A 54,532-nucleotide genomic window follows, 5' to 3' on the forward strand; every position below is an offset into this window, starting at 1 on the left:
AATTGGCAACTAGAGCGGTAGGTGGAGCGATCGCTGACAATATTTGGACAGTCTCGACTAGAGGAACAACTTCTGTATGAACAGGAGTTTCAACTAGTGTAGTATTTGGAACATTTACAACATCAGTTGGATGTGAGAGATCGTGACTTGTATCTAAACTATTTCCAACATGATGGTCAGTCAACAAATCAGTCAAAACTGGAACTTGCAAATCTCCCGAATCAAACAGACCACTGGGCGTGAGACGTGGTTCTAATATTCTTATCTTAATCTTTGATTTTCTAGACTTTCCAGAGTTATCAAGATTTTTTCCTAGAGTTTGACTGCAAATTATTAGAACTCATGTGCCTAGGATTTTTATGCTTCGGGATAATTGCTGATAAATATAAAATGATTTCCAAGAAGTTGGCAAGCATGAAAGCCAAAAAAAGTTATAAAAAGGTTATCATAAAGTTATAAAGAGTTGATAAATAGTATTTTTTTGGGTTTATATAAATTGTAAGTTTTGAAAAAAAATTGAGTTAAAGAGTAGAATATTACATTGTTATTAATAGCTTTAATCTTTATTCAGAAAGCTTTTTAGGTAGTTTTAATTTTAAGTTTGATCTTCAAAAAATGATTTAAGTCAACAATTAAAATCTTGATTCGCTACCTTAATATGCAAGATTTGCCGCTTTAAATTATCTGACTGATATTTCTTAGCAATTTATTTAAGAACAAATTGGAAATAAATGGTGTAAACTTTAAAAAATTGATCTTTTAATATCTTTACTTCCTATGTCTTCAATATCCGAGACAAGATTGAAGTCGTCTGTGCATTGGGTTCAGCATCCTACTTTCTGGATTCTTCGCAATCCCGAAGATCTTACCTATATTGAAGTTGAAGATGATTTTAATAAATCAATTATTGATGATATAGATACTCTCAATTTGCCCTTGCCTTTAGTAGCGATTGTTCCCGCGATCGCCGAAAAATATGAGCTGACTCGAACAGAAGTTGCTAGTGTCATTCAACATTTACACCAAACAGGAATGTTGGTTGGGACAAAACCACCTAAGCCCCCTAAACGTAAATGGACACCCCTAGATCTACTTTACATAAGATTTTCTTTAATCAATCCAGATACTTGGCTGAGTAATAATGTCAAATATTTAGAATGGATCTGGACGCGCACTACAGGCTATATTCTTCTATCTTTACTGGTATTTGCGACAATTATTGCAATCGATCGCCATGCCAGCATCCTCAAAACAGGAAAATTAGTTTTGGCTCAGGGACATGGAGTCATTATTCCCTTTGCATTGCTCACATGCCTTGTTGTTTCTCTCCATGAACTCGCTCATGCTTTTACCCTCAAACATTACAAAGGCATTGTGCCAGAGATGGGTATTTTTCTCATGTTGCTTATTCCTGCCTGTTATACCAATACTAGTGATTCATATCCGTTAAGAAGACATCAACAAGTCTTGGTCGTTGGTGCAGGTATAATCTGTCAAGTTTTCATGGCAGCGATCGGGCTGTTTGTATGGAACATTAGCGATCCAAGTGCAGAAATTAATACAATCGCATATTTGCTGATGGTCACAGGGCTAGTTACCCTTGCTATCAATTTAAATCCTTTATCTGGCGGCTTTGATGGTTACCACTTAGCAGTAGCAATCACAGGAATTAATAATCTCCGAAGCCGATCGCGTTTATTCTATCTACAATTGTTAAAACGCAAACCGATTGACGAAGAAGATAATTATGTACGTTGGGTATTAGCAATATATGCTCCCTTAAGTCTCGTATATATATTATTCGTCTTCACCTTCCTAATTTGGACAATTGTAAGCTGGACAGGGCTCAATATACCTGCGATCGCGTTTACTCTTTTTATTCTCTGGCTAATCTACTTTTTTGTACCAACACCTAACTTTAAATTTATGAATAACTCTTCTAACTCGGCTGAATCACATTCTAATAAGCCTATGGTAACTTCGACTTCCCCTCCATCTATTGATACTCCTCAATTTCTACCCACTAAAAAACGGAAGTTTCCTATTCTTTGTGTCTCATTAGCATTGCTTGGTGGGGCAATGTTTTTACCTGTCACTCACCAAGTTGGCGGTAAAGTAGAACTAAAAACCCTACCAGAACTACGCCAGTTTGTTTATACCAATCAAGCAGTACCTTGCATTGTCAAAGACATACCTAAAAGAGTTAAACTTGGGAGTAAAGTGGCTAAGGGAGATAAATTAGTAGAATTATTTTGTAGTAATATTGAGGACAAAATATCTGCAACTAGAGAAAAGTTGTATTTAGCTGAGAAGTCATTACTAAAAAATAACATTGACGTAGCCATTGCTAAGGCAAACTTAGAAAAAAAGAAAGCTGAAAGTCTCTCAGCAATAGATGAAGCGATCCGTCTGGATAGCCAATCAGGGAAAATAGCTCAGAGTGAACTTGATAAACTCTTAACAGAGAGAAATGGCTTACAACAAGAAATGGAGGTTGCGGAGAGAAAGCTAAATCAATTAAGATCTGTGGAAAAGGGAGTAATTCCACAAATATATTTATATGAAGCTGAAACTGCCTATACAAAACTAAAAAGTGCCTTTCTTAATAAAGAAGCAGAGATACTATATTCAAAAAATCGACTGAACGATCAAAGCCAAAGGGCTCAATCTAATTCTGAAATTAAGATGAGTGATGCTGAAGATGCACAATTGATCTACATTGCAAATCTAGAAGCTATTAGACTAACAGAGGATATTGATAGTTTCAAAGATCAATTAAAAAAACTTGAAGCTCAGCAGAAAGCCTTGATAATAAGGTCTGATCGAGATGGCATTGTATATTCTAAGGACAATATTGAACTTGATGTACTGATCGGTCAGGAGATTCCTTCTTCCAAGCTAATTATGGAAATTGCTAACACTGACAAGTTATTGGCAAAAGTCAAAGTCGATCATCGCGATCCTGAACTTGTCGAAATGAATGCAAAAGTTCAATTCCGCCCCGATCAAGCAAAGCATAGAATATACGAAGGAACTATTATTGACCGTGAACCATTGAATAATCAACCTGATAGTAATAACCCATCAAATTCAACAGAATTTGAAATTGTAATTTATAATGATAATCCAGATAATCCCAAGCTTGCTCCTAATGCTATAGGATATGCCAAAATCTATTCAAAGGATATGCTTGTATTTCAGAGAATTCAGTTAGAGTTCATGCGACTTATTGATTCAAGATTCCTATAGCTTCGGGCATTAGTTAGCTAAGCGGTGATAGGTGCTGAAATGCCCATTTCATGCCGACAAAAGAGACACAAATATGTCATGTCGATCGCGCTTTAACTATCCAGTGCCTGATTTACACCAAATTAGATTTTGCCCAGAGCAAGTAATTCTGCTCAACAGCGATCGCTGGGATGGCAATAATTTCTGGTACTTCATAGGGATGTAGAGTGCTTAACCTAGCTGCCAGTGATTCATATTTGCTTGCTATGGTTTTGATTAAAACTAGATGCTCTGATTCTTGGCAGGTTTTGCCATCCCAAAGGTAGGTGGAAATCATACTAGGCACCACTTGAACGCAAGCAGCGAGTTTCTCTTCAACAAGAATCTGGGCAATGTTATGGCTAAGATTTAAATCGGGAAGGCTAGTCATGATAACGATAAGCTCTTGGTGGGACATTATTTCTGATTCCTCACTTTTACGAATAATGGAATTATCTGCATTATTGAATAATAACAATTCCCAAAATGGCGTTGTCATTTTGGGAATCTCAAAATCTTACTGGGTTTGCTTTTTAATTCATTGAAGTGTTGGCTCACTTCAGTGAATTGGTATAAGCGATCGCGGAACTGATTGCTGCTGCTAAGATTTAGAGTTTACAGCAGTATTTACTCCTGATATTAGATTTTATAGCAACGTAAGGTTTGCTTACCAGATATGAGTGGCGGCGCTTTGCGCCGCCACTCATATCTGGGGTTTTGATTTGTCCCAGCTATCTCTTACGTTGCTATTTAATTACACAAAAGGCTTTACTTTATTTCATTAATAAACTTGGTTGCAAATAGATGAATTTCTTGCTTTTCATTTTCTGTCTTTTTATCATAGGCGTTAACCATGAGTGAAACTCTTCCATTATCAGTAAAGCTTTCACGATGCTTATCGACAAAGTGCCAATATAAATAGTTAAATGGACAAGCAGTTTCGCCCGTTTTTTCCTTCACATTGTATTTGCACTGTGCGCAACAGTTGCTCATTTTATTGATATAGTTGCCAGCGGAGACATAGGGCTTAGATGCTAATATGCCTCCATCCGCAAAGGTAGACATTCCTAGTACATTCGGTAGTTCAACCCATTCATAGGCATCCACATAGGCTAGCCAAAACCAGTGGTTTAGATGGCGAGGATCAGTGTTGACGAGATTGCTGAAATTGCTTAAAACCATTAAACGTTGAATGTGATGGGAATAGCCATAATTTAAAACTTGAGTGATCGCATCTTTGAGACATAGCAGATCTGTATTTGCATCCCAATATAACTGGGGTAGATTGTTATCAAATCCAAAATAGTTACTCTCGCGGACATCTGGCATTTTTGCTTCATAATAAACGCGAATATACTCCCGCCATCCGAGGATCTGGCGGACAAATCCTTCAACGGAATTCAGAGGAGCCAATTCTTTTTCATAGGCAGCGATCGCCATTTCACAAATCTCCCTTGGTAAGAGCAATCCATTATTTAGATATATCGATAACACCGAATGAAATAGAAATGGTTCGCCTACCTTGATTGCATCTTCGTAAGCCCCAAATCTGGATAAGCGGGTTTCGACAAATAATTGAGCTAGCTCTAGGGCGCGATCGCGGGTGACAGCATAAATAAATTTATCTAACTTCCCAAATGTATGGGGTAGATATTTTTGGACTAGTGCAATTACTTCCTGAGTAATGAGATCGGGTTTAATTTCTGGGATCTCTGGAACTATTATTTGTTTAGGTAATGCCTTGCGGTTCTCTTTGTCGTAGTTCCAATTACCGCCAATGGGTTTACCTTCTTGCATCAGATAGCCTGTCTGTTTTCGTAATTCTCGATAAAAAGTTTCTAAGCGATAACCTTTTTTGATTTTAGGTTTAAATTTCTCAATATCGGCAATGAAAAATTGATTGGGTAAAGCTTTAATGCGCTTGCCAAATATATTTGCTAACTTTGCCATTTGCGATCGCGTATTCCATTCAGAAGGCTGCATATAGGTTAATTCTATATGGGGATAGCGGGTGAGGAATTCTTCTAAAGCATCGGCATAAGCCCCTTCGGTAAATAGACTGACAATGGAAAAACCCTTCTGATGGCAACTAATTGCAAAGTGTCGCTGAGCGCTCAACATATAAACCAATTTCTGTTTGTGATGCGGGATGGCGATCGCATAGGCTAGAGATTCGACAAAGATTAGGATTGGCTTGCAATCAAGTAACTCTCTAGGAAAAACAGCAAGATTCAATTGGTCATGGAGAATAAACAAAGCGCGATTGCCATTTGCTATCTGTTTTTCTAGTCTTGATGCGATCGGATAATTCTCAATCTGAGAAAGAAACTCACGAGCATTCTCGATCATAATCATATTAGACCTCTTATAAGTTAGAGTGGCAGTCTGGATGAAAGTGGCTTTGGGCGATTAAAGAGAGCGTACCGCTCGCATAGCGGGCGGTACGCTCTTTGTTTTTGTTTTTTAATTATGCTGAAATACTTACCAATTTTTTCCCGTACTTTTTCCCATGCTTGGGGATTTACAGTGCTTTGCGCTCAAATCCAAACCAAGGAAATTTTTGAAAGCGTTGCTTCGCAACGCTTTCAAAAATTTCCTTGGTTTGTTTGATCGGTAATTGCTGTAGGTTTGATTAAATCGTGCCTTTGAATAAACCTTGGGGTTTAAAGAGCAATACCAAAATCATAATTACCAAACCTACACCTAGTTTATAGTCAGTCCCGATACAGTATTTTTGCAACTCTCCTAAAGCCGCAGGACAGGTAGTTGCCACCTCTTGGGAAATCCCCACAATTAAGGCTCCTGCGATCGCTCCGTAGGGATTCCCAATTCCTCCCAAAATTACGGCGGCAAACATGGGCAAAATTAGGAACCAACCCATATTGGGACGTAGGTTGGTAATCAATCCATACATACTGCCACCAAAAGCCGTCATACCTCCTGCAATTACCCATGTCCAGATAATGACAGCGTTAACATCGATACCTGCAACCTTGGCAAGTTCAGGATTATCCGCTACGGCTCGCATCGCCTTCCCAATTTTGGTGTTTTGCAATAGGTAATACAGCCCCACAATTATGGCGATCGCTGCCACAATAACCACCATTTTATTGCGAGTCATCTCTAGCCCCAATACATTAATCGCTGAAAAAGTTGGTAAATTGTATTTCTGAGGCTTTGCTCCCCAAATTAAAACGATCGCATTGCGAATCACAAGAGCTAAACCAATTGACACGATCATCATGGTGGTTGCGGTCGCTTTTTTGGCGCGTAGGGGCTGCCATAGGATTTTTTCCCATATAAGCACTAAGGCGATCGAGATAGCGCTACCAAAAGCGATCGATAACCAAATATCGAGCTTGAGGGTGGTATTGGCAAGAAAAGCTAGGTATGCACCTAGGGTGAGAATGTCGCCATGGGCAAAGTTAGCAAGACGTAAGATGCCATAGGTAAGCGTTAAACCGACTGCCGCGAGTGCAATAATGCTTCCGACAGCGATACCATCAATGGTTGATTGCAGGACTTCCAGCATTAAAAGAATTTATCAGAACTTTGTAGCTATCCATATTAACGCCATTTAAACAATTATTCCATAGCAACGTAAGAGATAGTGGGGACAAATCAAAACCCCAAAAATGAGTGGCGGAGCTACGCTCCGCCACTCATTTTTGGGGTTTTATGCCCTAATCAAACCTTGCGTTGCTATAGGTTTTCAGTTTACTTATGCTTAGATGCTTACTTTATAATTCCTCTTCATAATTCCTCTTCATAATTCCTCTTCTTTTTAAGGAAAGGAATATGCCGAATTAGTGCACCATGAAAATTACAAGCGATTATTTTTGCCATCTGAGACTGTAAATGCTTTGTGTAACAAGGAATTTTAACTTCTATGTTAACTATTAATTCTATCTTTTTCTGTTAGCTATAGACGATGGTTCTCATTAATAGATTTGCAAGGTTGTAAATCTGAACTAACTGTTATAAAACTGTAAGTAGTTAAGCATAATTAAAAACCAAAACCAGAGAGCGTACCGCCCGCGTAGCGAGCGGTACGCCCTTCTAGGTTTTCTTAGCTACTTAAAGCTTAAATGATTTGAGAGAGGCTTCGACTTCGCTTAGCTATCAGGATCCGTTGGTTGAGTGAAGTCGAAGCTCTATTTTTCTCATCGGTGAATCTCAAGGAAAGACATTCCCATTTTGTAAATATTCTCTAGCTGATTTCTAATTAAGATGCAAAATAAGCCACACTATGAATATCACTTCTCGTCAAGTGAATTCATCCGAGATATTGTCATTGGCATGTCAGATGGCTTGACAGTTCCTTTTGCCCTAGCAGCGGGACTGTCAGGCTCAGTTGCATCAACAGCGATCGTGGTTACGGCAGGATTTGCCGAAATTGTTGCAGGCTCGATTGCAATGGGACTAGGTGGCTATCTAGCGGCAAAAACCGATGCCGAACATTATCAAAGCGAACTAGAACGCGAATATTTAGAAGTGAGTGAAGTGCCTATGGTTGAAATGTTAGAAGTAATGGATATCTTCCAATCCTATGGTATTTCTGAACTAGAAAGCGAAGTTATTGCCAAGACACTCATCAAAAATCCCGACAGCTTTGTGAACTTTATGATGCGTTTTGAATTGGGTTTAGAAAAGCCCCATCCCAAACGTGCATTGACAAGTGCGATGACGATCGCTATTGCTTATATGGTTGGAGGTCTGATCCCCCTATCTCCTTACATATTTATGCGTAATTTGAATAGTGCTTTCCTAGTTTCTATTGTGGTCACCCATATTGCCCTTGCTGCTTTTGGCTATGTCAAGGGAAGATTTACAGGAACTACCCCTATCCGTAGTGCCGTTCAAACTGTGCTAATTGGTGGCATTGCGGCGGCGGCGGCTTTCTTTATTGCAAAAGCTATTTCTCACTAACGCCAGCTAAGTAGTTCGGCATAATTAAAAACCAAAAACAGAGAGCATACCGCCCGTTGCGCGGGCGGTATGCTCTTCTCGGTTTTAAGTTTATTTATGCCTAGCTACTTACTAAGCAACTCGATTGAAATTATTAATTTTCAACAATAGGATCTATATGAAGTCTGTACTGAACCCCCAAGAATTAACAGGTCTATCAGAACAGGAAGTTATCCAACGCCTGCAAGCTGAGGGATATAACGAGTTACCATCAAGCGATCGCCGCAATATTTTGGGAATCATTCTTGAAATTACTAGTGAACCCATCTTTTTACTATTACTTGGTTGTGGTGGTATTTATCTTTTTTTGGGGGATGTGCAAGAAGCATTGATATTACTAGGTTTCGTCTTCTTTATTGTGGTAATTAATCTCTACCAAGAGCAGAAAACCGAGAAATCCCTCGAAGCTTTACGCGACCTCTCTAGTCCTCGTGCTCTGGTAATTCGCGATGGAGTGCGGAAAAGAATTGCAGGTCGAGAAGTAGTACGTAGCGATCTGATTGTAATTGCGGAAGGCGATCGCATACCTGCGGATGGCGTATTGCTGTGGTCAACGCATCTCACCGTTGACGAATCTCTTCTCACAGGTGAATCAGTACCCGTGAGAAAAACTGCTCTTGAGGATGGCGAGCCCGTACCGATTAATCGCGCTGGTGGTGATGATTTGCCCTACGTTTATTCGGGGACTTTAGCCGTCCAAGGACAGGCGATCGTCGAAGTGCAAGCCACGGGCTCGAAGACCGAAATGGGTAAAATTGGCAAGGCTTTACAAACGATCAAACAAGAAGACTCGAAACTCCAAAAGGAAACAAGGCGGATGGTCAAGCAACTGACCGTCATTGCGATCGCTATTTGTGTTGTCGCAGTGGTGATTTATGGAATTACACGGGGCGATTGGTTGCATGGAGTGTTAGCAGGCTTAGCTTTAGGAATGGCAATTTTGCCCAACGAAATTCCCGTGGTTTTAGCGATCTTTTTAGCCTTAGGCGCATGGCGCTTTTCGCAACAAAATGTTTTGACTCGGCGTATTCCCGTCGTGGAAACCCTCGGATCGGCTACAGTTCTTTGCGTCGATAAAACAGGGACGCTTACGATCAATCAAATGACCGTGCAGCAGTTATTTGTCTATCAAAAGGAATCTCAATGTCCCGCCTTTTACGATCTAACTTTGCACGAACGGGAAGTTCTGCCCGAAGACTTCCATCGCTTGATCGAATATGGAATTCTCGCCAGTCGCAAAGATCCCTTCGATCCCATGGAAAAGGCTCTCAAATTGGTGGGTGTAGAATTACTTACGGGCACAGAACACCTTCATGATGATTGGGATATTTTACGTGAATATCCCTTGTCGGGAGAATTGCGGGCTATGTCTTGTGTCTGGGAACCCAGTCAAGATGGCGAAAGTCAAGGTGGCGAAAGTCAAGGTGGCGAAAGTCAAGGTGGTGAAAAAGAAATCGCAGCTAAAGGCGCACCCGAAGCGATCGCGGATCTCTGTCACTTTAGTTCGGAAGCGATCGCCGATCTAGCAACTCAAGTTAACATCATGGCATCGGTAGGACTGCGCGTACTAGGTGTGGCTAAGGGAACGCTTTCAGCAAACAGTTTGCGCCATATCCATCCTGTCGATGGTTCTTTACCAAGCGATCAGCATGACTTTGATTTTGAATTTATTGGGTTAGTTGGTTTAGCCGATCCAGTGCGTTCTAACGTTGCCCCCGCGATCGCGGAATGCTATCAAGCAGGAATTCGCGTGGTGATGATTACAGGTGACTATCCCTCTACGGCGCAAAATATTGCTAAGCAAATTGGGCTATCAGGTGGTGAAGTCATCACGGGTTCTGAATTAGAACAAATGTCCGCAGAACAATTACAATCCCGCATTCGTAGCACGAATATCTTTGCCCGTGTTGTACCCGAACAAAAGCTGTTGATCGTGAATGCGCTCAAACAAAGCGGCGAAATTGTTGCCATGACAGGTGATGGTGTCAATGATGCCCCTGCCCTCAAAGCCGCGCATATTGGGATCGCTATGGGCGAAAGAGGTACTGATGTCGCTAGAGAATCGGCTGATCTAGTTCTGCTTAATGACGACTTTAACTCAATTGTCGGATCGGTCAAGCTCGGTCGGCGTATCTTCGATAATCTCAAGAAAGGTATGGCCTATACCCTCGCTGTTCATATTCCGATCGCAGGCATTTCTCTAGTACCAATTTTTATGCAATGGCCCCTAGTACTTCTGCCCATTCACATTGCCTTTTTGCATCTGATCATCGATCCCGCCTGTACGATCGCCTTTGAAGCTGAACCCGCCGAAGCCAATATCATGCAGCGATCGCCCCGCAACCCGAAGGAACCGCTCTTCGATAAGCGCACTTTACAAATAGCTTTTTTCCAAGGCTTAAGTGTCTTAGTTGTATTAGTGATGGTTTATGCGATCGCCTACTATCAAGGTAACTATGCCCCCAATGTCAAACTTTGTAGTGCAGGAGCATGTGATGCGAGGGGTTTAGTCTTTACGACATTGATCGTTTCTAACCTTGCGATGATTCTTACCAATCGTTCATGGACTAAAACGATCATCAGTACGATGCGAGTCCCTAATCCCGCGATCTGGTGGATTATCGACGGTGGTGTATTATTTCTTGGACTAATTCTCTATATTCCATTTTTGAGGCAACTCTTCCAGTTTGACTATCTCCATTTTGAGGATTTAGCGATCGCCTTATTGTCTGGTATTGCCAGTGTCATCTGGTTTGAGTTATTTAAATGGAAAACTGCCAAGTAGTTCAGTATAGAGTGAGTAATGTAAGGGTTTTCAATTTAAGAAATGGCGTAGCCATTTCTTAAATTGGTATTAAGTAGTTCAGCATAATTAAAAACCGAAACAAGAGAGCATACCGCCCGCGCAGCGGGCAGTATGCTCTTCTAGGTTTTAATTTTACTTATGTTTATCTACTTAGATCGTTAATTAGATCGTTAAAAAGATAAGTGATTCTGACGATTTTTTTGCAAATCAACTGCGATAATCTTACTAAAAATCTCACTAATTTATGAGTATCGTTAAATTGTCTATTCCCAAATTTCGATTGCGGACAACCATTGTAATTCCCTTTGTCCTGCAAATCATTGCAGCCGTAAGTATAGTAGGCTACTTATCATTTCGGAATGGACAGCACGCTGTGAACGTTCTTGCCGACCGATTAAATGGAGAAATTAGCGCCAGAATTGAACAGCATGTGATCGGTTATCTTAATAAATCTCAGAACACCCTATGGTTAACCAAGGCAAATGTTTTAAGCGGAAATCTTAACCTGAAAGACTTTGAAGGAATGCAACGCTATTTTTGGCAGATAGTGCATAAAGGAAACTTTGAGGGGTATCTATCCTATGGTAATGAAAAAGGAGAGTTTGTCGGTGTTGAATATCAGGAAGATGGTACTGTCCAACTAAAAACGGTTACTAGTGAAACTATTCCTCAAAGAGAAACCTATGCTTTAAATAGTGTTGGCGATCGCCAAAAGTTCTTAAAATCGGCTAAATACGATCCGCGCGATCGCCCTTGGTACAAAGCAGCGAAGCAGGCGGGAAAAACAACTTGGAGCGAGATCTACCCATTTTTTTCCAGTAAAAATACAGTTATGGGGATTTCCCCCGTATCGCCAATCTTCGATTCCCAAGGAAATCTCCAAGGCGTTTTATGTATTAATGTCCGCTTGACTCAGGTTACAGACTTCCTCAGCCATTTGCAGATTAGTGCCAATGCGCAAAGCTTTATTATCGAGCGAACGGGGAATTTGGTAGCAAGTTCGGCGATCGCTCAGCCTTTTAAGGTGATTGGTGAAGGCGATAATCGGACAATTGAGAGGCTTTTAGTAACTCAAAGTGATAATCCCATGCTCAAAGCAACTGCGCGACATTTACTCGAAAAATTTGGCAGTTTTGCTGCAATTAGCGGGAGCCAAAATCTCAAGTTTCAAAGCAGTGATGGTGGTTGGTATTACGTTCAGGTATTGCCCATTAAAGATGAAATGGGTATCGATTGGCTGACGGTGGTGGTCGTGCCTGAGAATGACTTCATGGGTCAAATTAATCAAAATAATCGGGATACTCTCTTCTTGTGTTTGGGGGCTTTAATTATTTCGATTCTCCTCGGTATTCGGGCGGCACATTTGATCGCTCGTCCATTATTACAGTTGGCTAAAGCCTCCGAACAGGTTGCCGAGGGCAATTTAGAACAGCAGATTCATAGTAGTGCGATCGTGGAAATTGCAACCTTGAGTCATTCCTTTAATCACATGACCGCTCAATTAAAGGAATCCTTTGCGGCGCTCTATCAAAGTCAAGAATCTCTTCGTTTAGCGAATGAGGAATTAGAAGCGCGAGTGGAAAGACGCACGGCTGAACTCCGAAAGGAAAAGGAACGCTCCGAGCAGTTGCTATTAAACGTCCTACCAGCCTCGATCGCCGATCGCCTCAAACAAACGAATGAATCGCCTGCCGAGCATTTTGAGGATGCCACAATCCTATTTGCGGATATAGTCGGCTTTACGAGCTTGTCAGCGCGTATGGAACCCCTAGAACTGGTTTCGGGGCTAAATCAGATCTTCTCAGCCTTCGATCAATTGACCGAAAAGTATGGGCTAGAAAAAATCAAAACGATTGGCGATGCCTATATGGTGGTGGGTGGTTTGCCGATTTCACGCCCAGATCATGCTAAAGCGATCGCGGATATGGCTCTGGATATGCAAGCCTATATCCAAAACTCATCTAGTCTTCTGAGTGAATCCATAGAACTGCGCATTGGCATTAATACGGGAGCGGTCATTGCGGGAGTAATTGGCATCAAGAAATTTATCTACGATCTGTGGGGCGATGCCGTTAATGTTGCCTCTCGGATGGAGTCCCACGGTAAACCAGGATATATTCAGGTGACCGAAGCGACCTATCAGCGTCTCAAAGGGGATTACTTACTGGAATCACGAGGTCCTATCACCGTCAAAGGGCGAGGGGAAATGGTGACCTATTGGCTGATCGGCAAAAAATAACTAAGCGATCAAAGCGATCAAAAAGAGCGCGTAGAACGCGCCCTGTCTGATTTTATCGTTCGTTTTTTATCGTTCGTTTATGGGTTTATAGGTTACATCATGCAAACCTGTATAGACCTGTGTTGGACGGAAGAGACGGTTATCAGAGAGTTGTTCCTTCCAATGGGCTAGCCATCCTGGGACACGGGCGATCGCAAAAATAGTTGTAAACAAATTACTAGGAATACCAAGCTTTTTGTATACCAATCCCGAATAGAAATCGACATTTGGATGAATCCCTTTGTTGGCAAGCTTTTCATAAGCCTGCTTTTCCAGTTCTAGGGCAATATCATAATAAGGATCATGCCCGAACTCGTCGAACATTTTGTGCACTAAGTCCTGTAGTACGATCGCGCGCGGATCTTTGACTTTATAAATGCGATGACCAAAACCCATGAGTTTTTCTTTGCGTTCGATCTTGCGCTCCAAGTAAGCGGTCACATTGTCAACGGAGCCAATTTCCTCAAGCATCATCATTACCTGCTCGTTAGCACCTCCATGGAGTGGTCCTGCCAAAGTACCGATCGCCGAAGTCATCACCGCATAGGGATCGGTCAAGGTCGAAGCCGTTACCAAGGCTGCAAAGGTGGAAGCGTTAACCGTATGTTCGGCATGAAGGGTCAAGCATACATCAAAAATTCTTGCCGCTAGAGGATCGGGAACTTTCTCATTTAACATGTAAAGAAAATTGGAAGCATAATCGAGATCGTCGCGGGGCATTACGGGATCATTGCCTTGGCGCATCATATGAAAAGCTGCCACCATCGTGGGCACTTTAGCAAGCAGCCTGACCGTAGCCTGATAAATGTATTCTGCATCATGAAAATTTCCCAGAGGATAGAACATCCCTAAAGCCGCCACACTCGTTTGCAAAGCATCCATGGGATGGGCATTATCTGGGAAAGACTTAATCATGTCGCGAATGCGATATTTAATCCTTCTTCTATGCGTAAGATCATGTTCAAATTCTTCTAATTGAGTAGCTTTTGGCAATTCACCAAAGATTAGTAAGTAGCTGGTTTCAAGGAAATTACTATGCTTGCAGAGATCCTCAATACGGATGCCTCGATATTCGAGCAATCCTACTTGACCATCAACATAACTTATATTGGACTGGGTGGCAGGAACTCCTTCTAAACCAGGCTTATATTCTCCGATCGCCATATCTTAGCTACCTTACAAGATTAATTTTGTTTATTTCTTGGTTTATTTTATCGCTATGTATGCTTATGACTGTGCATCCCTAACAATAAACCCAAAGAAAGCCAAAGATTAAGAGAGGACGCATTGCGTCCTCTCTTAATCTTTGGCTTTTACGCGGAAATTATTGAAAAGGGTTATTGCCCTGTTTGCCAAATAGGGAAGCTTCGCCCTTGATCACCGCTTTTCCGAGATTAAAAGCTGCCCAAGCAACAACTAAAGCAATGGGACCCAATACGACTAATACTCTTAAATCCATATATTTATACCGAGTTAAATAGAAATTGATTTTATTACTCATTATGACAGCAAAGCCGAGAATTAAAAAGCTAGAAACCTTGGTGTGGGGGCTTTAATTTTTCTGGTTTTTTAATGGCGACAGCTATAATTACGCTGAACTACTTATTTCTCTTGCGCTGCGGATTTTTTGGGGAGTATATTTAGTTGCGCCCAGCTACGTACGTCATTTGTGGCAGCTTGAATTTTTATGGAATAAATTTTTATGGAATATTGGCAAGCATTTGTTTTGGGAATCGTACAAGGACTAACTGAGTTTTTGCCGATTAGTAGTACGGCTCATCTGAAGGTATTGCCCGCAATTTTGGGGTGGAAAGACGCAGGCTTATCCTTTGATGCTGTCATTCAGCTTGGCAGTATTGTGGCGGTAGTTGGCTATTTCTGGAACGATCTTAGCAATATTACATTGGGGAGTATTCAAGCTGCGCGATCGCAAAATTACAAATCCCAAGAATTTAAGCTAGCCACAGCGATCGTTTTAGGTACTTTCCCGATTTTGTTTGTGGGATTGCTAATTAAGATATTTGTCCCAGACTATGACAAGTCGCCCTTGCGCAGTTTAACGGCGATCGCGATTGCTTCAATTGTGATGTCTAGCTTACTTGCTCTAGCGGAAATATTGGGAAGACGCGAAGACAAAGACAAGCGTCATTTTCAGAGAGTAAGGGTAATTGATGGCATCTTAATGGGCTTGGCACAGGCGATGGCAATCATTCCTGGCGTATCTAGATCTGGTTCTACTCTAACCGCAGGATTGTTTCTTGGTTTAGATCGGGTGGCAGCAACCCGATTTTCCTTCCTATTAGGTATTCCTGCGATTACGATTGGTGGTTTGGTCGAATTAATTAGCATTGTCAAAAAAGGGTTTGGTGATGTCAGTATAGGTGCGCTAGCGATCGGGCTATTGTCATCGGTGATTTTTTCGTATTTGGCGATCGCATGGCTATTGAAGTTTTTCCAAACCCATACAACTTGGATCTTTGTGGGCTATCGATTAATATTTGGTGCTTTATTGCTAACGGGTGTAGGACTGGGTTGGCTGAAATAAGAGTAAGTAGCAAAAGCAGAGAGCGTACCGCCCGCGTAGCGGGCGGTACGCTCTCCCTAGATACTTACCTAAGGAATAGACGTAATAAAGTGAATAATTAGGGCGTGGCTTTGCCGCGCACGCCATTAATTAAGTGCTTGTGCAAAATAAATTACCCAAACCCGTAAAGTTGCGCCCCGTAGGTGCGCAACTTTACGGGTTTGGGTTTGTAATTAATTATGCCCAGCTACTTATTCACTGGTGAAAAGAGTGTTTAACACAAAAAGCTAAATTCTGGTTCAGATAGCACACTCTAGGAATTCGGAAGCGGCTACAATCTCTAGATGCATATTTAGTCCAATTCGCAAGTAAGTAAGGTTCGGATGGCAAAAGCCAACCCAAAAGCCCAGTGGGGAACAATTTTAACCCGTGCTAACCACGCAGAAAAGTATCTGCGATGGTTTGTGGAATTTTGTCCCGTGCCGATCGCAATGTTTGATCGCGATATGAACTATATACTGGTGAGCCAGCCTTGGGTCAAAATGCTTGGTATCCCACGCCTCAAACTAATTGGTACCAATCTTTACGATTCCTTACCTAGGGCGATCGCCCATAAAAATGGTTTGGAGCGCTGCTTAAGCGGTGGTCAGATGCATTATGTAGGGGAAATTGAGATTATGACTCGTGGTGAGTCGGCTCATACCTTTCAGTGGAATGTGCAGACTTGGTATGGAGATGACGGCTCCGCCGGTGGCATAATTATTGCTAGTCAGGCTTTGACCGATCCCCTGAGTTCTTCCTTAAAACAGCAGCTAGCAGAAGAAATTGAGGAACGTCGATATCTAGAAGATGCTTTTACCAAGATTGGTACGGCGATTGAGAGTGCTAATGATGCGATCTGTATTACTGATGAGACGGGGAAGCCGATCTACATTAATCTGGCTTTCAGCGATCTATTTGCCTATGATTTATCAGCATTGCAGGAAGATCAAAACTTCGCCTGCTTATTTGCCGATATAGAAACTTCTCAAATAATTCATAAGGCAGTCATGCGTGGTGGTAATTGGTCGAGCGAACTGCATATGCGCGATCGCCATCGCCAAGATGTGCCCATGGCGCTTCGGGTCAATCCTGTTAAAAATCCATCGGGTCAAGTAATCGGTACGACCTATGTCTGTACAAATATTAGCGATCGCCAAGTTGCAGAAGCTGAAATTAACAAAAGTTTTGCAGCCCTCGGCGCAACTCTCGAGGCAACTGCCGATGGCATTTTGGTCTTAGATGAATGCAGCAATATTACTATTTGCAATCAAAAATTTGTCGAACTATGGCGTATTCCCGATCGCATTTTTACATCTCATAACGATACCCAAATCCTTGAATATGTGACCCAAAGGATTACCTCATCTCAGTATCTACATAACTTTGGTAAAGAGCTACGCGGCGACCAAAATAGTTTCGAGGTCGTAGAGCTTGATGATGGTCGCACTCTGGAATGTTATTCGCAACCCCAACATGTTTTAGATGGTCGTGCGGGGCGAGTGTGGAGTTTGCGCGATATTACCGAACGTCTTGCTGCTGAAGCTCTCGTCCGTGCCTCTGAAGAAAAGTATCGCCTACAAGCTGAAAAGCTCGAATATGCGTTACAAGAGCTAAAAAGTACTCAATCGCAATTGATTCAAGCGGAAAAAATGTCTGGGCTCGGACAATTGGTGGCAGGAATTGCCCATGAAATTAATAATCCTGTGAACTTTATTTATGGCAATCTCTCCTATGCCGATACCTATACAGCCGATCTCTTGAGTCTTGTGGAGGCATATCGCGTAAATTATCCAACGCCAGTCGAACCAGTTCAAGCGAAGTTGCAGGAGATCGACATTGATTTTCTTGCTCAAGACTTTACAAAATTAATTGGTTCCATTCGCCTTGGCGCAGAACGGATTCATAGAATTGTCCTGTCCCTCAATAAGTTCTCTCGCAGCGATGAGGCGGGGGCTAAGTATGTGGATATTCATGAGGGAATTGATAGCACTTTGATGATTTTACAAAGTCGGATTAAATCTACACCTAGTCGTCCTGAGATTCTCATTAAAAGAGACTATGGCGATCTTCCTGAAGTCGAATGCTATGCAGGACAGCTAAACCAAGTGTTTATGAATTTGCTGACCAATGCGATCGATGCGCTTGAGTCGGATGCCGAGCATAATGGTATGTGGCAAATGGTGAACGATAAACCACAATGGACGAGAAAAGATGGCAAAGTATCCACAATCTTGATTAGGACGGAAATTCTTAACAATCAATCCCATGGCGATCGCTTAGTCGTTACAATTGCCGATAATGGTAGTGGTATCCCTGAAGATATTCGTAACCGTTTGTTTGACCTGTTTTTTACGACTAAGCCCGTTGGAAAAGGGACGGGTTTGGGACTATCGATCGCTTACCAGATCGTTACTGAAAATCATGGCGGCAAGCTTTCTTTTCGGTCTGAAGTAGGGATTGGTACTGAGTTCACCATTGAAATCCCCTTAAAACAATTGCAAAATTAAGATCTTGCCTGAAGATATAGTTGCCGCTATAAAGATGAGTGGCGGCGCGAAGCGCCGCCACTCTATAGTCCTGATACACTAGACAAAAGTTGGTTTGGAAATAAAAAATTATGCGATCGCAATGGGAATGTTTGCTCCAGAATCTTGGCTGTTGGCAAGGTTCCTTTACGCGCATATCCAAAAGTGGCGAAATCTTAGAAGACATTCCTAGCGAAACCAGTCTGGAACTGCAAGCCGACCATCAAACCATGCGTCAGGTAGTGCGACGCTTTTATGGGGGACAGCCACAGGACTTAGTTCTGGAATATCGCACCCTCAACCGCAGTACCAGCTTTTTTGAGAACGGGGCTTTTTCGCAGGGATCGTTGCAATTTGCTCCCCATAGTGAATTTGGAGCAGAGTTAGGCTTGATTTATGGCGATCGCCGTTTGCGGTTAGTTGCTCTCTACGATAAAGCCAGTTACCTGAATTACTTTACGCTCATTCGTGAGCATTTACCCCAGATCAATAGCCCCGAACGTCCTACTTTAACGGTAAAGGACTTAATCGGTAAATGGGAAGGTTCTGCGATTGTAATTGCTGCCGATTGGTTCGAGCCTGAGAGTATATCAACCACGACGGAATGGCAATATGATGGCGATCGCGCGATCATGTCCCTGCAAATGCAGACAAATAGGGGATTGCAAACGATTACTTCAACTGGTAGGCGAGATGCTCATAATCCCCGCATCCTTAACTTTGAGCGAGATATGCCCAATTTCCTATCGACCGATCAAATGACGGATCAAATGACGGATCAAATGACGGATCAAATGACGAGCCAGACCTTATTTTTACCCGATGGCGCATCGATAACCTGTCCGATCGCGATCGTTAACCGTCAGCCATTTCAATTATCCCTGTCATGGCTCATCGAGCCAGATCTACACCAACGGATGATCCGTGCCTACGATCACAAGGGCGAATGGACTAGCCTCACCCTAGTGACCGAGCGCAAAGTGGGGTAGTCTGAGTAGTGATTTGTTAGTAAATCACCAATCCCATAATTCATAATTACTGATTCAAACTCTATGGAAGGTACTGCTCGTAAGCTTCTAGGGAAACGCATCATTCTTATCCTGCTATTCTTAGCCCTCTTTATCGGTGCATTCTCTAGCGCTCTCTATTTCTATCAAAACGATCGCACTCAGCGATCGGCTGATCTGGTCTTTGGCGATGATAAAATACCAAATCGTCTTGATGTTGATGTTAGTCTATTGGCGATCGACCCCATTAAAGGCGAACTGACTCTTCGATTTGCGCCTAAACCAGAAGGAACTTATTCAACGAAAGAATTCTACCTCACCAAAGATCTAAAGTTTTTTACGGGCATTGAAAGCGGTAAATCTGAAGTTACCCTTGAAAAAAACCACATTATCGACTCCGTAACGGGGACAATCTCTATAGTTAAGGGTAGGGTTAGCGATTATCCCTTTGATTCGCATGTCTCTGACCTCTACATCTTTTTTACCAATCCTAAAGATGAGAAGGAAGAAATTCCCATACTAGTAAATTTCTATGGAGCAGTATCAGGCTATAACGTTGATGCAGACTATATTCCGAAGAATGAGTTTCAGTCTACCGATGAAGTCAAGGCTCTGCGGATAAATATATCTCGCTCGATCATTACTAAATCCTTTTCTATCTTTTTGATGCTTGCCATGTGGCTGATTGGCTTGGTGATATTCACCATGTCTATGGTCGTGCTTTGGCAACCCCGTCCCATTGAGTTTGGTATGTTTACCCTCATTGCTGGTATGTTATTTGCTTTGCCAGCGGTGCGAAATCTCCAGCCTGGAGTTCCACCCCTAGGAGGATTGTCGGATTTCCTATCCTTTTTCTGGGCTGAAAGTCTAGTCGCTCTTTCCCTACCTATTCTCTTTTTCACTTGGCTAGTCCGCTATAAACCACCTAGCTAAGTAGCTAGGCGCAATTAAATATAAAATTCCAAAAGCTGTAGCGCAAGCTGCGCTTGCGCTACAGCTTTTGATTCTGTTCTTTAATTATGCCCAGTTACTTAATAGCCATTAACTATTGGCTATTAATCAATTGCCAAATACTAACTCCACCAATTACCAATTCCCCTATGTCCTTACCGCCAATTATCGAGCAAATGCTCGCGCCCGAATTTTACGATCATCCCGTTACTGAGCCGATCCAACTCCTGCAAACGCATATTTCCTTTGTGCTACTGACAGGAGACTATGCCTATAAAGTCAAGAAACCCATGAATTTTGGCTTTCTCGATTTTTCGACCTTGGCAAAGCGCAAATATTTCTGTGAAGAGGAACTCCGCCTCAATCGCCGCCTTGCTCCCGATCTGTATCTCTCGGTTTTGCCAATTGCTGAAACAGATGGGCAATATCATTTTGATCGCTCTGGCGAAAAAACGGCAGTCGAATATGCGATCGCTATGCCAGAGTTTTCGCAAGAGGATTTGTTAATTGAGATGTTTGCTTCAGGTCGGTTGACTGCCGATCATGTCAAACAAATTGGCGAACAATTGGCGGTATTCCATCAAAAGGCTCTAACTAACGAGCATATCAATACTTTTGGGACAGCCGAAGCAGTAAGAGCCGTAGCCAATGATAACTACGCTTCTACGGAGAAATATATTGGCATTGCACAAACAGCCGAATATTTTGAGCAAACTCGCGCCTATACCGAAAAATTCTTTGCTGAAAATACTGACCTATTTAGCGATCGCATTGCTAAGGGCAAAGTGCGGGAATGTCATGGTGATGTGCATTTAAAAAATATTTGTCTCTATCAAGATAAAATTCAAATTTTTGATTGCATCGAGTTTAATGAACCATTCCGAAATAGCGATGTACTGTACGATGCTGCTTTCCTATTAATGGATTTGCAATTTCGCGGTCGCAGAGATCTCGCCAATATCTTCCTCAATACCTACCTAGAACGTACTGGCGATTATGAGGGAGCCGTGCTGTTACCTCTGCATTGTAGTATGCGCGCCTATGTGCGGGCTAAGGTGACATCATTTCTGCTCGACGACCCCAATATTCCTGCGGATGTGAAAGCGAATGCTCAAACGGAAGCTGCCGCCTATTACAAATTGGCTTGGGAATATACGCAACCCAAACAGGGCAAATTGATCATCATGTCGGGCGTATCTGGCTCTGGCAAAAGTACGACAGCTAAGGCGATCGCCTCTGAACAGGATGCGATTTATCTGCGATCGGATGCTATCCGCAAGCAAATTGCGGGAATCGATCTGATGGAACGCGGTAGTGATGATATCTATACGCCAGAGATGACGGCGCAAACCTATGCCAGATTGGCGGAATTAGGTTCGCTATTAGCTAGCAAAGGCTTTACGGTCATTCTCGATGCGAAGTACGATCGTATTAGTTTACGTAGTCAAGCGATCGCTGCCGCGCAAGCTCAAAATATCCCCGTAGTAATCCGTCACTGCACTGCGCCTGTGGAAGTTTTGCAGCAACGTTTACGCGATCGCGCTGCGGCGAATAATGATATTGCTGATGCGACCGTTGAGCTGTTAGCCAGTCAGCAGGCTGCCTTTGAAGACTTCACGACTGAGGAATTAGTTTTAGTCAAAAAAGGTGAAAGAATCATAGCTATTTAGCTATTCACGATTTATGCTGTGGTCTACGCAGCATAAATCGTGAGCAAATGCATAATTTTCAGTTCATCAATTAATCCGTTAATATATAAACACTAACCTTTCATTAAAAATGTTATGTCCGATCGCCTGAAATTTTTCCGCAGGCTGATGTCAGCTTTTGAAGGTACTTCTAATCCTCAACGCGCTGTCGAGCGAGGATTTTATATCAACTTGCCAAATAATCCTGTAGGAGTTATTACTGGTAAAATTGCTCTCCGACCTTCTTCAGCACATTTGTTATTTGGTGGTATTGGATCGGGTAAAACTACACAATTACTATTAACTCAACAAGCTTTAAATGAGTTGGAAGATATTAAGGCTATTTATATTGATATTAGTCTTTTTACTGATATTTCTGAACTGCAATCTGGTGCTTTAATTGCGATCGCGGGTCTTGAATTAATAAAGACATTGCAAGGCTACAATACCTCTGAAATAAGTGATTCCAAGAGAATATTTGAGAGATTACTATATGGAAATAGTGAAATTGTTACGTACCATCAACCAAGACCAAATCAAAGTATAGGGGGCATAGGTATAGGGGGAATGCTAAATGTGGGAAGCTCTCAAGCATTTACCACTACTGAGAAGCGAGAAAATCGAAGTTCAGTTTTACAAGCTTTTGCCAAGGTAAGCAAGTTCGTTAATGAGAAATCAGTAAAACAGGTTGTATTTCTTTTTGATAGTCTAGATAGACTAAGAGAATCTCAAATGTTTGTAAAACCTGTTCTTGACGATGCAATTGAAATTAATAAATATGGATTTGGAGCAATTATTGTAGGCTCTATTGTAACTCTATACACAGAGAGAGTAAATATTGTAAAAAATACAGAAAATTTCTATTTCTTACCATATTTAGATGTTTTGAAAAATGCTGAAGCGCAACAACTTTTTACAGACATTTTTAAGGTTCGAGATCCTGAAAAGCTTATTAACCAAAGGGCAAGAGAGATGATCATATTTAATTCTGGAGGAGTTTTACGAGATTTGATGTCTCTTACCCAAGCGGCAATTGAGGAAGCTTATATGGACGGCTCGTCTCTAGTTATGGAGCAACATGCAGAGCAAGCAATTATATTTATGCAACGTTCCAAGACAATTGGTTTAACTGATTTGAATATAGATACTCTTATTAAAGTTGCAACTGAGAAATCATTTTTCCCTAGAACTTCTGAAGATTTTGAACTAATGCTTACAGGACATATCTTAGAATATGAATATCCTCGCCAGCGTTTTGCTATTCATCCAACTTTAGTTCTATTTATTCAAAATAAAATTAATACGAGAGAATTTACTAATGGATTTGCTAGTGGATAAACTTTCTTCTATAGATGAGTTATTGCAAAAAATTGAATTGCGCCCGCCAGATAGTAATAGTTGGATGGTTCTGGTTGCTGTGCCTGATGACATACAATCAACAATTGATGAGTTACAAGATAGTGTTGAGATTTTTAGCGAATGTGAAGCAGTAACTATTTCAGGAGAATATGGGTCAAGAAATCTAGTTAAATGTATTAAAGAATCACCTCAAGAATACTTCTTACTACATCAATTTGACTCATGGGATAATAACGAATGGGAGATTTTTGATACTTTTAGAACTCAATTAGACAAAAATAAAAATGGTGGCTTAGTTGTACTTTCCGAGCAATCAAGTCGTTTAATGTTTAGTAATGCTCCTCATTTTGTTAGTTTTGTCGGCTCACGAATATATTATTTAGATCAAGATGCAGATATACTTACTTCTGAAGAATGCGAACAACGCTTGTCTGCATTACAAGAATGGTCTGGTCAAACCAATGAAGAGATAATAGCTTTGGCTGAGAATCGTCAACTACCAACCGACCCAGAATATGGGGAATGGCTAATTTTACTCGATCGAGGTGACTTGCTTGAAAGGCAAAAATAGTTGGGAAAAGATCTGTAAAGAAATCCAAGAGCGTTCTTTAAACCAGACACTACTGGAAATAGAAAGCGCAGAGAAATTAAGGAAACAAATTTTTAAATGTTTGAATGATGCCAGCAATGAAAAGATATTGAGTACGAATCTAAGTGAGCTTCATCAGTTGCTGAAGATAAGCAATGGTAAACAAGGATATTACGAAATTACAGGTGGTGGTAAAGATTCTAAACGCAATTTTAAACGAAATCCAGACATTCCACATTTCAAACTTAACAATGGTCGCTGGTTTGATTTTGCTATTACTATCGACGAAACAATTAGACCTGCTCAAATCATAGGATTTGATTTTGAAATAAGATTCCCTAAAAGAGAAGGAGAGATTGTAGCCTCTTTTTTAAGAATTGATCTCAATCTACCAGATCATAGAAATGATGAACGAGATTTACGGTTTCATCTTCATCCCAACAATGGTGACATCATGATTCATAGTCCACCTATGTCACCTCTCGAAATTCTGCATATGTTTTTGTATGGCATGAATATTCGTGAAAAGCCTCGTACATATTGAAATTTGTTATGTCCGATCGCCTGTTATATTTATCTAATTTTCTGAATTAGTTGGGTGATAGCGAGAGCGGAAAGCATTGCCGATTGCAGGAGTCAACAAAATAGCGAGAGCGATCGCACTGCCAAAAGCAATATAGGGATTTAAAACCATCAATCGCGAGATTGGTTCCTTTGTATCGATACTGAGCGCATCATCAAAAACATTGGGGATTTGTAAAAGCTTGGTTGCTGAAGGCGGTGAAATCCAATGTAAAGAAGCAGCAGTTGCAGGGAACATTACGGAACTGTAGAGACAAATGCTGAGAAACCTAGCCCAAGACTTTAAATTCCATAGTCCGATCGCTAAAAAAATTGGGACTATGCCAAACCCTAAAAAGGCAATTCCTGAAACTACTTGTAAATTAATGGAATTACTATCGACTAGAGGTGTGTCACCTTCTAGAATGCGATAAATATAGAAGTTTAATAGGCGATCAAGGATTAGCACAATGCTCGTGCCGATCATTGTGGTGGCGAGAATCGTAATCGCGATCGGACGTTTGTGGACTTTAGATTTCATGGTTTTTAGGTTCTCAAAAGATATAGCATTTGCACAATTTCTTAGAAATCGTTTTAAAGATAGTTTCCATCTTCTAGTCAACTAAGGCTGACTGAGATAGCGAGGTAAATTACGCAATAGCTTGCTTGAATGCAGCATTCTTAAGAGGTAATAGCTAGAGGTCGGTAAGAAAATTACCATTGTCCAGCCAAATTGATCGGGAATTTCCACTTGAAAGAAAGAAGGAAATATCAACATTAAGGCAACAGATAACCCCACTGCGACGATGCCTAGAATTGTGGCAGTAGGGTTTTTGAAGAGCGTGCGGACTTTCCAGATGGAGATATCTGTTAGCGTCCAGAACACCAATAGCACAAAGAAGATGCCAATAAAAGTGCTGACGCATTGTGCTTGCCCCTTAGCAATATCTTGGAAAGTATCGGAATTGAGCATAGCAGAGCTGTAGGGAACCTTGAGGAGTGCCCACCCACTGATGTAATAGGACAAAACATACCCCGTCGTCATGGCGATCGCGCCAAAAATTCCAGCCATACAGCTATAGCCCAATACATCCCGCAGAAAGTTCTCAAGACGTTTGGGTTTTAACCATCCAAACGAGATCCAAATCGTCGGCAAACCTACTACTGCCATCGTTAACACAGTCATATGGCGAGGCTCTACAGGAAAGGGAAGTTGTACAAACCCCGCAAAAGCAATGGTCAGAATCACCATAATATTTTTGGTGAGATAGAGGAGCGATGAAGCCAGAATCTTTTGTTTAATCGAATCCCCTGCGGCAAAAGCCTGAGGTAAGGCAGATAGATTGTTATCAAGTAGAACAATATCTGCAACGTCTTTACTAATCTGTGCTCCGTCATTCATGGCGATCGCTAGTTGAGCTTCCTTAAATGCGGGGACATCATTGACTCCATCACCGACCATTCCTACATAGCCGCCCCGTTTTACCATGGCGGAAATCAAACGCCGTTTCATATCGGGGGTGATTCTTCCAAAGACAGCCCCAGAGGCAGCCACTCGACTAAAGGTTTGGTTGTCCATAGCCTCTAGGGTCTTTTGGGTAAATACGGCATCATCGGGAACGGCGATTCCTGCTTGGCGGGCGATCGAGGCGACGGTTTCGACACTATCCCCTGAAATGACTTTCAGCCTGACATTGAGAGCTTGTAACTGGGCGATCGTATCGACTACATCGGGACGCAGGCTGTCCTCCAGCAAAACCAATCCCCGCTCGCGACAATTGTCGGGTAGTTGGGGATTCTTCTCGGCATCAATGCTGTTTTCACTTGTAACTACAGCGATCGCTCGTAAACCCTGACGTGCATATTGTTTGGCTTGCTCCTGCATTTCGACATTGGTGAACAAGATCTCTGGCGCACCGACCATAATGGTTGTGCCAATATCAATGGCGATCGCTCCCCATTTACGACTAGAGCTAAAGGGAATTTCGCTAACGAGTTGAGATGGCGATCGCGGCTTATCCGTAAATGATGCCATCGCCTTGGCACTGCTATTTTGAGTTCCCATTAAATTTGTGTAGAGGGCGATTAACTCTCGCAATGAATCCTCATCCGTATCGCCTAAGGGCACAATTGCCTTGACTAAGAGTTTGTTTTGAGTGAGGGTTCCCGTTTTATCAGTACATAAAATCCTCACACTATTCATCGAATCAACGGCATTGATTTTTTGAATTAAAGTGCGACGCTTGCTGATCTCGACCGCGCCGATCGCAAAAGCAACGCTAATAGAGAGAATCAATCCCGCAGGAACAAAACTATTAATAATTACCGAAGCATAGCGAATGATATCTACCATCGTTCGCCCTGAATTGAGACTAGACGATAGATATAAAAAGGCTGCAACAATCAGGACGAGAATAAAAATTTCGACTAACGTATCAATCTTTTTCTGTAATGGCGTAAATACTCGCTTATAAACCCTTGAAGACTGGGATAATTTGACCGCATAGCTTTCATTGCCAATCTTGTCAGCTCGAAATACACAACTTCCCGCCAAGCAGAACGAACCCGACAGCACAATATCATCGATCTGTTTGGCAACGGGATCGGATTCTCCTGTCAGAAGCGATTCGTCCATTTCCACATTTTGCGAAACTAGGACTGGTCCATCGACGGGAGCGCGATCGCCAGGATTAAGCTCGATGAGATCGTCACGGACTAACTCGCCCACGGGAATCTCCTGTGATTCCCCATTGCGTCTTACCTTGACCTTTTGTACCGATAGCAAAGCCAGCTTATCAAGAGTCAATTTTGCTTGGATTTCCTGTGCTACCCCTACCAGAATATTCATAAATACTGAAAATCCTGAAAATAAAGCATCGGTGATCTGTCCGAGCACCATCATCAGAACTAAAATTACGCCAAAGGTAACGTTAAATAGGGTAAAAACGTTTTCCTTGAAGATATCTTGATAGGTACGGCTGGAACGCAAGACAATAGTATTAATATCACCACGCCGCTTGCGATCTCTAACTTCATTGTCGCTAAGTCCGATTTCAGGATTAATTTCAGGATTAATTTCAGGATTAACTGGGACATTTAGAGAATTGCTCGTTGGTAATTCTGGCGTATTTGCTGAGTTAGGTTGGGGCATAGACACACAGATATTATTTTTAGTAAGAAGTATAGCAACCAATCTTTCTAATTTTGTTTTTGGACTTGAGGGGACTGAAAACTTTAGAATCAGTAGGAAAACTTAACCAAAAACGAAAGAATGATTACTGTGCAAGTCAATGGTGATAATCGCATATGCGAGCCAAACCTCACGATGATCGAATTGCTGAAATACTTAGGATTAAATCCTCGCCTTGTTGCTGTGGAATACAATGGTGAAATTTTACATCGCCAACTATGGGAAGAGACAATTATCCAAAATAGCGATCGCTTAGAAATTGTCACTATTGTTGGTGGTGGCTAAATATTTACTAAATATTTAAATATAGCGATCTTCTAACGAGAAAGCACTGAAAAGTGAAGAAGGCAAAAAATGCATTTGCCTTGGCGATCTATCCCAGTTTCTCAAAAAGTAAATAGGATTTTAGGGGGTAAAAATTCACTAGTTTAGGGCTTAGTTAAAAGAACGAGATGTAGTGGCGATTTGCGAACTTTAACCAGCTTAGAGAATGATTTTAACAATGACTTGAACAATGACTGTAACAATGATTTTAATAGTGATTTTAAGATGATTTTTGTAGGCTTTACACTAAACTTTACACTGAGACTTATACTAGACTTGACATTAAACCTAACTCCTTCCTTATCTGCAAAGTCCATGGAAGAGTCTGCCCTTTAGGTGTATTCTTCCATAAGATTGAGCAGTTTTCAAATTATGAAATTGGTCTATTATTTAAGTATCAAAGATAACTAAAGATAACTTATGGATCTTAATAAGTTAAGCCAAAGTTAAAAGTGTTTGACCATAGGTTTGACTATAAAGGGTTGCCATTTCATCAGATTAAAAATGACTGAAGATATAGATAGTCAAAAAAAACTGAGGTTTAGAAGGATTTCGATTCGCTCGCTGATGACTTTTCCTTTTATTTTTCAGGTCATTGTGGCTTTGGGGATTGTTGGTTATTTCTCATTTCAAAATTTGCAAAAGATCGTTAATGAGAATAGTAACAAAAGTAGAATAAAAGCCATACTGTCCCTAAAACACAGCATCTCTGACTATTTACTCCCACCAATGCAAGTTGTGCAGATGAGTGCTAAGGTTCCAACTGATCGTTCTCTTAATACTAAAAACTCTACTGAAACCATTCAAAAATTTAAGATTCTACTCACTGTATTTCCACAAGTGCAGGAAATATTTTTAGGAGATAGTGCGGGAGATTTTGTTGGTGTCGTAAGTCAAGAAGAGCAGCAGTTAGCCGTCAAAGTTACTGAGAAATTTTCCACTCAAAATTGGTATCGGTTTGATGCTCAAGGCAATTTAGGTGATTTATTTAAAACTGAAAAATCTGACGATCTGCGATCGCATCCTTGGTATCAGCCAGAGCTGGACAATAAACAGGCTATCTGGAGCGAAGTTTATCCTCTAGACCGTAATAATTTAGGCATTGCTGCAACTCAAGCTATTTTTGACGCTCAAGGCAAGCCCCTTTATACCATCAACGCTAGTCTAAATCTGGGAAGAATTAATGAGCTTATCGAAAACAATCGTGTAAGTGCCAAAAGCCAAATTTTCATCGTGGAGCGATCGGGACTATTGGTAGCTACATCCAGTAAAGAATTGCTATTTACAATTGATCCCCAAGGTAATATCCAAAGACTAAAAGCTGATGCTAGCAAAAACCCTTTTATTCAGACCACGATTATTGAATCGTCTAGACGTTTTGGGGAAATAGGGAATATTCATGACATTGAAAATTTTGATATGGATATCAACCGCGAGTCTAACGGTAAGATAGAGCGCGAAAGGCAATTTATTGAAATATCTCCCTATCAGGACGAAGCGGGTATCGATTGGTACGTTTTTATTGTTACCCCAGAGTCTGATATTTTGGCACAAAGCCATCAAGATGTTATTGCGCTCATTGGGCTATGTGTTCTTGTGGGGATATGCTTGAGTTTGCTAGGGATGCTAACGACCCGATGGATCGTCAGCCCAATTTTTCGATTGCGCGATGCCAGTGTGGAGATCGCTAAACAAAACTTTTCCCAACCTGCACCTGATACTTGGATTGAGGAAATAGGGGTTCTGACCTCAGCCTTTAATCAAATACAGTATCAACTCCTACAATCTCAAGCCAAGTTGCAGGATTATTCGCGATCGCTCGAACTCAAAGTCGAAGAAAGAACGAGTGAATTGGCAAAGGAAATTAGCGATCGCATTGCCATTCAGAACGAACTGCAAGAAAAGGCTGCGACCTTAAGTCAGCACTATCAAATTTTAAACGATCTTGCCAAGGACGAATCGCTGCGCCAAGGCAATCTGATGGCTAGCGTCCAGAAGCTAACTGAAGTCGTTGCCCAAACCTTAAAAGTTGCTCGCAGTAGCGTCTGGTTGGCTACCACAGACCGTATTAGTTGGAGTTGCCTAGATTTGTTTTTGCTAAGTTCAGGAATCCATGCGGTAGAAAGCGATGTGTCGTCAAACTCTTTCCCAAAGTATCTTGGCAAGTTACATACAGAATCGGCAGTTTCCGTTGAGGATGCCATTAACGATAATCGTACCTCCGAATTAACTGAGCCCTATCTTCTGCAATTGGGGATTGCTTCTATCTTAGAGATTCCTCTCAGGCAGAATAACGAGATTGTGGGGATGCTCAGTCTGGAGCATACGGGGCAACCGAGAGTTTGGACTCTCCTAGAGCAGAGTTTTGCGCGATCTATTGGCGATCTTGTAGCGCTGTCGATTGAGTCCTATAGTCGCAAGCTGGTCGAGCAGCAGTTAAAAGATAGTGAAGAGCGTTGGCATCTTGCCTTGGAAGGCAGTAATGATGGGATCTGGGATTGGAATTGCAAAACTAATGAGGTCTTTTTTTCCGCAAGGTACAAATCGATGTTGGGCTACAGAGAGGATGAACTTCCTCCCAATATTGACTCTTGGCTTAATCTCATTCATCCCGATGATAGTAATCAGGTCATGACTATTGTTGAGAAGTATTGGGCAAAGGAGATTCCCCAATATATTGCGGAGCATCGAATTCGATGTAAAGACGGCTCCTATCGTTGGATGCTGGCTAGAGGGATCGCTCTTTTCGATCTAGATGGAACGCCTAACCGAATGATTGGCTCTCATACGGATATTACCGAACGCAAACAGTCTGAGATCGAGCTGTCTCAAGCAAAAGAAGAAGCCGATTCCGCCAATAAGGCGAAAAGCGAATTTTTGGCAAATATGAGCCACGAACTAAGAACGCCGTTGAATGGCATTCTCGGCTATGTCCAAATTCTGCAACGCGATCGCAATTTAACGCCAAAGCAAATCGAGGGCATCAATGTTATCAAACAATGCAGCAATCATCTCCTAAATTTAATTGCCGATATTCTTGATCTGTCCAAGATTGAGGCTCAAAAAATGGAGTTGATCGAAACTGACTTTCATTTCCAAAATTTTCTACAGGGGGTGGTTGAGGTCTGTGCAGTGAGATCCATGCAAAAAGGCATTACTTTTACCTATTTGCCCTCAGCGAATTTACCAATCGGGATTTTTGCTGATGATAAGCGACTGCGCCAAGTTTTGCTCAACCTGCTAGGAAATGCAATCAAATTTACTCAAGATGGGGGAGTTACTTTTAAAGTTGATGCGATCTCCTTAAATATTCCTTACTCAGAGCTTACACCCGACGGCAATAGCGATGATCGAGAGCGCCCCAGTTTCTCGATTATGCACCAAATTAGATTCCAGATCGAAGATACAGGTATCGGTATTAGCCCAGAGCAGATAGAGAAAATCTTTTTCCCCTTCGAGCAGGCGGGTGGGGCTTTAGTCAATGCTGAAGGCACTGGTTTGGGATTGGCAATCAGCCAAAAGATTGTCGAAATCATGGGTAGTACCATTCAGGTCAAGAGTGAGAGGGGAAAAGGTAGCATCTTCTGGATCGATTTAAATTTAAAAGCAGCCACGGAAATGATTGATTGGGCTCAAGTTAATGAAAACTTCATCCAACGGAAAACGGTTGGATTTGCTGGGGAAAATAAAACAATTCTTGTAGTTGATGATAAATGGGAAAATAGAACCGTATTGGTGAAACTGCTCGAAGAAATCGGGTTTAATATCCTAGAGGCTGCCAATGGTAGAGATGCCATAGCATTAGCTCTGGGGCAAAAGGTAGATCTGGTGATTACCGATTTAGTTATGCCTGTAATGGATGGCTTTGAGATGATCAGACAATTTCGGCGATCGCCAGATTTACAAAATATCGTGATTATCGTTACTTCTGCGAGTGCTTTTAGCAAAAATGAAGCAGAAAGCTTAGAAACTGGAGGTAATGATTTCTTGTCTAAGCCAATTTGTTTTGATACTTTACTCGCGAAAATTGCTAAGCACCTTAAAATTCAATGGATTTACGAAGAAATCTGCGCGTCTCCCCCTTCTATGTACGCTGAGGAAAACACTAAAGTTTCCCATCACACTGCTATGCTTGCACCACCCCAAGAAGAAATTGAATCTCTTTGGGAATTAGTAATGCAAGGCAATATTAATATTATTAATGAGCGAGCCAATCAGCTTGAGCAGCAGGATCTTGACCTAGTTCCCTTTGCTAAAGAATTACAAAGATTAGCTGGTGAATTTCAGATTAAAAAAATCAAAGAATTGATTAAATTCTATCGAGATAACTCTAGCTAATTAGTAATCATCAAACCCAATAGAGAGTTGTGGCGCTTCGCGCCGCAACTCTCTATTGGGTTTGATGTGCTGACTTAAGTGAATATAGCTATATTTGTGAAATCTTGTTAATTTAAGTTAATTTAAGGTCATGATTGCAGAAGTTTACCCTAAAAGTAAGATCTTAATAGTTGATGATAATCCGAACAATCTCAAGGTTTTATCTGGGACTTTAGATGATTGTAATTGGGAGGTCTTAGTTGCAATTGATGGGGAAAGTGCGATCGAGCAGGCGATCTACGTGAAACCCGATTTAATCTTTTTAGATGTGATGATGCCCATCATGGATGGATTTACAGCTTGTCAAATCCTGAAGAATACTATAGAAACCTGCGACATCCCGATCATTTTCATGACTTCGCTTTCAGATACGTTAGATAAAGTCAAGGGATTTGAGTTAGGTGCTGTGGACTATATCACTAAGCCCTTTGATCGGGATGAAGTCATCGCTAGAGTCAAAACTCATCTGCAAATTAGTAGCTTGACTAAACAAATACAAGAAAAAAATGCTCAATTGGAGGATTTTACGCAAGAATTAGAAAATCGCGTGCGAGCTCGTACCGCAGAATTGTCAGAAGCTCTAGCTGATTTACAAAAGGTACAAATGCAGCTATTACAAAGAGAGCAGCGCCTTGCCTACGAAGCTTGTCATGATGCGCTTACAGATCTGCCTAATCGGGCATGGCTGATGCAAAGATTGCAATACTTAACCACCGCAAAATCCCGTTATGCAGTTTTATTTGCCGATCTCGATCGCTTTAAAGTAATTAACGATAGCCTCGGACATTTGGTCGGAGACGAACTGCTCAAACAGGCTACTCACAGGCTGAGATCGATTCTGCGCGATCGCGCCACCGTAGCTAGATTTGGCGGTGATGAATTTGTGATTCTCTTTGAAGATATTGAAAGTATTGATGAAGTCATCGATCTTGCCGATCGAATTCAATTGGAATTAGAACTTCCTTTTAAACTGGAAGATTACGAATTATTTGTCAGTATCAGCATTGGGATCGCTCTTAATACCGAGGATTATCTATTGCCTGAGGATATTCTTCGGGATGCGGATATTGCCATGTATCAGGCAAAGCACAAAGGACGAGGTCGATACGATATCTTTAATCCGCTTACCCGTGAAGCTGCGATCACTAGATTGGAAATGGAAAACGATCTGCGGAAAGCGATCGAACGCGAAGAATTTTGCATGTACTATCAGCCGATTTATAGTCTCCAAACCGATCGCATCTGTGGATTTGAATCCCTCGTCCGCTGGAATCATTATTCGGGGAAATTGATATCTCCGATTCACTTTATTCCGATTGCCGAGGAAATTGGTTTAATTAATGCTTTGGGTTTGTGGATCTTGAAGCAGTCTCTACACCAAATGAAAATTTGGCATCAACAATTTAGCGATCGCCTTAGCGATCGCAGTCTATGGATGAATGTCAATATCTCACCGATCCAGCTCAAACAAATTGATTTCGCTCAAAATGTCCAAAAGGCTTTAGAGGAATCAGGCTTGCCGAGTAATTGTCTGAAACTAGAAATTACGGAAAGTTGCCTTTTAGATTTTGCTGATTCGGAAATATCTGTTTTGGAACAATTAAAGAATTTAGATATTAAGCTTTGTATTGATGATTTCGGCACGGGATATTCGTCGCTTAGCCGATTGCATGAATTACCCATCCATACCTTGAAAATCGATCGCTCATTCGTCCAAAAGTTGGCAACCAGTAATAAAAATAGTATGGTATCCACGATTATTAACTTAGCCCACGGACTGAGTATGGATGTTGTGGCGGAAGGAGTGGAAACAGAATCACAAAAACAAATCTTGCGATCTCTGAATTGCAACTATGGGCAAGGTTACTTCCTGTCTCTTCCATTAGATTCCAAAGCCGCAACTTCTTTAATTGAGTATAATGATTTGCATTACAGGTAATACAGGTAATTGATATAGGCTATGATCGCAACTGAAAAAATTCCCGCTACCGTCCTCACAGGCTTTCTTGGTGCAGGAAAAACGACATTACTCAATCACATACTCACCGCAGAGCATGGCAAAAAAGTTGCCGTCATAGTCAATGAGTTCGGCGAAATCGGTATCGATCAACAACTAGTGATCGGTGCTGATGAAGAAATTTTTGAAATGAATAATGGCTGTATTTGTTGCACAGTGCGCGGCGATCTCATTCGGATTATTGGCAACCTCATGCGCCGCCGTCATAAGTTCGATCATCTCTTGATCGAAACTACTGGTCTCGCCGATCCTGGTCCTGTGATTCAGACTTTCTTTATGGATGAAGACATTTATCGTCAGGTCGATCTGGATGCGGTGGTGACTGTAGTTGATGCTAAGCATGTCCAACAGCATTGGGGCGATCGCGAAGTTCTTGAACAGATTGGCTTTGCTGATGTGATTCTCTTGAATAAAACCGATCTCGTAACTAAGGCTGAACTGGATGAACTGGAAGCGAAAATCAAGCATCTCAACGTTCTGGCAAAGGTCTCTCGCGTTCAACTCAATCAAGATAAGGTTGAAGATAGCGTTAACAAAGTGATTAACGTTGGCGGTTTTGATTTAACTCGTATTCTCGAAAAAAATCCTGAGTTTGTTACCCCTAAAGGAGAAGCATCTCACGATCATCATGACCACGAGCATGGCGATCACGATCATCACGACGGGCATGATCACGATCATCACGACGGGCATGATCACGATCATCATCACCATATCCATGATGAAGAGGTCGGCTCTGTGAGTATTGTAGAGACAGGATCCGTAAATCCATACAAATTTCAAGAATGGATTAACGAACTGTTAAAAACCCAAGGTCAAGATATCTTCCGTTCCAAGGGAATTATTAATCTTTCGGGTGCAGAGGAGCGACTGGTATTTCAAGGCGTACATATGCAGTTTGACGCAACTCGCGATCGCCCTTGGAAAAAAGACGAACTTCGGAAAAACCAATTGGTGTTTATCGGCAGGCACCTTGAGGCAGATAAACTGCGCAACAGTTTCCGTCTTTGTTTGGTATAGCTTTCGCCAATTATATTACAGCGCTTTGCGCTCAAACCCAAACCAAGGAAATTTTTGAAAGCGTTGCGAAGCAACGCTTTCAAAAATTTCCTTGGTTTGGGTTTGAGCGCAAAGCGCTGTAATTCACGAAAGTGTCACAATACTTTTGTGAATTAAAAACTAAGCCTAATACCAAAACTAAAAATGGCGTAGCCATTTTTAGTTTTGGTATTAGAGCGGAGTAGTTGCTTGCACTCTAGCGCGAGCATTTCTCACATTTTGTTCGGCTTGGATTTTACCTTGCTTATCTTCAGTCTTAATGCCAGCTAAAGCCTGCTCGGCTTCTTCCAACTTTTTGCGAGCTTCGTCAGAATTAATTTCACTACCTAATTCGCCACTACGAACTAGCACAGTTACTTCATTTTCTTCAACTTCAGCAAAACCACCCGTAAGAGCGATCGCCGACCAAGCTTTGTCTTTACGTAGACGTAACACACCTACTTCAAGCGCCGAAATCAGAGGGGCGTGATCGGTCAAAATACCCAATTGCCCTGTGGAACTAGGTAAAATCACTTCCTCTGCGACAGTATCCAGAATCGTCCGATCTGGGGAAATTACTTTTACAGTTAGGGTCATTTTTTAAAATATTTGGTTATTTTTTTAGCTATTAGCCGTTAGCTATTAGCCGTTAGCTATTAGCTGTTAGCTTTTCATGAGCTAAACGCTAACAGCTAAATGCTAATAGCCAAAATGCCTAATTACCAGCCTTTAACTTTTCAGCCTTAGCGATCGCTTCTTCGATGTTGCCAACGAGGTAGAAAGCTTGCTCAGGGAGGTCGTCAAGTTCACCCTTCAGGATGCGATCGAATCCACTGATGCTTTCTTCAAGGGTGACATACTTACCAGGAGAACCTGTAAATACTTCGGCAACGAAGAAAGGCTGAGACAAGAAACGCTCAATTCTACGAGCGCGGGCAACAGCCAATTTGTCATCTTCAGAAAGTTCATCTAGACCCAAGATAGCGATGATATCTTGAAGTTCTTTGTAACGCTGAAGAATTGCTTGTACACCACGAGCAACGCGGTAATGCTCGTCACTTACGATACCTGGTTGCAGCATGGTCGAAGAAGAATCAAGCGGATCAACTGCGGGGTAAATACCTTTAGAAGCCAAACCACGAGACAACGCAGTTGTTGCATCAAGGTGAGCAAATGTGGCAGCAGGAGCAGGATCAGTAAAGTCATCCGCAGGTACATAAACCGCTTGTACGGAGGTAATCGAACCTTCGGTGGTTGATGTAATGCGCTCTTGTAAAGCACCCATATCTGTTGCGAGAGTTGGCTGATATCCTACAGCCGATGGCATCCGACCGAGTAGTGCCGATACCTCAGAACCAGCTTGAGTGAAGCGGAAAATATTGTCGATGAACAACAATACGTCTTGCTTGGACACATCGCGGAAGTATTCAGCCATGGTCAAAGCAGTTAAGCCCACACGCATACGCGCTCCAGGTGGCTCGTTCATTTGACCGTAAACGAGAGCGAGGTACTGAAGTACGCCCGACTCTTTCATTTCATGGTAGAGGTCATTACCTTCGCGGGTACGTTCGCCTACACCGCCAAACACCGACACACCAGAGTGCTTTTTGGCGATATTGTTGATTAATTCTTGGATTAATACGGTTTTACCGACACCAGCACCACCAAATAGACCAATTTTGCCACCACGACGATAAGGAGCGAGAAGGTCAATTACCTTAATACCCGTTTCAAATATGGATGGTTTGGTTTCTAAATCGGTAAATGCAGGAGATGGGCGGTGAATTGGGAATTTTTCTTCGGTTACAACGGGGCCTAGTTCATCGATAGGTTCGCCCAATACGTTAAAAATTCGACCTAATGTATTAGGTCCAACAGGAACGGAAATCGCTGCGCCTGTATCGGTTACACTCATACCTCTAACGATGCCGTCAGTGGTACTCATCGCTACAGCACGAACTTGGTTGTCGCCTAATAATTGTTGAACTTCACAGGTGACATTGATGTCTTGTCCTGCGGAGTTACGACCCGTGACGATCACGGCGTTATAAATTTCGGGGACTTTGCCACTGGGGAATTCAGCATCGACCACAGGACCGATGATCTTGGTGATGCGCCCGACGGATACTTTCTCTGCGGTTATTGCCATGCTTGCTGTTTACTCCAGCCTCTTAACTTAGAATCTAAAAAATTTGCAATGAAATGACGTGCAAGAAAATGCAGTAGGTCAAACTATAAGAGTTTAACTTTTTTTGCGATCGCATATAAAGCTAACTGCTTCTCAAAATATCATTTAATGGGGATCAAGCGATCGCGGGTTTGTGCAAAAGTTTGCTCAAATAACCTACGGGCTGAGATATTTGGCAATTTCGGCGACGGTGATGGGGGTATTGGTGGTGCTAGGCATATCGACAACTACTAAATAGCCATCTACCTTGCCTTTCCCAACGGTATTTAAGGCATCCAGAATCTTCGGCATATCTGCCTCGAGCAAGATTCCACGCTTATCATAAATTTCTAAGGCGGAAAGACATCCCAATGAGGCATTCCAATCAAAATTTTGGGGATTGACCAGCATCGCCTTACTTTGGAAGAAATCGATCGCTGCGCCACTGCCATGAATCCGAAACTCCGATCGCCCGACATTACCTGCCCAAAAGGTCTGCTGGATCGGGGTATATTTACGCCACGAAGGAGGTAAGAGGGCTTGATAGGCTTGGAGATTGCCTGCGAATTTACCCTTTTGATTGGGTAAGAATGCGTTAACACCATCCTCAAAAGGGACAAATAGATTCACCAGCGAAAACTGTCCGTAGGCGTGAAACACCTCGTCATCGGGCTGTAATGAGACCCCTTCCATACGGTAAATCCCTTGCGGAGTCCGCCCATTGGTGAAGTACCAGTCAAGATTGCGCAGGGATTGCAGTAGCAAGGGGGTTGACCATAGTTGCTTGCCCTGCATGACAAATTTACCATTGCGATCTTTAAGAATCGCCACACACAATACATCGCGATTGGGGCGACAGAGCACGTACATATGAGCCTGTTGCGGCGCAATTTGCCATTTTAATAGGTCAGAGAGATTGGGAAGGGTTGTGTTTTCATTGAGTTGGCGATCGCCTAAAACTGCTTGTAATGTATTTCTCAGGTATAAATCTTGTGACCAATTGGGAAAGCGTTGTTGCACCCTCAGACTTAGTTTTGCTATTGAAGAAGAATTGGGGCTATCTTGCCCTGTCTTGGCTAGGGCTACTAGGGATAGGGCAACCCATTGGGGGTCATTGCTTGAGTTTACGGTGTTTAAAAAAGACTGTTGCAGTCTGCCATAGACCGCAGGCTTAATTCGATATAATTCCATGCCTACCTGCATCGCCGTATCGATAATCCCTTTTTGCGGATCGCTGAGATTCGGTGCTGTCGTCATTTGTAGGATGTTTTCTAAGGCTTGCACGGCATAATCTTTTTCGGGTGCTAATACGCCGATCGCCCATAGAGAATCTTGCCAATGGGGGGCATTGCTTTCGGTAAGAGGATATTTCTGGAGATCGAATCGGCTGGGATTCGCCTTTTGCACTTGATCTTGGATTTGGGATTTTCTTGCCGTCTCAGTAGCTTTGGGTTGATAAGCGCGAATTGCTGGGGTCTGAGCCTTTACGGTGGGTGGGGTAGTTGCCGAAACAACAAAAAAAGCGATCGCCGCTAAAGCACTGGACGTTAGTTGATACATAGAAATTCTTGTCACAAGAAAATAGGGAAAACGCAATGCGCTCTCCCTATTTTAGTATGGAGCTAAGCGGATTCGAACCGCTGGCCCTCTCAATGCCATTGAGATGCGCTACCAACTGCGCTATAGCCCCTAACCACTGAAAAAATTTAAATAATTTATCAGCTTGTCTATAATCGCTCAAATTGAGTTGTATGTCAAATGCGATCGCAAAATTTTTTTTATGGACTGGAAATCGGCATAACCAGTTGCATCTCGATCAAAAAATTAAATTTCTCCAGAGCTTGACTCTCCATCTGACTAGAGATTGTATAAGTAATAAGTAGCTAAGCCAAACCTAGAAGAGCGTACCGCCCGCGTAGCGGGCGGTACGCTCTTCTAGGTTTTAAGATGGTGTAGCCATTTTTAGTTTTGGTATTAATTATGCCCAGCTAGTTAGCGAAGTTGAAGCTGCTCTCAACTCATTTAGGATGGCTATAGATTTAATTGAGTTTTTGCTTGAATTTTTACTTGAATTTTGAGTGGGTTTTAGGAGGTCAAGCCCTAACTATGGTGATTACATCATCTCAGGAGCTATTACTCCAAATCGGTCAAGTTGCGGCTAAGAGTCAAGTTCCAATCAAAACAATTCGCTATTACGAAGAACTGGGCTTAGTAAAGTCTGCGGGACGTACCGAGGGAAAGTTTCGGTTGTTTGCCCCTGAGACGATCGCACGCATTGCTTTTATCAAGAGATTACAAAAATTAGGATTGAGCCTGCAAGAAATTGCTGAGATCTTGGCGGTTTATGATCGTGGCTTGACTCCTTGTGCGGAGATTAAGCAGCAACTAGAGCGTCAGATCCTAGAGATAGATCGGCGTATTACAGAATTAATGACTTTACGTAGTGAGATTAGTGAATTGCTAGAAGACTGGACACCCCACCCCAAAGCGATCGCTGGAGAGATTTGCCCAATTTTATAGCGATTTTTATAGCGGTTTTTATAGCCCCAGTTAACAATTTAGGGATCAAGAAAAAAATGGAAAAGATGACCATGCAACTGCGAGGGATGCATTGCGCCTCTTGCGCCACTAGCATCGAATCCATGACCAGTGCGATGGATGGCGTAATCAGCAGCAATGTTAATTTTGCGATCGCGCAAATAGCGATCGCCTACAACCCCAAAAAGACTAGCATCGATACAATTCAAAAAGCGATCGCTAATCTCGGTTACGAAGCACTCTTGCCAGATCATTCGGTTGATGCCTTGGAGATAGACAAGAAATTACGCTTAAGGGAATCTCAAGCCCTCATGCGTAAAGTTTGCCTAGGGGGTGTAGTTAGTGCGACTTTGGTAATTGGCTCGCTTCCAATGATGACAGGATTAAATATGCCGATTATTCCTGATTGGATGTCACAACCTTGGTTCCAACTTTGTCTCACTTTACCCGTGCAGATTTGGTGTGGTAGTTCTTTTTACATCGGAGCTTGGAAGGCTTTTAAAAATCACACCGCTACGATGGATACCCTAATTGCTTTAGGAACATTGTCAGCTTTTTCCTACTCTCTCACGGTCACTTTCAACCCTAACTTCTTCATTGTCCAAGGGCTACAACCTGAGGTTTACTACGAAGTTTCGGTGGTGGTAATTACACTCATTTTATTGGGCAAGTTATTTGAAAATCATGCCAAAAGTGAAACCTCCGAGGCTATTCGGAGGTTAATCGGGTTGCAGCCCAAAACAGCTAGAGTTGTTAAGGATGGAACCGAAGTCGATATTCCCATTGAGAATGTCCAGATCGGCGACATCATTCTCATCCGTCCTGGCGAGAAAATCCCCGTCGATGGGGAAGTGATCGCAGGGAGTTCCACGGTAGATGAATCCATAATTACGGGTGAAAGTATACCCATCGAAAAGCAAATTGGCGATCGCTTGATCGGGGCAACTATTAATAAAAACGGTAGCCTCCAGATGAGAGCCAGTCATGTGGGAAAAGATACCGTGTTAGCCCAGATTGTCAGCCTCGTCCAACAAGCTCAAGGCTCTAAAGCGCCAATTCAACGATTAGCCGATCTGGTAACGGGCTGGTTTGTACCTGTGGTGATTTCCATTGCGATCGTTACCTTCGTGATTTGGTTCGATGTGATGGGAAATTTAACATTGGCAACTATTTCCGCGATTGGCGTACTAATTATTGCCTGTCCTTGTGCCTTGGGGCTAGCCGCACCAACTTCGATTATGGTGGGTACTGGCAAAGGAGCCGAGCATGGCATCTTGATTAAAGATGCAGGTAGTTTAGAACTTGCCCATAAAATTCAGACGATTTTAGTCGATAAGACTGGCACAATCACCGAGGGTAAACCGACAGTGACGGATGTTTGGACGATCGATGGAGATAATAGTGAATTATTGAGACTGGTCGCAGCGGTCGAGCGCAACTCCGAACATCCTCTAGCGGAAGCAGTGGTGGCGCACGCGAAACAGCAGGGGCTAGATGTGCCTGATGTGGTTGATTTTAAGGCGATCGCTGGTAGTGGAGTGCAAGGCAAAGTTGGAAATGTCACCGTTCAAGTTGGCACGAGGCTGTGGATGGATGAACTGCAAATTGATACTGAGGTGCTCCATCAATATCAAAATGCTTGGGAAATGGGTGGTAAAACGGTGATTTTAATTGTGATCGATCGCGTAGCACGGGGATTAATTGGCATCGCCGATAGGGTTAAGCCCTCTTCTCATGCGGCAATCCATAGCTTACAGCGGATGAACATTGAAGTAGTTATGCTCACGGGGGATCATCTCCTCACGGCCGAAGCGATCGCCCGCGAAGTTGGGATCGAACGGATATTTGCCCAAGTGCGTCCAGACCAAAAAGCGGCAAAAATCCATGAATTGCAGTCCACTGGAAAAGTTGTGGCGATGGTTGGCGATGGCATCAATGACGCTCCCGCCTTAGCTCAAGCCGATGTCGGTATCGCCATTGGTACGGGCACTGATGTGGCGATCGCCGCTAGCGATATCACCCTAATTTCTGGCAATCTACAGGGAATCGTGACTGCGATTCAACTCAGCTGCGCCACTATGCGCAATATCCAGCAGAATCTCTTTTTTGCTTTTATTTATAACGTTGCAGGCATCCCCATTGCCGCAGGGATTCTCTTCCCTTGGTTTGGATGGTTACTGAGTCCCATTATTGCAGGTGGAGCTATGGCATTTAGTTCCGTTTCCGTAGTCTCCAACGCTTTGCGCTTAAACCGCTTTCGACCAAAATTTTAAAAGATCTGATACCCAAACTAAAAATCATGCTCAACATAAAATTGATCGGGATGCTCATTAGCCTCTGTCTCTTAACAGCCAACGCATTCCCAGCATTTGGGGCAATGATGGCAGAAAATTCAGCGCGATCGCCTAAATTCCAAAAAATTGAACAGCCTCTTCTGCTTAAAATTGGTCTCAGCGCTGGAGGAATTGCCCTCATTAGCGCTCAGCTATGGTGGTTTCTCGGTTACAAAAAGCAGTCAGTCCAAAAACTTGAAGTCCCTTCTTCTCAATCCAAGTAATGCCAATTCCCAAAATGGCATTGCCATTTTGGGAATTTCAAAACCTTATACCAAAGCTCAAAATGGCTATGCCATTTTGAGCTTTGAAAACCCTTACTGGGTTTGGTTTTTAATTCACAAAAGTGTTGTCACACTTTCGTGAATTGGCATAGCTGAGGATGGGAGAATCTTTACGCCACTGGTCTTTGATGAGAAGAGAATGGCGGCGCAAAGCGCTGCCATTCTCTTCTTGAGTTCTAATACCAATTCACGAAAGTGTAACGACACTTTCGTGAATTAAAAAACAACCCCAGTAAGGTTTTGAGATTCCCAAAATGGTATTGCCATTTTGGGAATTAGCATAATTTTCGCTACAGCTATAAGATAAGCCAGAGAGCGTACCGCCCGCGTAACGGACGGTACGCTCTCTGGCTTTGGGTTTTAATTATGCTTAGCTACTGAGATATCACTCAACCGCAAGAGAAGAACATCATTAAATTCTTTTTCTCACTTTCATGATTTTTCAAGTCAATGAATTAAGAGCTTCTACTATTATATTTTGTTATATTTTGCAAAAACACAAGCCCCTAATCTACTAATTTTAAAAGAACTATGTAGCTAGTCCAAAGCAACAATAAAACCACAAAAGCCTTAGCGCAACCGTAATTGCACTAAGGCTTTTTCTTTGTTTTTAATTATACATAATTATACAATTTACAAATTAACCGACTTGACAAGCAGAATATTATATAGTTTAGATCTGAGATAAATTATGACTTCAAAAAAGCATCCCCCCATTCCCAACATTATTTATCGACATGATCAATCCACGCAATATTTCCTATGGTTCGATTATTTATCTCATAATTCTATTCCTAGGATATACAGTTGTAGGATATATACTAGCCGCCTATAATGTTAATCTGCTTATTTTAATTGGAACTTATCTAATTACTTTAAGATTAGCGCAAACGGGAAGTTCTTCAATCAGTTTGGCGATCGCATGGATCTCTTTATGGCTGTGGGGTGGAGTATTTGTATGGGCAAAACCGCTTGTTTTAGGAGAGATTAACCCTCAAACTATCGCTTTATTATTACTATCATGTTGGATACATATCACCAGCATGATTTTCTTATTAGCATTTGCTCAGCCCAGAATGTATAGAATTGGATTAAACAAACAAAACTCTATTTATGGCTTAATCATTCTTGTTTGGTCGGCAATGAGCATCGGCTGGCATATTTACCAACGAATTTCACCATTATAACTAACCATAATTATAAGTAGCTAGATACAGTTAAATACAAAATCTCAAAAGCTACAGCACAATCTGTGCTTGTACTACAGCTTTTAATTCTGGGTTTTAATTATGCCCAGCTACTTATCCCAAATCCCAACATGGCTACGCCATTTTGAGCCTTGAAAACTCTTGCTGGGTCTTGTTTTTAATTCACAAAAGTGTTGTCAAATTTTTATGAATTGGCATTAAATAACTATTAGCAAATAAATATTATGAGCCAGATGCAAAGAAACTACAATTCAAGGGATGCTGATTATTATATGGATCAGATTCCTTTGCCAATTCTTGAAAAATTAGATGAAGAAGAAAAAGCTAATCTAAAATCAGTAATTAATACGGCAATCCCCCAGCCATCACCCAAGTTGATCGATCTACGCTTTGCGATCGATGTAATATTTACCCGCTACTTTGTTGTGTTAATGATTGGTAAAGATCGACGCAAACAACAAAGATCCTATGAAGTCAATGGTATTACCAAATTTGCTAATGTAGTCGCGGCAATCTTATTGATTATTGCCATGAGTTTACTCATCAGTACCGTTACAATTCTCATTCTATATCTAATTAAATCTGCCTTAGGAATAGATTTATTTAAAGGGCATATTACAAATGTTTTACTTAATAACCAAAAGTAATTAAGCTTAAAACCTAGAAGAGCGTACCGCCCGCGTAGCGGGCGGTACGCTCTCTGGTTTTGGTTTTTAATTATGCTGAACTACTTAACCAAGAAAAAAAGGAATTGAGAAATCCAGAAGATACCCAAATATTCTATAAAAAAGCGCACCCTTTGGGTACGCTTTTTTATGGATTTAAGAGATTCCCAATCATTGGAAACCGCTATATTTTGAAGTTAACAAAAAGCACCAAATCTACATGCGACCGCGCAGCATTTGTGCCATTTCGTTGGGCTTTGGAGAATTCTCAACGGCAGTTTCTTCCGTAATCCGACCATCTTCATACAGTTTATAAAGGGATTGATTCATATTCACCATTCCTTCGTAGGTACATTTAGGAATGATCGCTTCAATCTCATCCACCTCACCACGCTTGATATAGTCACGTACAGCATCGGTATTGATCATGATTTCATGAACCGCCGCCCGCTTCCCATCCGTAGTGCGAACCAATGACTGGGCAATAACTCCCACCAATGACTCTGCAACCTGAATTCGCATTGGGCTCTGTTGCTCTGGTTCGTAGAGATTCAGAATCCGTTCGATGGTTTTTACAGCACTATTCGTGTGCAGGGTTCCAAATACTAAGTGACCTGTTTGAGCGGCTTTAAGGGCTGTATTTACAGTTTCTTTATCGCGCATTTCCCCAATCAGAATGATGTCGGGATCTTCACGTAAAGCTGCCTTTAGCGCATTATCAAACTTGAGAGTATGAATACCTACTTCCCGCTGCTTGATCAGTGCTTTTTTACTTTGATGTACAAATTCGATCGGATCTTCGATAGAAATTAAATGCTTCTGCATTTCGGTATTGATGAAGTCCACCATCGCCGCCAAAGTAGTAGATTTACCCGACCCCGTTGGTCCCGTTACAAGGATTAAACCTTTGTGCGTATAGCAAAGTTCACGGAATACTTCTGGTAAGCCAAGCTGATCGATTGACAAAATCTTTAAGGGAATTAATCGCAATACCATCGCTGGTCCTCGCAACGAATCAAAGATATTGATCCGACAGCGAGCAAATTCGTACTGGGTTGCACCATCAAACTCTAAAGTGTCTCGAAATTGCTGGATTTGCTTATCATCCATAATTTCGGTCAGCCAAGTGTCAAACGTCTGTTTGTCGGGAACAGGATATTGCTCCTGAGTCACCATTAACCCCCGACTCCGAAATCGCACTGGTTCGTTAACTCCAGCATGAATATCCGAACATCCTTGCTCGTGGGCATCTTTGACAATTTGAGCTAGGGTCGGCTGTCCCGAACTGCGCTGCAAAATCGACGGAACACCTAGTCCTGGCAAATTTGGAGGTGGACCTGGACGAATTGGTGGACGTGGGTTAGGAGGAGGTGGCACACTCGTCACTTGTGTATCTGTCGGAATCGCCATCTGGGCTTGACGGGCTGCTGCTGCTGCACGAGCCTGTTGAGCAGCTTGAGCCTGCTGTAGTTGCGCAGGAGTTAGCGCTGCGCGAGCTTGTTGTGCAGCCTGGGCCTGAGGATTGGGAGGTGCTTGAGGGTTGTTTGGAGGGGCGACACGCTGCTGGGCGGGTGCGGCAGGGTTAGTACGTGGCTGTGGCACACCGCCGCCAGAAGAAGGGGGCGGTACGGGAGGCATCCCAGATTGCGTCATAGTTGAACCTCGTTCTTAGTCAGTTTCTGCTATTTGACCTAGAAATAACCAATCCTGTTACTTAATAGGCTAAAAATATATTAGCCCTTGTAAATACTATCCTCAAATAATTAATGAATATTCTCAGTGCACTTCGATCTAAACCGAGTGCAGATAATCCTAAAGCTTCTAAGCAATCTACCCCCAAGCAAACTAAAGGCATTGAAATTAAGTCTCAACGTGAGTTGGACTATATGCGTGAATCATCTCGGATTGTGGCTACAGTCCTCAAGGAAATTTCGGAAATTATTGCCCCTGGTCTGACCACAATGGATCTTGATGCCCATGCTGAGAAGCGCATTCGCGAGATGGGTGCAGTTCCTAGCTTTAAAGGATATAGCGGCTTTCCTGCTAGCATTTGTTCCAGTATTAATAATGAAGTCGTCCATGGTATACCCAGTGCGAAAAAAGTAATCAAGCTGGGCGATCTTGTCAAAATTGATACTGGTGCTTTTAAGAATGGCTTTCATGGTGACTCTTGTATCACCATAGCAGTTGGTAATGTCAGCGAGAAGGCTGCTAAGTTGATGAGAGTTGCGGAAGAGGCTCTGTATAAGGGGATCGAACAGGTGAAGCCTGGCAATTGTATGCTCGATTTAGCGGGAGCAATTGAAGATCATGTGAAGGCTAATGGGTTTGCGATCGTTGAAGATTTTACAGGACATGGTGTAGGTCGCAATCTCCATGAAGAACCTTCAGTGTTCAATTTCCGCACGCACCAGTTGCCTAATGTCCGATTTCGTCCTGGAATGACTTTGGCGATCGAACCAATTTTGAATGCTGGCTCTAAGCGAGTGCGGATTTTGGCGGATAAGTGGACGGCAGTGACAGTTGATAACCAACTTTCGGCCCAGTTTGAACATACAGTTTTAGTAACCGAGACTGGTTATGAAATTTTCACCGATCGCACTAAAGTCTAAAATCTAATCGCGGCTAATCGTGGCTGAATCGCGTCCAATCGAGGTTAAAACCAATCAAAAAGCTTTGCGATGCAGAGCTTTTTGATAGAAAACTACGGGAATCTATGCAAAATATCTTTCTAGCTGGGTCTAGTCGTGGTGTTGGTCGAGAAATTGCCAAACTACTGCTAGAAAATGAGCCCCCACTGGTACGCTTAGTGGCACTACTCCGCAACCCAACCTATGCAGTGGAGTTGGAGGCTTTGGGAGCCAAGGTCATGTTGGGCGATGCCTTAGACAATCTGACCCTCGAAGCAGCGATGTCGAATTGTGGCGAGATTGATGTAGTCATTACGACTATGGGTGGCTTGCCCAGCGATCGCGGCGAACGTGCCGACTGTGAAGGCAATAAAAATTTGATTGACCTTGCGGTTAAGCGAGGAGTCAAAAAGTTTATTTTGGTTTCATCGATCGGCAGCGGCAATAGTGTGGTGGCGATCGCACCACAGGTTTTACAAGCGTTAGGGGCAATTCTCAAGGAAAAAGAAAAGGCAGAACAACATCTAGTTAACAGTGGATTAACCTATACGATTATTCGTCCTGGGGGACTGAAATCAGAAGCGGCAACGGGGAATGCGGTACTTACGGAAGATCCGACAATTTCAGGTATTATTCATCGTGCTGATGTCGCCCGCCTAGTTTGTGATTGCTTGAATTCTGACAGGGCAAATAATAAAGTTTTCTCAGCGATCGATCGCCATATGCTCTTTAAGCCAGTAAAGTTTGAAATATTCGATCTGTAATTTCAATCTGTAATTTCAATCTGTATAGCTATAGTCAGTAATGTTAGAACAAAAATCAAACCCAATAGATAGTTGCGGCGCTTTGCGCCGCAACTATCTATTGGGTTTGATGTCCTGACTTAAGTGAATATAGCTATAATTTCAATCTGTAATTTCAATCTGTAATTCCAATCTGTAATTCCAATCTGTGATGAGGTTATGCAGGAATATATTGTTAAAGCTGGGGATACTCTATCGGCGATCGCCAAACGCTTTTTAGGTGTCAATGGTGATTGGCGAGAAATTGCTCGCATCAATAACATTACCAATCCTGCAAGTTTGCAAATAGGGCAGCGATTGACGATCCCCACCACCTCAAGCCCTCCAATTACCCAAAGTCCTGAAGTTGCCATGGTCAGGAATACTCTACAGGCAGTCTATCCACCCAATAAAATTGCTATTTCTTTTACGACCGTTGGCAGTGATGTAATTGCCAAATTGCTAAATACGGGGCAACAAGAAGTTTTTGCTAAAACAAAAGATTTGGGGCTTTACCGCTTAGGGATCTTTAAACTGCGTGACTTTATTACCTACGGCTCTGGCTTACTCCAACAAGTACAGATGAGTCCATCGGAAATTAATGTCATGTTGGTCACTGCCGCTAATGAGGGCAGTCTTGATGCGATTAATACTTGGGACAATCAATACTTGAGCTTTGGCATATTTCAATGGACATTGGGAGCGGCTGGGCAACAGGGAGAACTACCTGCTTTTTTGAGCAATTTAAAAAGGCGCTATCCTTCCGAATTTCAATATTACTTTGGGCAGTTTGGAGTTGATACTGGCTCTTTAGACGGTAATACAGGTTGGCTCTCTCTCAATGGGACGCGTTTGGTAACTGAATCCGACAAAAATTTGATGCGACAACCAATTTGGGCTTTACGATTTGCGATCGCGGGTATGGATGCTCTCGTGCAATCAGTACAGGTAGTCCACGCTATTTCCAGACTCGATCGCTTTTATTTTACGCCTACCCAAACCTTGCAGGGATTTTCGCTATCCCAACTTTTAAGCTCAGAGTTTGGTGTTGCCCTTCTCCTCGATCATCATGTCAATCGCCCCAGTCATGTCATTCCCTGCGTTGCTGATGCGCTTTCGCGATCGGGGCTAACGCCCGCTCAAGTGGCTCAAGGCTCAGCCGATAACGAGGCGCTCATCATTCAGAATTATTTAACCCTACGCGAAACCTTTGGTGGTGCAAATGCCATGACTAAATCTCGTGAAAGGGCTGAACTAATCAGAAAAGAGATTACTACGGGTAATTTGTCCACCCAAAGGTTTTCCTTCCGCTCAAACCGCCAAGCAAGATCCTCCGCTTAGCTTTTTGCCGCTTGATGCATTGCCTTGCCAGGTACCTGTGGCTTCGGCTTCGCTCAGCCAACTTTAGTTGAGCGGAGTCGAAGCTAGATAACTTGGTGGGACATTTTTTATCTGCAAGAGCCAAAATACACTTAACGGCAACTTTAGCGACAACTTGAGATCTCAAAAACTCTCAAAGATATCAAGGTCTTATCTCAAACTGACTAGGTACTCTGCGCTCAGGAATAGAAAATTGCCCTGCTGTCTGGGGCAATATTTGCCCTCCCACAGCCTTAGGATACTTTGAGTCAAGTAGGCGTGAATCTCGGTCTTCCCATCGGCTCCGAATAGGACTTAGCTCTAATGGTGTCGATAATAGTGACAAACTACTCGCGTTATTTGCCAGAGGGCGATCAAAATTAGAATCGTAAGCGCGACTACTGATATAAACCTTTTGTCGCAACGCCGCAATTCTTAAAGCAATCCGCTCGTCAGCATCAGCGGAAACCATTAAAGGATCGCGCATTGAGTTATAAACGCGATCTACTCTTGTATATAGGCGTTTGCGATCGCTAACATTTGCCTTAGCGACATAAGCGGGTCTTCTTAAGTCACCGATCTCTTGCTTTACTTTTGCTTTCACCGTAGCGATCGCTTCTTCCTCATCAAGCAAGAATGAAGTTTTAGCATCGCTTGAACTTTGAGGAGAGGATTTTGTTGAATCACTTGGCTTAGATGCGGGGCTAACCTTTGGCAGTTTTATGCCCGCAGGCGAAGGATTGACCCCCTCTAAGGCTTGCTTACCAAATTTGTATGACACTAATCCGGCTACTGTACCTACGACTATCATGGCAAATAGCAATAGTAGACTGTAACTTAGTCTAAATTTCTTAGGTGACTTTTTTTTCTTGCGTAAGCGTTTTTCGGGTTGGGGTGTTGCCATCACAAACTTTTTTAGCTAATAATTGCTATCAGGCAACCTGCAAGGTGCTTCCTTGATAGCATATAATACTTACGGCTATAATCACAATATACCCAAGGTTGGCTGACTGGTAAAGCAAACGACTCATAATCGTTGATATGTCGGTTCGATTCCGACACCTTGGATAACTAAAACAGCTCAATATCGTAACGCACCTAAGCGGGTAGCCTACATTTATATAACCAAAGATAAGTAGCGGCGCGAAGCGCCGCCACTCATCTTTGGGATTTTGATTTCTAGCTAGGCGCAATTAAATATAAAACCCCAAAACCTGTAGCGCACGCGCAGCGTGCGCTACAGGTTTTGGGGTTTTATATTTAATTGCGCCTAGCTACTTATCTCTTGTGTTGCTATAGAAGAAAGAATCGGACAAGTGTTAACTTCCTTGCTTTTAAGCAAAGTAGCTGATTACAAAACTTTTCAGCATTGTTACGCTATTGGTTAAGTCGCGAGACATCTCTGTAATGGCAAAAGGTAATGGCAAAAGTATGAGGTTAAGAGATGCGTTCAATTCAATCTTTTTTTTCAGCTATTTTTAAACAGTCTTTAACATCTGCACTGATAGGTTTGTCTTTGATCCTTGGTGCTGGAGTAAGTGGTGGGAATGCTTCATCAGAAAATTTAACGATTGGATCAACGAGTGAGTTGGTCAATGATAAAACCTGTGATGGTACGGGGGGGATTTTGGCATATGCGGAGACAAAAGATTATGCTCTCTACATCTGTTCCGATCCTAAGGATATTTCCCAACCCCGTTATTATCGTAGCGTGAATAAAAATGGTACGCCTGGAGTGAAACTCAATGCGAGGACTTACAATCCCAATCAAGGTAGCTATTTTGAATTTCGCAACGGCGATTATGTATATCTACTCCAGATTCCTTCTGAAAATATTAAAAATCCCCAACTGGTAGTTGAGTTTCCTGATGGTTCGGGATATGAGCAAAAAATATCGCGGTTTTTAATGAATGGTGAAGCGCGATCGCCTATATCCAATAAATGAAAACAAATAAAAACAAATAAAAAAGTAAATAAAAAGGCGGTGCAATGGGCTGCCTTTTTTGCTAAATATGCTAGTATGTATACCCTGTCGGGGAATTAGCTCAGTTGGTAGAGTGCTGCGATCGCACCGCAGAGGTCAGGGGTTCGAGCCTCCTATTCTCCATTTTTCTTAATAGCAAGGGTAATCCTATGGCTATTTTTCCTAAACTTCCGCCAAAAGAAATTTTCACATTGCTTGCTAGTAATAAAAATTTATACTTTGCAAGACGGCGATTATGCTGAAGCAATAATATAGTGTCACTTTCCCGATTATTTCTAGTAATATTTTAGGCCAAAACACAAAGTAGAGGCTACAGATGGTATAAAAGAAGAGAAGCAAAAGAGGAGGCAAAATGGCAGGAGTATATAAGCTAGAGATCAGCGAAAGTGAAGAAGAGCTAAAAGAGATGCTAGGAAAACAAAAAACAGCATCAGATAAAGAAAGGGTACAGGTATTGTATTTGCTGAAAAGTAAGCAAGCAGGGACAGTCCAAATCGCCGCTCAACTAGTCGGTAGAAATCGAGTAACAGTGCAAGAGTGGTTGAAAGAATACAGGAAGGGAGGAATTAGCGGCTTACTAAGGCACAAGCCGAGAGTAGGGAGAAAGTCAAAAATCCCAGACTGGGCCCAAAAAGCATTAGACAAGGAATTGCAAAAGGAGCAGGGATTTAATAGCTACGGAGAGATACGAGAATGGTTACAAGAAAAACTGGAAATCGAAATCTCATATAAAAATGTGCATGACTTGGTGCATTCCCGCATGAAGGCAAAACTGAAAGTCGCACGCCCTTATAGCGCCAGCCACAACCAAGAGCAAGAGAGTGTAAAGTGAGATGTGTAAAGTCTGGGATATATGTAGAGAGATAATCAAGACACCCAATTACTAACACTAAAACTGATAAATATATGCAAAGAATTGCTAGATGAATTGCTGCAAGAATGCAAAACACCACCCGACCTATTCGGAGAAGGAGGAATCCTAAAACAACTAACCACCGCGTTGGTGGAACGAGCATTGGAAGCAGAATTATCCACCCATCTAGGGTACAAGAAGCATGAATCCAGACCAGAAGGACAAAGCAACAGTCGTAACGGCTATAGCCAGAAAAAAGTCCAATGTGACTTTGGTGTAGCTGAAATTGCAGTAAGTAGCCAAGCATAAGTAAACTTAAAACCTAGACGAGCGTACCGCCCGCGTAGCGGGCGGTACGCTCTCTGGTTTTGGTTTTTAATTATGCCGAACTACTTAATGTTAGGACAAAAATCAAACCCAATAAGGTTACTTTTAAAAACGTAAAACTGTGTAAGTTTTGCGAATCAAAGTCAAGTTCCCAAAAACTACGCGCCCGATTAGCTGACCTCATTGCAGCCTAATCTGTGCGGTATCTAGTTTATGGAAAGCCTCATTCTTTAAAAGGCGATCGCTTAGGTCAGTTTGCTGTATTTCTAGAAGGTGCTGAACGGCTTGTATTTGAACCAAGCAATGCTCAAATTCTATATAAGGAAGATGGCAGTATTGACTGGGTAAAAGTAACTGAAGTCTGCAAATAAGCCTGAGATTGTGAAGGAGTTACTACAACTTTTTGGGGTGGTTTCTCCTGATAATTGGGGAACTTGTTATGAACAAAAGCAGGTAGCCTTTCGCCGCACTCGCAAGGAGCAAAGTAATGTGGGTGCGATTTCAGCTTGGTTGCGTTTGGGTGAGATTGAGGCGGAAAAGGCTGATGTTCCTAAATATAATAAAGCCAAATTTGAGAAGGCGGTTCAAGAGATACGGAAACTGACGGTTTTATCTCAAGTGGAATTTATGCCGCCGATGCAGCGCTTATGTAATGAGGTAGGTGTAATTTTGGCGATTGTTCCTGCGATTCCCTGTGCTTATACGAGCGGAGTAGCGCGTTGGCTAAATCCTCACAGAGCTTTGATTCAGCTTTCGTTATATGGGAAACAGAACGATCGCTTTTGGTTTACTTTTTTCCATGAGGCAGCGCATATTTTGCTGCACGACAAGAAGGATATTTTTCTTGATGATTCTGGTCATGGCGATCGCCTTGAGTCGGAGCAGGAGGATGAGGCAAATGCTTGGGCAAGGGAGTTTTTAATTCCATCGGAGTATGATGCGGAGTTATCTAAACTGCGATCGCTTTTGATGGAGAGCGTCTTTTAATTGGGGTGGTTTTATTTTCTTCGGCAATTACAATAATGGCGCGGGTTGTCTGCAAGTTTGGCTTTTCGCCTAGCCATGTAATGCGATCGCCTTCAATGGCAACTTCATCACTTTTGAGCATGGTTGTTTATCTCCTTAGATTTATGCTTATTTTCTGTTTATTGATGAACTATGACTGAATCTCGTGACATTTCTATCAAAGAATGCTGCTCTAGCAAATCTACTACTTGACCTAAGTTTTTAATGAATAATGATTCCAGTTCTTTGTTGCTAATATTTCCTGTTGTCACTAGCAAAAGTTTGTAAGGTTCTTGATTAACATAAAAAGAATCCCAAAAATCGGAATCTTTGGTAATGACAATTCTCTGTTCACGAATTGAAATGGCATTGATTTCTGTGTCTGGCGTTGCGTTCTTGAGAGCTAATTCTTTTGTATGGATTGCATCATGTCCCATTGATTTTAAAAGATAGGATAATCGCACGGGTAATTGAGCATCAATGAGAAATTTCATGCGAGAACCTTGTGGATGCTCTTTACTTGGCTAAGTTTTGTGGCATAGGCGAGGACTGCAAAAATATCATCTCGCTCTAGATCGTCATAGTCTTCTAGGATTTCTTCGGTGGTCATGCCTGAACTGAGGAGTTCTAAGATCATCTCGACGGGATAGCGCAAACCTCTGATGCAGGGCTTGCCATGACAGATATTCCAGTCTATGGTGATGCGTTGTAATAGCATATCTAGATATTTCTTGTTGAATTGGTTAAAACGATTTTACTCTGGTTACATAGAAAGAGATTTTTCAAATTCTTGTTTTTTGCTAGAGATTAAAGGTAAGAATTCAGGTAAGAATAGGAATGAGAGAAATAGAAGAAGGATCAATTAAAGCTTGACGGAAAAAATCAA

At 42.2% G+C, this 54,532-nt stretch carries 44 protein-coding genes, 3 tRNA genes and 1 pseudogene; 31 read left to right on the top strand and 17 right to left on the bottom strand.

All coding sequences use genetic code 11. The features are described from left to right. The coding region (locus PSE7429_RS00800) for a hypothetical protein (RefSeq protein WP_144052470.1) at positions 1 to 211 on the bottom strand (211 nt) is incomplete at its 3' end. 602 nt (positions 212 to 813) lie between these two features. On the opposite strand from PSE7429_RS00800, the gene PSE7429_RS23185 reads away from it, so the two are divergent. Continuing rightward, positions 814 to 3,249 carry an HlyD family efflux transporter periplasmic adaptor subunit gene (locus PSE7429_RS23185; protein ID WP_052017622.1) on the top strand — a complete coding sequence of 812 codons (2,436 nt, stop codon included), beginning with the start codon at positions 814 to 816 and terminating at the stop codon, positions 3,247 to 3,249. 112 nt (positions 3,250 to 3,361) lie between these two features. Here the strand turns inward: PSE7429_RS23185 and cutA are convergent, their stop codons facing one another. The 3 genes from cutA to PSE7429_RS00820 form a co-directional block, all read right to left on the bottom strand. Next, positions 3,362 to 3,766, bottom strand: a complete 405-nt coding sequence (cutA, locus tag PSE7429_RS00810; RefSeq protein WP_009625129.1) for a divalent-cation tolerance protein CutA — start codon at positions 3,764 to 3,766, stop codon at positions 3,362 to 3,364. A gap of 269 nt (positions 3,767 to 4,035) precedes the next feature. After that, entirely contained in the window at positions 4,036 to 5,622 is a 1,587-nt protein-coding gene (locus tag PSE7429_RS00815) for a cryptochrome/photolyase family protein (RefSeq protein ID WP_009625130.1), read from the bottom strand. Positions 5,623 to 5,899: 277 nt separating this feature from the next. Beyond that, entirely contained in the window at positions 5,900 to 6,799 is a 900-nt protein-coding gene (locus PSE7429_RS00820) for a branched-chain amino acid ABC transporter permease (protein WP_009625131.1), read from the bottom strand. A gap of 698 nt (positions 6,800 to 7,497) precedes the next feature. Here PSE7429_RS00820 and PSE7429_RS00825 point away from each other — a divergent pair. The 3 genes from PSE7429_RS00825 to PSE7429_RS00835 all read left to right on the top strand — a co-directional run bounded on the left by PSE7429_RS00825 (position 7,498) and on the right by PSE7429_RS00835 (position 13,280). Next, positions 7,498 to 8,196: a VIT1/CCC1 transporter family protein gene (locus PSE7429_RS00825; protein WP_009625132.1), complete on the top strand. Its 699-nt coding sequence runs from the start codon at positions 7,498 to 7,500 to the stop codon at positions 8,194 to 8,196. A 157-nt stretch (positions 8,197 to 8,353) separates the two neighbouring features. After that, complete coding sequence (locus tag PSE7429_RS00830) at positions 8,354 to 11,020, top strand: cation-translocating P-type ATPase (protein ID WP_009625133.1); 2,667 nt, start codon at positions 8,354 to 8,356, stop codon at positions 11,018 to 11,020. Positions 11,021 to 11,285: 265 nt separating this feature from the next. Continuing rightward, a complete protein-coding gene (locus tag PSE7429_RS00835) occupies positions 11,286 to 13,280 on the top strand; it encodes an adenylate/guanylate cyclase domain-containing protein (RefSeq protein WP_009625134.1) in 1,995 nt (664 codons plus the stop codon). A 66-nt stretch (positions 13,281 to 13,346) separates the two neighbouring features. Here PSE7429_RS00835 and PSE7429_RS00840 read toward each other — a convergent pair whose 3' ends face one another. Then, positions 13,347 to 14,483: a citrate synthase gene (locus PSE7429_RS00840; protein ID WP_009625135.1), complete on the bottom strand. Its 1,137-nt coding sequence runs from the start codon at positions 14,481 to 14,483 to the stop codon at positions 13,347 to 13,349. A gap of 160 nt (positions 14,484 to 14,643) precedes the next feature. After that, positions 14,644 to 14,778: a photosystem II protein Y gene (locus tag PSE7429_RS00845; protein ID WP_040686893.1), complete on the bottom strand. Its 135-nt coding sequence runs from the start codon at positions 14,776 to 14,778 to the stop codon at positions 14,644 to 14,646. A gap of 243 nt (positions 14,779 to 15,021) precedes the next feature. Here PSE7429_RS00845 and PSE7429_RS00850 point away from each other — a divergent pair, with 243 nt between their 5' ends. From PSE7429_RS00850 to PSE7429_RS00885, 8 genes are all read left to right on the top strand, one after another. Further along, positions 15,022 to 15,864, top strand: coding sequence for an undecaprenyl-diphosphate phosphatase (locus PSE7429_RS00850; protein WP_009625137.1), 843 nt, complete (start codon positions 15,022 to 15,024; stop codon positions 15,862 to 15,864). A 362-nt stretch (positions 15,865 to 16,226) separates the two neighbouring features. After that, the gene (locus tag PSE7429_RS23190; protein ID WP_009625138.1) at positions 16,227 to 18,392 is read left to right on the top strand and encodes an ATP-binding protein; all 2,166 of its coding nucleotides are present in this window, start codon (positions 16,227 to 16,229) and stop codon (positions 18,390 to 18,392) included. Between the two features lie 110 nt (positions 18,393 to 18,502). After that, a complete protein-coding gene (locus PSE7429_RS00860) occupies positions 18,503 to 19,399 on the top strand; it encodes a DUF3598 family protein (RefSeq protein ID WP_009625139.1) in 897 nt (298 codons plus the stop codon). A gap of 63 nt (positions 19,400 to 19,462) precedes the next feature. Next, on the top strand, positions 19,463 to 20,350 hold the full coding sequence (locus PSE7429_RS00865; protein ID WP_009625140.1) for a DUF4436 family protein: 888 nt from the start codon (positions 19,463 to 19,465) through the stop codon (positions 20,348 to 20,350). 167 nt (positions 20,351 to 20,517) lie between these two features. Further along, positions 20,518 to 22,038, top strand: coding sequence for a bifunctional aminoglycoside phosphotransferase/ATP-binding protein (locus PSE7429_RS00870; protein WP_009625141.1), 1,521 nt, complete (start codon positions 20,518 to 20,520; stop codon positions 22,036 to 22,038). 114 nt (positions 22,039 to 22,152) lie between these two features. After that, the gene (locus PSE7429_RS00875; protein WP_009625142.1) at positions 22,153 to 23,394 is read left to right on the top strand and encodes a hypothetical protein; all 1,242 of its coding nucleotides are present in this window, start codon (positions 22,153 to 22,155) and stop codon (positions 23,392 to 23,394) included. Continuing rightward, positions 23,387 to 23,986 carry an ABC transporter permease gene (locus PSE7429_RS00880; protein ID WP_100228855.1) on the top strand — a complete coding sequence of 200 codons (600 nt, stop codon included), beginning with the start codon at positions 23,387 to 23,389 and terminating at the stop codon, positions 23,984 to 23,986. Before PSE7429_RS00875 ends, PSE7429_RS00880 begins: the two co-directional genes overlap by 8 nt. After that, positions 23,961 to 24,548, top strand: coding sequence for a hypothetical protein (locus PSE7429_RS00885; protein ID WP_407681149.1), 588 nt, complete (start codon positions 23,961 to 23,963; stop codon positions 24,546 to 24,548). The genes PSE7429_RS00880 and PSE7429_RS00885 overlap by 26 nt, the downstream gene beginning before the upstream one ends. 33 nt (positions 24,549 to 24,581) lie before the next feature. On the opposite strand, the gene PSE7429_RS00890 is transcribed toward PSE7429_RS00885, so the two are convergent. Next, entirely contained in the window at positions 24,582 to 25,106 is a 525-nt protein-coding gene (locus tag PSE7429_RS00890; protein WP_009625145.1) for a hypothetical protein, read from the bottom strand. An 81-nt stretch (positions 25,107 to 25,187) separates the two neighbouring features. Beyond that, positions 25,188 to 27,716, bottom strand: coding sequence for an HAD-IC family P-type ATPase (locus tag PSE7429_RS00895; RefSeq protein ID WP_009625146.1), 2,529 nt, complete (start codon positions 27,714 to 27,716; stop codon positions 25,188 to 25,190). Between the two features lie 120 nt (positions 27,717 to 27,836). Here PSE7429_RS00895 and thiS point away from each other — a divergent pair, with 120 nt between their 5' ends. From thiS to PSE7429_RS00915, 4 genes are all read left to right on the top strand, one after another. Beyond that, complete coding sequence (gene thiS, locus PSE7429_RS00900; RefSeq protein ID WP_009625147.1) at positions 27,837 to 28,040, top strand: sulfur carrier protein ThiS; 204 nt, start codon at positions 27,837 to 27,839, stop codon at positions 28,038 to 28,040. Between the two features lie 543 nt (positions 28,041 to 28,583). Next, positions 28,584 to 32,417, top strand: a complete 3,834-nt coding sequence (locus PSE7429_RS23195; protein WP_009625148.1) for an ATP-binding protein — start codon at positions 28,584 to 28,586, stop codon at positions 32,415 to 32,417. 130 nt (positions 32,418 to 32,547) lie between these two features. Further along, positions 32,548 to 34,395, top strand: coding sequence for a two-component system response regulator (locus tag PSE7429_RS00910; protein WP_009625149.1), 1,848 nt, complete (start codon positions 32,548 to 32,550; stop codon positions 34,393 to 34,395). A gap of 21 nt (positions 34,396 to 34,416) precedes the next feature. After that, positions 34,417 to 35,493 carry a CobW family GTP-binding protein gene (locus PSE7429_RS00915; RefSeq protein ID WP_009625150.1) on the top strand — a complete coding sequence of 359 codons (1,077 nt, stop codon included), beginning with the start codon at positions 34,417 to 34,419 and terminating at the stop codon, positions 35,491 to 35,493. 210 nt (positions 35,494 to 35,703) lie between these two features. Here the strand turns inward: PSE7429_RS00915 and atpC are convergent, their stop codons facing one another. The 4 genes from atpC to PSE7429_RS00935 form a co-directional block, all read right to left on the bottom strand. Beyond that, the gene (gene atpC / locus PSE7429_RS00920) at positions 35,704 to 36,108 is read right to left on the bottom strand and encodes an ATP synthase F1 subunit epsilon (RefSeq protein WP_009625151.1); all 405 of its coding nucleotides are present in this window, start codon (positions 36,106 to 36,108) and stop codon (positions 35,704 to 35,706) included. A gap of 118 nt (positions 36,109 to 36,226) precedes the next feature. Continuing rightward, positions 36,227 to 37,660, bottom strand: a complete 1,434-nt coding sequence (gene atpD, locus PSE7429_RS00925; RefSeq protein WP_009625152.1) for a F0F1 ATP synthase subunit beta — start codon at positions 37,658 to 37,660, stop codon at positions 36,227 to 36,229. Positions 37,661 to 37,855: 195 nt separating this feature from the next. Next, positions 37,856 to 39,238, bottom strand: coding sequence for a hypothetical protein (locus PSE7429_RS00930; RefSeq protein ID WP_009625153.1), 1,383 nt, complete (start codon positions 39,236 to 39,238; stop codon positions 37,856 to 37,858). Positions 39,239 to 39,295: 57 nt separating this feature from the next. Further along, a tRNA-Ala gene (locus PSE7429_RS00935) sits at positions 39,296 to 39,368 on the bottom strand. A gap of 416 nt (positions 39,369 to 39,784) precedes the next feature. On the opposite strand from PSE7429_RS00935, the gene PSE7429_RS00940 reads away from it, so the two are divergent. The 5 genes from PSE7429_RS00940 to PSE7429_RS00960 all read left to right on the top strand — a co-directional run bounded on the left by PSE7429_RS00940 (position 39,785) and on the right by PSE7429_RS00960 (position 44,688). Further along, complete coding sequence (locus tag PSE7429_RS00940; protein WP_009625154.1) at positions 39,785 to 40,198, top strand: heavy metal-responsive transcriptional regulator; 414 nt, start codon at positions 39,785 to 39,787, stop codon at positions 40,196 to 40,198. 56 nt (positions 40,199 to 40,254) lie between these two features. Then, on the top strand, positions 40,255 to 42,489 hold the full coding sequence (locus tag PSE7429_RS00945; protein WP_040686899.1) for a heavy metal translocating P-type ATPase: 2,235 nt from the start codon (positions 40,255 to 40,257) through the stop codon (positions 42,487 to 42,489). A 26-nt stretch (positions 42,490 to 42,515) separates the two neighbouring features. After that, positions 42,516 to 42,773, top strand: a complete 258-nt coding sequence (locus PSE7429_RS25865; protein WP_009625156.1) for a hypothetical protein — start codon at positions 42,516 to 42,518, stop codon at positions 42,771 to 42,773. Between the two features lie 797 nt (positions 42,774 to 43,570). Continuing rightward, on the top strand, positions 43,571 to 44,020 hold the full coding sequence (locus PSE7429_RS00955; protein WP_009625157.1) for a hypothetical protein: 450 nt from the start codon (positions 43,571 to 43,573) through the stop codon (positions 44,018 to 44,020). Between the two features lie 293 nt (positions 44,021 to 44,313). Continuing rightward, positions 44,314 to 44,688 (top strand): hypothetical protein, encoded by a 375-nt coding sequence (locus tag PSE7429_RS00960; RefSeq protein ID WP_144052471.1) that lies wholly within the window; start codon positions 44,314 to 44,316, stop codon positions 44,686 to 44,688. A gap of 234 nt (positions 44,689 to 44,922) precedes the next feature. On the opposite strand, the gene PSE7429_RS00965 is transcribed toward PSE7429_RS00960, so the two are convergent. After that, complete coding sequence (locus tag PSE7429_RS00965; RefSeq protein WP_009625159.1) at positions 44,923 to 46,359, bottom strand: type IV pilus twitching motility protein PilT; 1,437 nt, start codon at positions 46,357 to 46,359, stop codon at positions 44,923 to 44,925. A 113-nt stretch (positions 46,360 to 46,472) separates the two neighbouring features. Here PSE7429_RS00965 and map point away from each other — a divergent pair, with 113 nt between their 5' ends. The 3 genes from map to PSE7429_RS00980 all read left to right on the top strand — a co-directional run bounded on the left by map (position 46,473) and on the right by PSE7429_RS00980 (position 49,459). Next, complete coding sequence (gene map / locus PSE7429_RS00970; RefSeq protein WP_009625160.1) at positions 46,473 to 47,318, top strand: type I methionyl aminopeptidase; 846 nt, start codon at positions 46,473 to 46,475, stop codon at positions 47,316 to 47,318. A 104-nt stretch (positions 47,319 to 47,422) separates the two neighbouring features. Further along, entirely contained in the window at positions 47,423 to 48,100 is a 678-nt protein-coding gene (locus PSE7429_RS00975; RefSeq protein WP_009625161.1) for an SDR family oxidoreductase, read from the top strand. A gap of 198 nt (positions 48,101 to 48,298) precedes the next feature. Continuing rightward, positions 48,299 to 49,459: a LysM peptidoglycan-binding domain-containing protein gene (locus PSE7429_RS00980; RefSeq protein ID WP_009625162.1), complete on the top strand. Its 1,161-nt coding sequence runs from the start codon at positions 48,299 to 48,301 to the stop codon at positions 49,457 to 49,459. A 181-nt stretch (positions 49,460 to 49,640) separates the two neighbouring features. Here PSE7429_RS00980 and PSE7429_RS00985 read toward each other — a convergent pair whose 3' ends face one another. Then, positions 49,641 to 50,258, bottom strand: a complete 618-nt coding sequence (locus PSE7429_RS00985; protein WP_144052472.1) for a hypothetical protein — start codon at positions 50,256 to 50,258, stop codon at positions 49,641 to 49,643. 215 nt (positions 50,259 to 50,473) lie between these two features. Here PSE7429_RS00985 and PSE7429_RS00990 point away from each other — a divergent pair. The 7 genes and pseudogenes from PSE7429_RS00990 to PSE7429_RS01020 all read left to right on the top strand — a co-directional run bounded on the left by PSE7429_RS00990 (position 50,474) and on the right by PSE7429_RS01020 (position 53,628). Next, positions 50,474 to 50,545 (top strand) — tRNA-Ile (locus PSE7429_RS00990). A 376-nt stretch (positions 50,546 to 50,921) separates the two neighbouring features. After that, positions 50,922 to 51,422 (top strand): hypothetical protein, encoded by a 501-nt coding sequence (locus PSE7429_RS00995; protein WP_009625164.1) that lies wholly within the window; start codon positions 50,922 to 50,924, stop codon positions 51,420 to 51,422. 89 nt (positions 51,423 to 51,511) lie between these two features. Then, positions 51,512 to 51,584 (top strand) — tRNA-Ala (locus PSE7429_RS01000). 229 nt (positions 51,585 to 51,813) lie between these two features. Then, the gene (locus PSE7429_RS01005) at positions 51,814 to 52,293 is read left to right on the top strand and encodes a helix-turn-helix domain-containing protein (protein WP_009625165.1); all 480 of its coding nucleotides are present in this window, start codon (positions 51,814 to 51,816) and stop codon (positions 52,291 to 52,293) included. A gap of 66 nt (positions 52,294 to 52,359) precedes the next feature. Continuing rightward, positions 52,360 to 52,608, top strand: a pseudogene (locus tag PSE7429_RS01010) (transposase); the annotation flags it as partial. 230 nt (positions 52,609 to 52,838) lie between these two features. Further along, the gene (locus PSE7429_RS26795; RefSeq protein WP_009625167.1) at positions 52,839 to 53,012 is read left to right on the top strand and encodes a hypothetical protein; all 174 of its coding nucleotides are present in this window, start codon (positions 52,839 to 52,841) and stop codon (positions 53,010 to 53,012) included. Between the two features lie 10 nt (positions 53,013 to 53,022). Next, complete coding sequence (locus PSE7429_RS01020; RefSeq protein WP_009625168.1) at positions 53,023 to 53,628, top strand: ImmA/IrrE family metallo-endopeptidase; 606 nt, start codon at positions 53,023 to 53,025, stop codon at positions 53,626 to 53,628. On the opposite strand, the gene PSE7429_RS26135 is transcribed toward PSE7429_RS01020, so the two are convergent. The 3 genes from PSE7429_RS26135 to PSE7429_RS01030 are packed head-to-tail and all read right to left on the bottom strand — an operon-like array spanning position 53,591 to position 54,364. Further along, positions 53,591 to 53,749, bottom strand: a complete 159-nt coding sequence (locus PSE7429_RS26135) for a hypothetical protein (protein WP_009625169.1) — start codon at positions 53,747 to 53,749, stop codon at positions 53,591 to 53,593. The genes PSE7429_RS01020 and PSE7429_RS26135 overlap by 38 nt on opposite strands. 37 nt (positions 53,750 to 53,786) lie before the next feature. Then, positions 53,787 to 54,140, bottom strand: a complete 354-nt coding sequence (locus PSE7429_RS01025) for a DUF5615 family PIN-like protein (RefSeq protein ID WP_009625170.1) — start codon at positions 54,138 to 54,140, stop codon at positions 53,787 to 53,789. Next, positions 54,137 to 54,364 (bottom strand): DUF433 domain-containing protein, encoded by a 228-nt coding sequence (locus PSE7429_RS01030; RefSeq protein WP_009625171.1) that lies wholly within the window; start codon positions 54,362 to 54,364, stop codon positions 54,137 to 54,139. The genes PSE7429_RS01025 and PSE7429_RS01030 overlap by 4 nt, the downstream gene beginning before the upstream one ends. Between the last annotated feature and the right edge of the window lie 168 nt (positions 54,365 to 54,532).

The organism is Pseudanabaena biceps PCC 7429, from assembly GCF_000332215.1.
GTDB lineage: Bacteria > Cyanobacteriota > Cyanobacteriia > Pseudanabaenales > Pseudanabaenaceae > Pseudanabaena > Pseudanabaena biceps.

Coding starts and splice junctions, on each gene's coding strand:
- cutA (WP_009625129.1), bottom strand. CDS start 3,766: ATGACAACGCCATTTTGGGAATTGTTATTATTCAATAATGCAGATAAT.
- PSE7429_RS00815 (WP_009625130.1), bottom strand. CDS start 5,622: ATGATTATGATCGAGAATGCTCGTGAGTTTCTTTCTCAGATTGAGAAT.
- PSE7429_RS00820 (WP_009625131.1), bottom strand. CDS start 6,799: ATGCTGGAAGTCCTGCAATCAACCATTGATGGTATCGCTGTCGGAAGC.
- PSE7429_RS00825 (WP_009625132.1), top strand. CDS start 7,498: ATGCAAAATAAGCCACACTATGAATATCACTTCTCGTCAAGTGAATTC.
- PSE7429_RS00830 (WP_009625133.1), top strand. CDS start 8,354: ATGAAGTCTGTACTGAACCCCCAAGAATTAACAGGTCTATCAGAACAG.
- PSE7429_RS00835 (WP_009625134.1), top strand. CDS start 11,286: ATGAGTATCGTTAAATTGTCTATTCCCAAATTTCGATTGCGGACAACC.
- PSE7429_RS00840 (WP_009625135.1), bottom strand. CDS start 14,483: ATGGCGATCGGAGAATATAAGCCTGGTTTAGAAGGAGTTCCTGCCACC.
- PSE7429_RS00845 (WP_040686893.1), bottom strand. CDS start 14,778: ATGGATTTAAGAGTATTAGTCGTATTGGGTCCCATTGCTTTAGTTGTT.
- PSE7429_RS00850 (WP_009625137.1), top strand. CDS start 15,022: ATGGAATATTGGCAAGCATTTGTTTTGGGAATCGTACAAGGACTAACT.
- PSE7429_RS23190 (WP_009625138.1), top strand. CDS start 16,227: ATGGCAAAAGCCAACCCAAAAGCCCAGTGGGGAACAATTTTAACCCGT.
- PSE7429_RS00860 (WP_009625139.1), top strand. CDS start 18,503: ATGCGATCGCAATGGGAATGTTTGCTCCAGAATCTTGGCTGTTGGCAA.
- PSE7429_RS00865 (WP_009625140.1), top strand. CDS start 19,463: ATGGAAGGTACTGCTCGTAAGCTTCTAGGGAAACGCATCATTCTTATC.
- PSE7429_RS00870 (WP_009625141.1), top strand. CDS start 20,518: ATGTCCTTACCGCCAATTATCGAGCAAATGCTCGCGCCCGAATTTTAC.
- PSE7429_RS00875 (WP_009625142.1), top strand. CDS start 22,153: ATGTCCGATCGCCTGAAATTTTTCCGCAGGCTGATGTCAGCTTTTGAA.
- PSE7429_RS00890 (WP_009625145.1), bottom strand. CDS start 25,106: ATGAAATCTAAAGTCCACAAACGTCCGATCGCGATTACGATTCTCGCC.
- PSE7429_RS00895 (WP_009625146.1), bottom strand. CDS start 27,716: ATGCCCCAACCTAACTCAGCAAATACGCCAGAATTACCAACGAGCAAT.
- thiS (WP_009625147.1), top strand. CDS start 27,837: ATGATTACTGTGCAAGTCAATGGTGATAATCGCATATGCGAGCCAAAC.
- PSE7429_RS23195 (WP_009625148.1), top strand. CDS start 28,584: ATGACTGAAGATATAGATAGTCAAAAAAAACTGAGGTTTAGAAGGATT.
- PSE7429_RS00910 (WP_009625149.1), top strand. CDS start 32,548: ATGATTGCAGAAGTTTACCCTAAAAGTAAGATCTTAATAGTTGATGAT.
- PSE7429_RS00915 (WP_009625150.1), top strand. CDS start 34,417: ATGATCGCAACTGAAAAAATTCCCGCTACCGTCCTCACAGGCTTTCTT.
- atpC (WP_009625151.1), bottom strand. CDS start 36,108: ATGACCCTAACTGTAAAAGTAATTTCCCCAGATCGGACGATTCTGGAT.
- atpD (WP_009625152.1), bottom strand. CDS start 37,660: ATGGCAATAACCGCAGAGAAAGTATCCGTCGGGCGCATCACCAAGATC.
- PSE7429_RS00930 (WP_009625153.1), bottom strand. CDS start 39,238: ATGTATCAACTAACGTCCAGTGCTTTAGCGGCGATCGCTTTTTTTGTT.
- PSE7429_RS00940 (WP_009625154.1), top strand. CDS start 39,785: ATGGTGATTACATCATCTCAGGAGCTATTACTCCAAATCGGTCAAGTT.
- PSE7429_RS00945 (WP_040686899.1), top strand. CDS start 40,255: ATGGAAAAGATGACCATGCAACTGCGAGGGATGCATTGCGCCTCTTGC.
- PSE7429_RS25865 (WP_009625156.1), top strand. CDS start 42,516: ATGCTCAACATAAAATTGATCGGGATGCTCATTAGCCTCTGTCTCTTA.
- PSE7429_RS00955 (WP_009625157.1), top strand. CDS start 43,571: ATGATCAATCCACGCAATATTTCCTATGGTTCGATTATTTATCTCATA.
- PSE7429_RS00960 (WP_144052471.1), top strand. CDS start 44,314: ATGGATCAGATTCCTTTGCCAATTCTTGAAAAATTAGATGAAGAAGAA.
- PSE7429_RS00965 (WP_009625159.1), bottom strand. CDS start 46,359: ATGACGCAATCTGGGATGCCTCCCGTACCGCCCCCTTCTTCTGGCGGC.
- map (WP_009625160.1), top strand. CDS start 46,473: ATGAATATTCTCAGTGCACTTCGATCTAAACCGAGTGCAGATAATCCT.
- PSE7429_RS00975 (WP_009625161.1), top strand. CDS start 47,423: ATGCAAAATATCTTTCTAGCTGGGTCTAGTCGTGGTGTTGGTCGAGAA.
- PSE7429_RS00980 (WP_009625162.1), top strand. CDS start 48,299: ATGCAGGAATATATTGTTAAAGCTGGGGATACTCTATCGGCGATCGCC.
- PSE7429_RS00995 (WP_009625164.1), top strand. CDS start 50,922: ATGCGTTCAATTCAATCTTTTTTTTCAGCTATTTTTAAACAGTCTTTA.
- PSE7429_RS01005 (WP_009625165.1), top strand. CDS start 51,814: ATGGCAGGAGTATATAAGCTAGAGATCAGCGAAAGTGAAGAAGAGCTA.
- PSE7429_RS26135 (WP_009625169.1), bottom strand. CDS start 53,749: ATGCTCAAAAGTGATGAAGTTGCCATTGAAGGCGATCGCATTACATGG.
- PSE7429_RS01025 (WP_009625170.1), bottom strand. CDS start 54,140: ATGAAATTTCTCATTGATGCTCAATTACCCGTGCGATTATCCTATCTT.
- PSE7429_RS01030 (WP_009625171.1), bottom strand. CDS start 54,364: ATGCTATTACAACGCATCACCATAGACTGGAATATCTGTCATGGCAAG.